Source organism: Cellulomonas sp. HZM, from assembly GCF_000708885.1.
Taxonomy (GTDB): Bacteria; Actinomycetota; Actinomycetes; order Actinomycetales; family Cellulomonadaceae; genus Cellulomonas.
Genome location: NZ_JEOE01000005.1, coordinates 1 through 57671 on the forward strand (window position 1 = coordinate 1; position 57671 = coordinate 57671).

Consider the following 57671-nt stretch of genomic DNA (forward strand, 5'->3'; position numbering starts at 1 on the left):
GGCGGGGGTCGATCTGCAGACGATGGCCTCCGGGCGGCGCCGGGACACCCCGCGAAGACGGGGAGGACGCGGCGCCGGACATGCACGCCACTGTAACGACTGCGCCCGTGCGGCCCGAACCCGCCGGGGCGCGTCCGCCTAGAATCTGCGGGTGACCGACGCCCCCACCACGCTGCTCGCGCTGCAGAAGCGCGCGCTCGGCGTGCTCGCCGGCCTCTCCTCCGACGCCGTCGAGCTCGGCGAGCTGTTCCGCGCCGCGGGCCACGAGCTCGCGCTCGTCGGCGGGCCTGTCCGTGACGCGTTCCTCGGCCGGTCGTCGGCCGACCTGGACTTCGCGACGAGCGCGACACCCGACGAGACGCAGGCGATCCTCGCGCGCTGGGGCGACGCGCACTGGGACATCGGGCGCGAGTTCGGCACGATCGGCGCGCGGCGGTTCGGGTCGCGGCGCTCGTCGGGCGAGGACGTCGTCGTCGAGGTCACCACCTACCGCACCGACGAGTACGACCCGTCGTCGCGCAAGCCCGTCGTCGCGTTCGGCGACTCGCTCGAGGGCGACCTCTCGCGCCGCGACTTCACGGTCAACTCGATGGCCGTGCGCGTGCCGGACCTGACGTTCGTCGACCCGTTCGACGGCCTCGCCGACCTCGCGCGCGGAGTGCTGCGCACGCCGGTGGACCCGCGGCAGTCGTTCGACGACGACCCGCTGCGGATGATGCGCGCGGCGCGGTTCGCCGCCCAGCTCGGCTTCACGGTCGAGGAGGGCACGCGCGCCGCGATCGTCGACATGGCGGACCGGATCACCATCGTGTCCGCCGAGCGGGTGCGCGACGAGCTGACGAAGCTGCTGCTCTCGGCGCAGCCGCGGCTCGGGCTGCAGGTGCTCGTCGAGACGGGCCTCGCGCAGCACGTCCTGCCGGAGCTGCCCGCGCTGCGGCTCGAGATCGACGAGCACCACCGGCACAAGGACGTCTACGAGCACTCGCTGACCGTGCTCGACAAGGCGATCGCCTCGGAGACCGGCCCCGACGGCCCGGTGCCCGGCCCCGACCTGGTGCTGCGGCTCGCGGCGCTGCTGCACGACATCGGCAAGCCCCGCACGCGCCGCTTCGAGCCGGGCGGCGGCGTCAGCTTCCACCACCACGAGATGGTCGGCGCCAAGCTCACCGCCAGGCGGCTCAAGGAGCTGCGCTTCGACAAGGCGACCGTGCACGACGTCTCGCGCCTCACCGAGCTGCACCTGCGCTTCCACGGGTACGGCGAGGGCGAGTGGACCGACTCCGCGGTGCGCCGCTACGTCACCGACGCCGGCCCGCTGCTGCAGCGTCTGCACCGCCTGACGCGCTCGGACTGCACGACGCGCAACCAGCGCAAGGCCGCGCGCCTGTCCGCCGCGTACGACGACCTCGAGGCCCGCATCGAGCGGCTGCAGGAGCAGGAGGAGCTGGACGCGATCCGGCCCGACCTCGACGGCACGCAGATCATGGAGATCCTGGGCATCGGGCCGTCGCGCGAGGTGGGCGCCGCGTACAAGCACCTGCTCGAGCTGCGCATGGAGCGGGGGCCGCTGGGGGCGGATGTCGCGCGCGAGGAGCTGCTCGCGTGGTGGGGTGCGCGTTCGGGCTCGTCGTCAGACGGCTGACGGCCGGGGGGCGCGTCGCGATGCCCAGCCGTACGCCGCGGCCGTCGCGACGTAGCCCGCGGTGAGCGCCGCGAACAGCCCGCGCGAGTAGCCGGTGTCCGGGAGCGTGAACGCGGCGAGGGCAGCGGCGCCGACGAACCCCGCGTTGTAGAGCACGTCGTACAGCGCGAACGCGCGCCCGCGGAACTCGTCGGCCGTGTCGCGCTGCACGATGGTGTCGACCGCGATCTTCGCGCCCTGCGCCGCCAGGCCCAGCGCAGCGGCCGCGGTGACCAGCGCCCACAGCGCGTAGGTCACGACGACGACCGCCTGGCTGACCGCCGCGATCCCCAGGCACACGACGATCCAGGCGTGCGGTCCGATGCGCGGCGTGATCGTCGGCGTGAGCACCACGGCGAGCGCGAACCCGACGACCGTCGCGCCGAGCACCGTGCCGAACGTGCGCAGCCCGGCGGCGGCGTCGTGCGGGTCGGAGAGCAGGTTGCGCGAGATCAGCAGGCTCGCGACGAACACCACCCCGTACAGGAACCGGTGCACGGTCATCACGGCGAGCGCCCGCGCCGGGGTCCCGCGCGCGACGAGGTACCGGGCCCCCTCGACGAGCCCGCGCGCGAGCGTCCCGAGCGCCGCCCGCAGCTGGGCGGCGTCGGACAGCTCGTCGGGACCGAGGCGCTCGCGGCCGAGCCTCCCTGCGAGCGCGCTCGCGGTGCCCATGAGCGCGGCGGCGACGACGAGCGACCCGACGTCGTGCGCGAGCCCCTTGCCGGTGAGGAGTCCGACGCCGATGCCGATGCCCGCGCCGACGCCTGCCGCGGCGGTGCCGAGCGTCGGGGTGACCGAGTTGGCGGTCAGCAGCAGCTCGCCGTCGACGACGCGCGGCAGCGACGCGGACAGCGCCGCGAGCAGGAACCGGTTCACGGACAGCGTGACGAGCGTGAGCACGTACACGGCGGGCCCGACGCCGCTCGTCGCGAGGACCGCCGCGACGGCCAGCGTCAGGGCGACGCGCACGAGGTTGCCGACGAGCAGCACCTGGCGGCGACGCCACCGGTCGAGCAGCACACCGGCCCACGGACCGACGATCGTGAACGGCAGCAGCAGCACAGCGAACGACGTCGCGACACCCGTCGCGGTGCTCGCGTGCTCGGGCGAGAAGAAGAACAGCGTGGCGAGGCCGGCCTGGAAGACGCCGTCGGCCGTCTGGCTGGTCAGGCGCACGGCGAGCAGCTTGCGGAAGTCCTGCAGGGGCGCGAGCTGCCGAAGGTCCGTGATCACCTGCACACGCGCCATCCTCGCACCGCACCCCCTGCCGCCACGCGACCAAGCGGTTCGTCACGTGATCGGCGCCCACCACGCGACGAAGTGCTTGCTCGGCGGGTGCGTGCTCGGCACGACGAAGGGGCCCCGGGTGCCGAAGCACCCGGAGCCCCTCCGGTGATGCTGATCAGATCAGCGGGAGATCAGCGCTCGACCTCGCCGGCGATGAACGCCTCGAGCTGGGCGCGGCCCTTGCCGTCCTCCATCTGGACCGGCGGCGACTTCATGAAGTACGTCGACGCGGACAGGATGGGGCCACCGATGCCGCGGTCCTTGGCGATCTTCGCCGCGCGCAGCGCGTCGATGATGATGCCGGCCGAGTTCGGGGAGTCCCACACCTCGAGCTTGTACTCGAGGTTCAGGGGCACCTCGCCGAACGCGCGACCCTCGAGGCGCACGTACGCCCACTTGCGGTCGTCGAGCCAGGCGACGTAGTCCGACGGGCCGATGTGGACGTTGCGGTCGTCCTTCTTGCCGGCCAGCGGGCCGTCCTCGAGGTTCGAGGTGACGGCCTGCGTCTTCGAGATCTTCTTCGACTCCAGGCGCTCGCGCTCGAGCATGTTCTTGAAGTCCATGTTGCCGCCGACGTTCAGCTGGTACGTGCGGTCCAGGATGACGCCGCGGTCCTCGAACAGGCGGGCGAGCACGCGGTGCGTGATGGTCGCGCCGACCTGCGACTTGATGTCGTCGCCGACGATCGGGACACCGGCGGCCTCGAACTTCGCGGCCCACTCCGGGTCGGACGCGATGAAGACGGGGAGCGCGTTGACGAACGCGACGTTCGCGTCGATCGCGGCCTGCGCGTAGAACTTCGCGGCGGCCTCGGACCCGACGGGCAGGTAGCAGATGAGGACGTCGACCTGGGCCTCGCGCAGCGCGGCGACGACGTCGACCGGCTCGGCGTCCGACTCCTCGATGGTCTGCGAGTAGTACTTGCCGATGCCGTCGAGCGTGTGGCCACGCTGGACGGTCACGCCGAGCGGCGGGACGTCGGTGATCTTGATCGTGTTGTTCTCGGACGCGAGGATCGCCTCCGAGAGGTCGAAGCCGACCTTCTTCGCGTCGACGTCGAACGCGGCCACGAACTCGATGTCCTTGACGTGGTAGTCGCCGAACTGGACGTGCATCAGGCCGGGGACCTTGCTGTCCGCAGCTGCGTCGGCGTAGTAGTGGACGCCCTGGACGAGCGACGCGGCGCAGTTGCCGACGCCGACGATGGCGACGCGGATGGAGGTCATCCTCGCTCCTTCTCGGTGGTTCGCGCCGGAGAGCTCGACGAGCCCGCGGCGGTGGAAGCAGCATCGGCCGGACGACCGGTGCCAGTGGGACGCACGCGGCGGCGGCCGCGCTCGTTGTCGATGAGCCCGTCGAGCCAACGCACCTCGCGCTCGACCTGTTCGAGGCCGTGGCGCTGCAGCTCGAGCGTGTACTCGTCCATGCGCTCGCGGGTGCGGGCGAAGGACTGCCGGACGGTCTCGAGTCGCTCGGTCAGGCGCGTGCGCCTGCCTTCGAGGATCCGCAGGCGGGTCTCGGCGTCGGTCTGCGCGAAGAACGCGAACCGCACGTCGAAGTTCTCGTCCTCCCAGGCCGACGGGCCCGCGGAGGAGAGCACCTGCTGGAGGTGCTCCTTGCCGTCGGCCGTCAGCTGGTACACGATCCGGGCGCGCTTGCTCACGCCGTGCCCGTCCGTGGCCGACTCCGTGCCGACGATCCAGCCACGCTCCACGAGGGACTTGAGGCAGGGGTACAGCGAGCCGTAGGACAGGGCGCGGAACGATCCGAGCACCAGGTTGAGGCGCTTGCGCAGCTCGTAGCCGTGCATGGGCGACTCGTGCAGCAGGCCGAGGATGGCCGGCTCGAGCACGTCGGAACGACCGCGCACGTGGGCACCTCCTCGGGTGAGCGCTAGAGTCTGGGACGGGCCAGACGGACGATGTATCAACTCGATACATCCGCAGAGTATGTCGATGCGATGCGTCGAAGCAAGCCGCGTGAGGCACGCCACGCTGCGCGCGCCAGGATCGCGGCCCGATCGTGGCCGGATCGCACCCGATGCGACCACGCCACGACCGCCAGGTGCCGATCGTGTGAAGGGTCCCGGCGACGGACGTCGGTCCGGCCCCGACGACAGGTCGCTCCTCCATACTGGGCAGTCGGCCGACCCCTGCCCCCGTGCGCCCCCGAGCACGCACGGCGCGGGTCGGCACCCCCGTCGTCGTCAGGAAGGCAGCACGTTGGCAGGCTCGTCGAACGGACGGTCCGCTCCCTCGCGGTCCCGTCGCAGCTCGTCGCGCGGCACCCGCGTCGCGACCCCGCCCAAGCCCACCGGCCGCAAGCGGTTCTTCGACTACCCCCGCACCGGGTACAGCGGCCTGCACCGCTGGATCCCGTCGTGGCGCGTGGTCGTCGGCACGATCCTGGGCATGGGCTTCCTGCTCGTCGGCGGCCTCGTCGGCGCGTACGCGAGCGTCAAGGTCCCCGCCAAGGGTGCCGAGGACACGCAGGCGCAGACCTCGACCGTGTACTACGCGAACAAGGCCGACGGCAGCCAGGGCGACGTCATGGGCACCTACGCTGTGCAGAAGCGCGAGATCGTCGAGTACGACACGCTGCCCGACTACGTCGGCAAGGCCGTCGTCGCGGGCGAGGACCGTTCCTTCTTCACCAGCAGCGCGGGCATCTCGCTCACCGGCATGGCGCGCGCCTTCCTGCACAACGCGACGACGAGCGACGGCACCGTCCAGGGCGGCTCGACCCTCACGCAGCAGTACGTCGAGCGGTACTACGTGGACAAGACGACGAGGGACTACGTCGGCAAGTTCCGCGAGGCGCTGCTCGCCATCAAGATCGCGCGTACCGAGTCGAAGGAGGAGATCCTCGGCCGGTACCTCAACACCATCTACTTCGGCCGCGACTCCTACGGCGTGCAGGCGGCCTCGCAGGCGTACTTCGGCATCGACGCCAAGGACATGGACGTCTCGCAGGCGGCGCTGCTCGCGGCCGTCATCCCGTCGCCCAACAACTGGGACCCCGCCGTCAACCAGGCGAAGTCCGAGGCGCGCTGGAACATCATCCTCGACGGCATGCAGCAGGAGGGCTGGGTCTCCGCGACCGAGCGCGCCAAGCTGACGTTCCCCGACACCATCGAGTACAAGCGCACCGAGCGCTACCGCGGGTCGCAGGGCTACCTGCTGCAGATGGTCGAGGACGAGCTGGCCTCGGGCCCGACGCACATCACCAAGAGCGACCTCGAGCGTGGCGGCTACAAGGTCGTCACGACGATCCAGAAGCCGGTCCAGAAGGACATGAACGCCACCGCCAGCGACTTCCTCAAGGGGAAGCTGGTGGACGACCAGAAGCCGAACAAGCGCACCAAGCTGGCGATGGCGTCGGTGGACCCGAGCTCGGGCGCCATCGTCGCGCTCTACGGCGGCCCCGACTTCATCACCGACCAGATCAACCGTGCGTCGGTGGACACCGTCCAGGCGGGGTCGACGTTCAAGCCGTTCACGCTGCTCGCGGCGCTCGAGGACGGCAAGACGCTCACCACCCGCTACGCGGGCTACTCGCCGCAGAAGCCCAAGGGCTGGGGCCAGGCCGGCGACCCGGCGGTGCAGAACTTCGGCAACGAGCAGTTCGGCTACATCGACCTGGTGACGGCCACCGCGCAGTCGGTCAACACCGTGTACGCGCAGCTGAACCTCGACATCGGCCCGGAGAAGACGGTCGCTGCAGCGGCGGCCGCGGGCATCACCACGCCGATCACCGACCAGCCGTCGAACGTGCTCGGGACGGCGGACGTGCACCCGCTCGAGATGGCGAACGCGTACGCGACGCTCGCCGCGCAGGGCGTGCGGCACCAGACGTACATCGTCCAGCAGGTCGACAACTCCGACGGGTCGGTGGCGTACGCGAACGACAAGCCCAAGAGCAAGCGCGCGTTCCCTGCCGACGTGGTCGCGGACGCGACCTACGCGATGCAGCAGGTGGTGCAGTCCGGGTCCGGCAAGAACTACGTCAAGCCGCTCGGCCGTCCGATCGCGGGCAAGACCGGCACGTCGCAGGACAACCGGTCCGCGTGGTTCGTGGGCTTCACGCCGCAGATCTCGACCGCGGTCGCGCTCAGCCAGGTGGGTGAGGACGGCAAGTCGCGGGACACCATCACGCCGATCGGCTACAAGTTCGGCAGCCACATCGCGCTCGACGCCGTGACCGGCGGCTCGATCCCCGCGCGCATCTGGGCGAGCTACATGGGCGGCGTGTTCGAGCAGCCGCAGTACGAGGACGTCGTCGACTTCCCGCCGCGCGCGAACGTCGGCCCGACCGCGACCTCGCGCCCGACGCAGTCCGCGACGCCGTCGTCGACCCCGACGCCGACCGAGACCGAGACGGCGCCGACCGTCGACCGCGTCCCGACCGGCCTCGTCGGCAAGCTGCAGGCGGACGCCACCTCGGTGCTCTACCAGGCGGGCCTCTCGGCGACGATCACCTCGGAGTACTCGGACGACGTCATCGTCGGCCGCGTCATCCGCGTGGATCCGGGCGAGGGCAAGAAGATCGAACCGGGTGGCTCGGTCACGCTCGTCATCTCGCTGGGCCCCAAGCCCGGGCCGACGAGCAAGCCGACGCAGATCCCGACGATCGCGCCGACCAACGAGCCGACGACGAAGCCGACCAAGGATCCGGACCCGAACCCGACGCAGACGGGCGGCTCCGGTGACGGCCAGGGCGAGGACGGCTGACCTGTGGATTTCTGGCTCGCCGGGACCGCCCGGTAGGCTAGAACACTGCTGTGCCCGCGTCCCCCGCCGCCATCGGCGAGGGAGCGGGAGCACGACGAGGACTCCTCGCCGCACAGCGACGCACGAGAACCCTCCTGTCACGGAACGACCGTGACCGCGAAGACCAGAGGAGGTGGGTATGAGCCTGCGTCAGTACGAGATCATGATCATCCTCGACCCCGAGATCGAGGAGCGCACCGTCGCCCCGTCGCTCGACAAGTACCTGTCCGTCGTGAAGAACGACGGCGGTTCGGTCGACAAGGTGGACATCTGGGGCCGCCGTCGTCTCGCCTACGACATCAAGAAGAAGTCCGAGGGCATCTACGCCGTCGTGGACTTCCAGGCGACGCCGGCGACCGCCAAGGAGCTCGACCGCCAGCTCGGCCTCAACGAGGTCGTCCTGCGGACCAAGGTGCTCCGCGCCGACGCCTGAGCGCATGTCGGTGGCCGCCGCTAGCGTCCACCCGACGAACACACGACTGATTCGAACGAGCGAGGAGATGGCATGGCCGGCGAGACCGTCATCACGGTGATCGGGAACCTCACGGGGGACCCGGAGCTGCGCTTCACCCCGTCGGGTGCAGCGGTGGCCAACTTCACCGTGGCTTCCACCCCCCGCACGTTCGACCGCCAGAGCAACGAGTGGAAGGACGGCGACACGCTGTTCATGCGCTGCTCGATCTGGCGGGAGGCGGCCGAGTCGGTCGCCGAGTCGCTCACGAAGGGCACCCGCGTCATCGTGACCGGCCGCCTCGTCCAGCGCAGCTACGAGACCCGTGAGGGCGAGAAGCGCACGGTGGTCGAGCTGCAGGTCGACGAGGTCGGCCCGTCGCTGCGCTACGCCACGGCCAAGGTCACCCGGACCCAGCGTTCGGGTGGCGGCGGCTTCGGTGGTGGCGGCGGTGGCGGGAGCTACGGCGGTGGCCAGGGCGGCGGCAGCTTCGGCGGCGGTGGCCAGCAGCAGGAGGACCCGTGGGCGACGCCCGCAGGTGGCTCCGGCGGCGGCTACTCCGACGAGCCCCCGTTCTGACAGGCCCTTCACCCCAGACAACATCCCATCCCCGGGCACGGCAACGCCCGGGGCTCCATCCGAGGAGGAGCACCACGATGGCCAAGGCCGTGGTCCGCAAGCCCAAGAAGAAGCAGAACCCGCTCAAGGCGGCGAAGATCGACGTCGTCGACTACAAGGACACCGCGCTGCTGCGCAAGTTCATCTCCGACCGCGGGAAGATCCGCGCGCGTCGGGTGACCGGTGTGTCCGTCCAGGAGCAGCGCGCGATCGCGCGTGCCGTCAAGAACGCCCGCGAGATGGCCCTGCTGCCGTACTCGTCGTCGGCTCGCTGAGAAGGAGGCCGAACATGGCGAAGATCATCCTGACCCACGAGGTCACCGGTCTCGGTGCCCCGGGTGACGTCGTCGAGGTGAAGGACGGGTACGCCCGCAACTACCTCATCCCGCGCAGCCTGGCCACGCCGTGGACCAAGGGTGCCGAGAAGGACATCACCGCGATCCGCAAGGCCCGCAAGGCCCGCGAGATCGCCACGCTGGACGACGCGAAGGCCGTCCGTGACTCGCTGCAGTCGAAGCCGGTCGTCGTGACCGCGAAGGCCGGCGAGTCGGGCCGTCTGTTCGGTGCCGTCACGACCGCCGAGATCGCTGACGCGGTCAAGGCGTCGGGCGCCCCGTCGATCGACAAGCGCAAGGTCGAGATCGGCCAGCCGATCAAGGCCCTCGGCGAGTACAAGGTGTCCGTCCGCCTGCACGCGGACGTCGCCGCCACGGTGACCGTCAAGGTCGTCGCCGGCTGACGCCAGCCTGACACGCACGAAGCCCCGCCCCCGGTCGCCCGGGTGGCGGGGCTTCGTGCGTGCGGCGTCAGCGGTCGAGGACCACCTTGCGCGTCTCGTCGCTCGCGTGGTCGAGGGTGAACGAGGTGCTGCGGTAGAAGCCGTACGGGTCGTACATCCCGATCTCGTCACCGACGCCGACGTGGCAGGTGAAGTCCCCGTCGGCATCCGTCTCCGTCTCGCCGCTGAGGCACCCGACGACGATCCCCACGACAGGCGACCCGTCCTGCGACACCACGTGCCCGCGCACCGCGTACGCCTTGTCGAGCGACAGCCGCACGATGGTGCGCGACGTGCCGGTGGGCACGTGCACGTCGGTGCTGCCGCCCGCGCACCCCGCGGGCGCCTCGACGCTCGCGACCGTGTAGTCGCCGGCGGCGACCCCGCTCACGCTCCAGGTTCCGTCCTTGTGCACCACCGCGTCGCCGGAGGGCTGGTCGTACCGGTCGGTCACGTAGACGGCGCTCTCCAGGCTGCCCGACGCGCAGGCGGCCGAGATCCTCCCGTGCAGCGTCGTGTGGCCGGCGACGGCCTTCGTCGTACCGAGCGAGGCGGTGCCGCCAGCGGCGAGGTGAACCCACGCGGACGCGACGCCGTTGCCGAGCACCACGCGGTACGACCCCTGCGCCGCGTCGAGCGAGAAGCGCCCGTGGCCGTCTAGCTCGGCGCGCACGCCCGGGCCGCCCTTCTGCTCGATGCGCACGCCGGTGCCGTCCTCGTCGTCGTAGCCGACGACCGTGCCCGTGAGGTGGCCGGCCGGACCGAGCTCGAGACGCGTGACCTCCGCGACGGCGCCGTGCACGACCTCGACCGAGGCCGCCGCCGTGACGACCCCGTCCTTCGCCGTCGCGGTCACGGTGACACGGCCGGTCGGCAGCGTTCCGATCGTGTAGCGCCCGTCCTCGTCGGTGCGGTCGTGCGCGCCGAGCTGCGAGTGCTCCGCGTCGGCGTGCACGTCGACGCCGGCGAGCGGCTTGCCGTCGGTGCCGACGACGACGCCGGTCACCCGCTCAGCGGGCGCCACTTCGATGTCGGCGGTCGAGACCTCGCCCGCCGCTGGGTGCAGGACATCCGACTCGGGCAGCCGCACGGTGCTCCCGGCCCAGGTGTCGAACCAGGTGCCCTTCGCATCCTGCTTCACGACGAGGACGTAGTCCTTCGGGCGCACGAGGTCGAGCTCGTACCGCCCGTCGGCGTCGGTCGTCGCGGTCTTCACGGCGTCCCACGGGTGCGGGGAGACGTACATCTCGACCTTCGCGCCGCGCAGCGGCTTGCCGTCGCGGGTCACGATCCCCGTGACGGTCCCGCGCGAGCCGCTCGACCGCTTCGGTGTGAACGTCGGTGTGAACGTCGGCGTGGTCGTCGGCACGGCGCCGGCGGGAGCGGCGGTCACGGTTGCGGCACTCGTCGGGGACCCCGTCCCCGCGCTCGCTCCCGGCGCGACTCCCGAGCAGCCCGCGACGAGCGCCGCCGCGGCGAATCCCGTCGACGCCGCCGCGACAGTCGCCCTTCCCACCCTGGTCCTCATGTCGATCCCCTCGTCGAGCGTGGCGCCCCCTGCGGGCACGCGCTGACGTAGGGACGAACGAGGCCCCCGTTTCGTTGGGGTCAGGCGACGCCCAGGTACGCCTGCTTCACCGCGGGGTCGGCGAGGAGCTCCTTGCCGTTGCCGGACTTGATGACCTCGCCGGTCTCGAGGATGTAGGCGCGGTGCGAGCGGGACAGCGCCTGCTGCGCGTTCTGCTCGACGAGCAGCACCGTGGTTCCCGACTCGTTGATCTCGGACACGATCCGGAAGATCTGCTGGATCACGAGCGGCGCGAGGCCCATCGACGGCTCGTCGAGCAGGAGCAGTCGGGGCCGGGCCATGAGCGCGCGTCCGATCGCGACCATCTGCTGCTCGCCGCCGGACAGGGTCCCGCCCACCTGCGTGCGGCGCTCCTTGAGGCGGGGGAACAGCTCGTAGACGCGGTCCACCGTCTCGTCGTGCTCCGCCTTCGACGCGAACTTGCGCGCGTAGGCGCCCATCTCGAGGTTCTCGACGACGGTCATGCCCGGGAACACGCCGCGGCCCTCGGGGGCCTGGACGATGCCGGCGAGCACACGCTCGTGGGCCTTCATCCGCGTGATGTCCTTGCCGTCGAACCACACCGACCCGCGCGAGACGGGGCGGATGCCGGAGATGGCGCGCATCGTCGTCGTCTTGCCGGCGCCGTTCGCGCCGATGAGCGTGACGAGCTCGCCCTCCTCGACGGTGAGCGACACGCCCCGGACGGCCTCGATGCGGCCGTAGGCGAGCGTGAGGTCCTTGAGCTCAAGCAGAGGCATCGTCGGGAACCCCCAGGTAGGCGGCGACAACGGCCGGGTCGGACGAGACGTCGGCCGGGAGGCCGTCGGCGATCTTGCGGCCGAACTCGAGCACCACCACACGGTCGGTGACGCCCATGACCAGGCGCATGTCGTGCTCGATGAGCAGCACGGTGTAGCCGTCGTCGCGGATCTTGCGGATGAGGTCCATGAGCTGCTGCTTCTCGGCCGGGTTGAAGCCCGCGGCGGGCTCGTCGAGGCACAGGAGCTTGGGCTCGGTGGCGAGCGCACGCGCGATCTCGAGGCGCCGCTGGTCGCCGTACGGGAGGTTGCGTGCCTGCTGCGTGGCGCGGTGCCCGATGCCGACGAACTCCAGCAGGGCCATCGCACGGTCGAGCGCGTCGCGCTCCTCGCGGCGGTGGCGCGGGCTGCGGAAGAGCGCGCCGGGGACCGACGTGCGGTGGCGGGCGTCCGTGCCGACGACGACGTTCTCGAGCGCCGTCATGTCGTTGAACAACCGGATGTTCTGGAACGTGCGCGCGATGCCGAGGCGGGTGATCGCGTTGCGCTTGATCGCACCGATCGGCTTGCCGTCGAACCGCACCTGCCCCGACGTGGGCCGGTAGACGCCCGACATCGTGTTGAAGCACGTGGTCTTGCCGGCGCCGTTCGGGCCGATGAGGCCGAGGATCTCGCCGCGACGGATGTCGAACGTCACGCCGTCGAGCGCGGTGAGGCCACCGAACCGGACGGTCACGTCCTGCATCTGCAGCAGCGGCTCGCCCACAGCGGTGCGGATCTCCCGCTCGGGAGCGACCATCTCCGCGACGATCGTCTCGTCGGCGAGGTCGGGGTTGACCGCGGCGACGTCGACCGGGACCGCGGTGGTGCCGCCGTCCGGCAGGTACTCCTCGGGGAGGTCCTCGGACGTCTCGATCGCGTCGTCGGGTGCGCGGTACTGCTCGTCGTGCTCGGACCCGGCGCCCATGCCTCCGGACTCGCTCATCGGGCACCCCCCTTCGCGTCGTCGGCGGAGACCTCGGTGCGGGCGGTGAGCGCGCGGTACGCGTCGCGCGCCGCCACGTACACCTGGCGTCCGTACGCCAGGAGCTTCTGGCGTGCCGGGATCAGGCCTTGTGGCCGGAAGATCATGAGGACGACGAGCGCGAGCCCGAAGAACAGGTACTTGTAGTTCGCGATGTCGTTGCCGTTGATCTGGAAGCCCAGCAGCGAGGTGCGGCCGAGGAAGAAGTTCGGCAGGTACACGATGATGAACGCCCCGAGGATCACGCCGAGCTTGTTGCCCTGGCCGCCGAGGACGACGGCGCACAGGAACAGCATCGAGTTGATGACGTTGAACGTCGTCGGCACGACGAACTGCACCTGGCCCGCGTACAGCGCACCGGACAGGCCGCCGATGGAGGCGCCGATGACGAACGCCCACAGCTTGAACTTGAACGTCGGCACGCCCATGATCTCGGCCGCGTCCTCGTCCTCGCGGATCGCGACCCAGGCGCGCCCGACGCGCGAGCGCTCGAGGTTCCCGACGAGCACGAGCGTGATGATGATCAGCACGATGCTCAGCCAGAACCACCAGGTCCCGGAGTTGAGCGGGCTGTGGGTGTTGCCGGCCGAGAAGACGCCGTTGGGGTTCTTGGCGCTCTCCCCGACGACGGGGTAGGCGATCTGCGACAGGCCGCGCCCGCCGCCCGTGAGGGTCGTGAGGTTGTCGGCCAGCAGGCGGACGATCTCACCGAAGCCGAGCGTCACGATCGCGAGGTAGTCACCGCGCAGCCGCAGCGTGGGCGACCCGAGGATCAGGCCGGACACGGCGGTGATGCCGATCGCGATCGGTACGGCGAACAGCCACGCCCAGTCACGCGAGAGCCAGTCGTCCGTGAGGTTCCACGGGCTGTCGGGACTGGTGATGAGGCCGACTGTGTAGGCGCCGATCGCGTAGAAGCCGACGTACCCGAGGTCGAGCAGGCCGGTCTGGCCGACGACGACGTTGAGGCCGATCGCGAGCAGCGCGTACATGCCGAACTGCGCGAGCACGCTGCCGAAGTCGGTGCCGACGGTCGTCAGCACCGGCGGACGGATGACCGGCAGGAGCGCGATCAGGACGATGAACGGCACGCCGATGCCCCACTGCGCGGGCCGCGCGAGCGCGTCCCACCACAGGCGGAACCGGTCGCCGATGCCGATGTTCGGGGTCTCGACGGTGTCGAGAGAGGCCGAGCCGGAGGTCGAGGTGGTCATGCGCGTGCCCTCCCGAGGGACTCACCCAGGATGCCGGTGGGTCGGAACATCAGCACGAGGATCAGGAGCACGAACGCGACGACGTCACGCCACTCCGTGCCGAACAGGGCCTGCCCGTACAGCTCCATGACGCCGAGCAGCAGACCACCGAGCAGGGCGCCGCGCAGGTTGCCGATGCCGCCGAGGACCGCGGCGCTGAACGCCTTGATGCCGAGGATGAAGCCGCCCGAGTAGATGATCCCGGTGGGGACCCGGAGCGTGTAGAGCAGGGCGGCGGCGCCGGCGAGGACACCGCCGATGAGGAACGTCAGCATGATGACGCGCTCGCGCGAGACGCCCATGAGGGTCGCGGTGACGGGGTCCTGCGCGACGGCGCGGATGCCGCGACCGAACTTCGTCAGCGACACGAACCGCTCGGTGGCGACGGCCAGGAGGATCGCGGCGACGAAGATGATGATCTCGACGTTCGTCACGTCGGCGCCCAGGAACGTGAACTGCACGCTCGGCTCGACGAGCCGAATGGGCTGCTGCGCGTTGACGCCGCCGAGCTTCTGGTTCGTGAGCTTCGGGAGCACGAAGTGCACGAACTCCTGCAGGATGAACGACGCGCCGATCGCGGTGATGAGGAAGACGAGCGACGGGGCCCCGCGTTTGCGCAGCGGTCGGTACGCGACGCGTTCGAGCCCGACGGCCGCGCCGCCCGAGACGGCCATGCCGCCGAGCATCGCGATGCCGAGGTACAGGATCGTCAGCAGCGTGCCCTCGCTGTAGGCGTTGCCGTTGGGTGTGAACCCGAGCGCCATGAGGACCGCGTACTGCCCGAACATGCCGAGCATGAAGATCTCGGAGTGGGCGAAGTTGATGAGCCGCAGCACGCCGTACACGAGCGTGTAGCCGACGGCGACGAGGGCGTAGATCGATCCGTACGTGAGGCCGTCGACCGTCAGCGCCCAGAAGTTGTGGGTGAGCGCGTGGACGTTGAAGTCGATGACGTCGTTCGTGAGGACCTGGGTGACGAGCTGACCGCTCATGGTGCTCCTTGTGGCCTGACCGGCGGGACATGCACGACGGCCGGGCCCCCGAGAGGACCCGGCCGTCGTACCGGGGTCACTTGACCTGGTAGATCCAGATCAGCGCCGACGCGAGCTCGCCGTCCGCGTCCCACTTGTAGTGGCGGGCGAGGCCGTCACCGTCGTAGCTCTTGACGTAGTCGACGAGGCCGGCGCGGTCCTTCACGCCGGAGTCGATGCCCTTGAGCATGATCGTCGCGAGGTCGTACGCCTCGACGGAGTAGACGCCGGAGTCGATGTTGAACATCGCCTTGTAGTCCTTGGCGAACTGCTCCGGGGCCGGGCCGCACGGGCAGGACAGGTAGGCGTCCTTCGACGCGTTGCCGGCCTGCTTGACGAACTGCGGGTCGTTGGTGCCGTCGGCCGAGACGAAGGCCGCCGTCATGCCACCCTGGCGCAGCTGCGAGACGAACGGGGCCGCCTCCGCGTAGTAGCCCGCGTAGAACACGGCGTCGGGCGACTCGCCCTTGACGATCTGCACCGTCGCGGAGAAGTCCTTGTCACCCTGCTTGACCTTCGCGGCGCACGCGGAGTCCGCGGCGCTGCCGAGGCCGGCCGTGATCTGCTCGGCCAGGCCGACGCCGTAGTCGGAGTCGTCCTGCACGACGCAGACCTTCTTGAAGCCGGCGGTGCCGACCAGGTACTTCGCGACCGACGGGCCCTGGACCGCGTCGTTGGCGAGACCGCGGTAGAAGTTGGTCCAGCCGTTCTTGGTCAGGTCGGGGTTGGTGGCCGACGCCGTGAGCGAGAGCAGGTTGGCCTGGTGGAACACCGTGCCGACCGCCTTGGTCTCGCCCGAGAACGCGGGGCCGAGCAGGCCGATGACGCTGGCGTCGCCGACGATCGTCGGCGCGACCTGGGTGGCCTTCTGCGGGTCACCCTCGGTGTCGAAGTCCTTCACGGTGACCTGGCAGTCGGGGTTGGCCTTGTTGTGCTGGTCCACCGCGAGCTTGGCGCCGTTGAGGATGTTGATGCCGAGCGCGGCGTTGGGGCCCGTGAGCGCACCGGCCATGCCGATGGAGACCGGGTCGCACTTGGCCTTGCCGTCACCGGCGGGGTTGGCGGCGTTCGACGAGTCCGCCGCCGGCACCTCCTTGCCCTCGGAGTCGATCTGGACCACGGGCTGGATCGACAGGTCACCGGAGGCCGCAGCCGAGTCGGTACCGGACGGGCTGTTCGAGTCGCCGGCGTCCTTGGACGAGCAGCCGGCGAGGACGAGGCCGGCCACGAGGACCAGCGCCGTGCCCGCGAGGCGGGGGGTCGAGCTTCGCATGTACTTCCTCCGAGATGAGTCGGGGACCGCTTCCAACTGGGCTTCGCCCTTCGGACCTGTGCGTCCGGATGGCGTTCGGGTACGGCGGCGGTGCCGGAGAACGCAACCTAGAACGGCGGAGTTACCGTCGCGTTACCGCACCACTCGGGCATGTGACGAATCAACTCCCTGCAGGTCACGAAACGATCAAGGCTGGCGGTGCGCCTCTTTTGTACCGCCGTCCAGACCGTCGCGCACCTGCGGGGTGCCGCACCGTCGCGACCCGCAGAAGCTACTCGTCCGTATCGTTGGGCGGACGATACCGTCTCGCGGCTCTGATGCGCGCCATGCACTAGGTTGTCTCGCGTCGCGCCCGATATGCCCCTTCTGGAAGTGGCGGGTAGCGGCGGGTTGCCATCCGGACATGCGCGCAGGGGGACCACTATGCAGATCTTCAACTCATCGTCGCGCCGTCGCGCGGCGCTCAGTATCGGAACCACACTGGCGCTCGTGGCGTCGAGCTTCGGATGGGCCGGGGCGGCGCACGCCGACCCGGTGCGTACGTGCTCCTCGTCGCAGACGGGTTGGTGGTGGGAGACCTTCTCCACCAACAAGTCGAGGACACCGGTGCTGACGCACAACACGGGTCTGCATCTGGCGCCGGCCACGACCTACTCGAAGACGTTGTCCCTCGAGCACACCACGACGGTCAAGGCGTCCGTGTCGACGTCCGTGTCGGTGAGCGAGGATCTGGGCAACGCCGTCCTCGGCAAGGTCGAGAGCAAGTACAGCCTGACCCTTGCCGCAGACAAGGCGACGACCAAGAAGTCGGCCGAGTCCGTGAAGGTGTCGATCGCGAAGCGCCCCAAGGACGCGTACTACGCCGCCTACGACGGCGTCGTCCTGTACAAGGGAACGTGGGGCATGGACCGCTGCTCCGGAGGCGTGGTTCGCCACTTCTCCGGCAAGTGGCAGAGCTTCGTCAACGTCACCGCGAGCAACGCCGAGTGCAAGTACGACAAGAAGACGCGGAAGTCGGCGTACTCCAAGGGCTCGCTCGCGTACCTCGCGTGCGACGCGATCGGATGGGGGAACGACATCTGACTGGTCGCCGCCGACCTGTGCTACTGGGTCGGCGGCGTCAGAGCCCGAGGCGGATCCAGTCGTCGCCTCGGGCGCGCCACCCGGTCGTCGTCGCCCGCGCGGCCATGAACACGCCCGCGAACGCGACCCACAGCCACGCGAGCCCCGCAGCGCCGCTCGGTGCCCAGCCGTGCACGGCCAGCGCGGCGGGCACGAACGCGACGAAGGTCCCCACGCCGGCCCACGCGAGGAAGCGCCCGTCCCCGGCGCCGATCAGCACGCCGTCGAGCACGAACACCCAGCCGGCCATCGGCATCGTCACGGCGGCGACGACGAGCGCCGCGACAGCGGCCCGCCGCACGTCGTCGTCGGACGAGAACGCCCGCACGTACCACCACGACGCGCCGCCGACGACGAGCCCCAGCACCGCACCCGCGCCGACGCCCCACTGCAGCGTGCGCCTCAGCACCGCCCGGACCCGGGCCACGTCACCCGCGCCGAGGGCGTGCCCGACGAGCGCCTGCGCCGCGATCGCGAGCGCGTCGAGCGCGAACGCCGCAAGCCCCCACACGGCGCTGACCACCTGGTGCCCGGCGAGGCTCACCGCTCCGAGGCCGGTCGCGACCCACGCCGCCAGCAGGATCGCGGCGCGCAGGCTGAGCGTACGGACCAGCAGCGGCGTGCCCGCGCGCGCGTTCGACCAGATGCCGGCGGTCGCGGGCCGCAGGCTCACGCCGCGCTCGCGGGCTCCGCGCGCGACGACGGTCGCGAGGACGGCGCCCATCGCGAGCTGCGTCGCGGCCGTGCCGGCGCCCGAGCCGCCGATGCCGCGGTGCAGACCGAGCACGAGGGCGACGTTGAGCACCGCGTTGACCACGGCGCCGCTCGCGGCGACGCCCAGCGGCGTGCGCGTGTCCTGCAGGCCGCGCAGCGCTCCGGTCGCTGCGAGGACGACGAGCATGCCGGGCAGCCCGGGTGCGGACCAGTGCAGGTACGTGACCGCCTCGTCGGCCACCGCGCCGCGCGCGCCGAGCGCCTCGACGAGCGGCCGAGCGCCGGCCCAGGTCGCGGCGGCGAGGGCGAGGCCCAGACCGACCGCGAGCCACAGGCCGTCGACACCCATCTGCATCGCCCCGCGCTGGTCGCCCGCGCCGAGTCGTCGGGAGACCGCCGCCGTGGTGGCGTAGGCGAGGAACACGCACAGGCCGACGACCGTCACGAGCAGGGTCGACGCGAGCCCGAGCCCCGCGAGCGGGTCGGTCCCCAGGTGGCCGACGACGGCGGAGTCGACGAGCACGAAAAGCGGCTCGGCGACGAGCGCGCCGAGCGCCGGGACGGCGAGCGCGAGGATCTGCCGGTCGACGCTCACTCTCCCGTGGTCGTCCGGGTGTCCAACAGGTGAAATGGCGGTGATCTCTCAGGGGATCCACACCCGGTGCACGGTGAACGTGCGGGTGAGAGCGGTGCCGGACGGCTGGTTCACCCACAGTATCCACATCGCTGTCCACGACCTGTGGATCAAATCGGACACCGTCCACACTCCGCCCACACTTCTCTGGGGGCCCGTCCCCAGGCTCGGGCGGGCTGTCCCCAGGTTGTCCACAGACCGCGTCGGCGCTCGTCCGGGCGGCTTGTGAGGGGGCCGACGACGCGCCTACGGTCGCGTGCGCGGGGCTCGTCGTGTCAGACCCTGGTGCGAACATGCGTTCGCAGATCGTTCCTTCAGGGGGTGGCAGTGAGCATCGAGGAGATGTACGAGGCGCCGGTGGAGGCGTCGCGCGGCATGGACCGCACGCCGCCGCAGGACCTCGACGCAGAGCGGTCCGTGCTCGGCGGCATGATGATCTCGAAGGACGCCATCGCGGACGTCATCGAGCAGCTGCGCGGTACGGACTTCTACCGCCCGGCGCACGAGCTCATCTACGACTCGATCCTCGACCTGTACGGCCGCGGCGAGCCCGCGGACGCGATCACGGTGGCCGACGAGCTCACCAAGCGCGGCGAGATGGGCCGCATCGGCGGCGCCCCCTACCTGCACACGCTCATCGCGTCCGTGCCCACCGCGGCGAACGCGGGCTACTACGCGCGGATCGTGCGGGAGCGCTCGATCCTGCGGAAGCTGGTCGAGGCCGGCACGCGCATCGTGCAGCTCGGGTACGGGACCGACGGCGGCGACGTCGACGAGATCGTCAACAACGCGCAGGCCGAGGTCTACGCGGTCACCGAGCGGCGCGCGGCGGAGGACTACCTGCCGCTGTCGGAGATCATCGGCGGCACGGTCGACGAGATCGAGGCGGCCGGCCACCGCGGCGAGGGGATGATCGGGGTGCCGACCGGGTTCTCGGACCTGGACCGCCTGACCAACGGGCTGCACCCGGGGCAGATGATCGTGGTGGCGGCGCGGCCGGCCATCGGGAAGGCGCTCGCGCTCGACACCCCGCTGCCGACCCCGACGGGGTGGACGACGATGGGCGAGGTCGCCGTCGGCGACTGGCTCATCGCGGCCGACGGCACGCCCACGCGCGTCGTCGCGGCGACCGGGGAGATGACCGGACGGCCCTGCTACCGGGTCACGTTCGACGACGGGACGACGATCGTCGCCGACGCGCAGCACGAGTGGGAGACCCGCACTCGCGCGGACCGGCGCCGACCGCACGGGAGCACCCCGGGGATCTGGACCACCGAGGAGATCCACGCGACCGTCCGCTGTGCGACCGCCGACGCACGCGCGAACCACTCGGTCGAGACGGCACGGCCGCTCGACCTCCCGACCGCCGACCTCCTGGTCGACCCGTACGCCCTGGGCGTGTGGCTGGGCGACGGGCACTCCGCGTCGGCCCGCTTCACGAGCGCGGACCCGGAGATCGCGATGCGCATCGAGGGCCGGGGCATCGACGTCACCATGCGCGACGTCTTCCAGGGCGCAGCTCGGCTCTACACCATGACCTTGCCGGTCGAACCCATCGCGGCGCGTAGCTGCGAGGTGTGCGGGTCGACGTTCATCCCGGCGCGTTCCCAGGTGCGAACGTGTGGGCAGTCGTGCGGGGGACGCGTCGTCTCCGCTCCTGTGGCTGTTCCGACCTGCCCGGACTGCGGGGTCGAGACGTCGGGCTTGAGGCGCTGCCAGTCGTGTCACGACCGGTACGGCACGATCCAGGGCCGACTGCGGACGTTGGGCGTCCTCGAGGACAAGCACATCCCGGTGCAGTACCTGCGTGCGAGCGAGGCTCAGCGGCGCGACCTCCTCGCCGGGCTGCTCGACACGGACGGCACCGTGAACCCGACGGGCAGCGTGCAGATCTCGCTGACGTCCAAGCGGCTCGCGCAGGACGTGCGCGAGCTCGTCCACTCGCTCGGGTACCGGTCCGGGTGGTCGACGAAGTCGGTGGCCGGTCGTAGCGAGGCGTCGTCGACCGCGTTCACGCTGACGTTCACGACGGACGACGAGGTGTTCGCGCTCGAGCGCAAGAAGCTCGTGCACAAGGACCGACGCCGCCCCTCGACCCGCAGGCTGCGCGAGCGCTACATCGTCGCCGTCGAGCCGATCGAGTCGGTGCCCGTGCGATGCGTGCAGATCGACCACGACTCGCACCTGTACCTCGCGAGCCGGGCGATGGTGCCGACGCACAACTCGACGCTGGGCATCGACATCGTGCGGTCGGCCTCCATCAAGCACAACATGGCGTCCGTCGTCTTCTCTCTCGAGATGAGCCGCAACGAGATCACCATGCGTCTGCTCTCCGCCGAGGCGCGTGTGCACCTGCAGAAGATGCGCACCGGCCAGATGGGCGAGGACGACTGGGCGAAGGTCGCCTCCACGATGGGCAAGATCTCCGAGGCGCCGCTGTTCATCGACGACTCGCCGAACATGTCGCTGATGGAGATCCGCGCGAAGTGCCGTCGGCTCAAGCAACGCCACGACCTCAAGCTCGTGATCATCGACTACCTGCAGCTCATGTCGTCGGGTAAGCGCGTCGAGTCACGTCAGCAGGAGGTCTCCGAGTTCTCGCGAGCGCTCAAGCTGCTGGCGAAGGAGCTCGAGGTCCCGGTCATCGCGATCTCGCAGCTGAACCGTGGCCCGGAGCAGCGCACGGACAAGAAGCCGCAGATGAGCGACCTTCGCGAATCGGGGTGCCTGACCGAGGACACGCGGATCCTGCGTGCGGACACCGGCGCGGAGACGACGCTCGGCGAGCTGTACGCGCTGGGTGCGAAGGACGTACCGGTGTGGGCGCTCGACGAGCGGCTGCAGTACGTCCGCCGGCACCTCTCGCACGTGTTCCCGACCGGGACGCGACCCACGTACCGGCTGCGGCTGGCCTCCGGCAAGGAGGTCGTCGCGACGGCGAACCACCCGTTCCTGACGTACGAGGGATGGACCCCGCTGGGCGAGCTCGAGGTCGGTTCGAGGCTCGGCGTGCCCCGCCACGTCCCCGGTCCGGAGCGGCGGGTGGCGTGGGACGACCGGAAGGTCGTGATGCTCGCGAACCTCCTGGGCGACGGGTCCTCGGCGCAGATCGGGAAGGGCAAGCCGAAGCCGGTCGCGGAATGGCTCGACGACTTCGGGCTGTTCGGCGCACGCGGCGACGAGCGGTTTCTGCCGACGGCGGTATTCCACCTCCCGAAGGAACAGATCGCGCTGTTCGTCCATCACCTGTGGTCGACCAACGCATCGGTCACCGTCGAGCCGTCGGGCCGAGGGGGTCGGATTCGCTACACGTCGAGATCCCGCGCGTTGCTCGACGGACTGTCCCGCCTGCTGCTCCGCTTCGGCATCTCGACGGTCGTGCGCAGGTCGCACGAGGCCGCTGGCCACGACGGATGGATGCTCGACATCGACGGTGTCGACGACCAGCGACGCTTCCTTCAGGAGATCGGCGTCGCGGGCGCGACGGCGTCGCGCTTGCTGGAGATCGTGCGCGCCGCCAGCAGCAGCACCGCGTCGAACGCCGTGTCGCGCCCGGTGTGGGGCGAGGTCCGCGACGTGCTCGTCGGAGCCGGCGCAGCGTCCCAGCCGATCCCCGCCGGTGTGGTGCCGCAGGAGAACCCGAATGCACCGTCGCGGCAGCGTCTGGGTCGTATCGCCGAGGTCCTGGACAGCGAAGACCTCGAGATCATGGCGGTCAACGACCTGCTGTGGGACGAGGTCGTGGCGATCGAGCCCATGGGCGAGAGACCCGTCTACGACGCGACCGTCCTCGGCACCCACAACTTCATCGCCAACGGCATCGCGGTCCACAACAGCATCGAGCAGGACGCGGACATGGTGATCCTGCTGCACCGCGAGGACGCCTACGAGAAGGAGTCGCCGCGCGCCGGCGAGGCGGACCTGATCGTCGCCAAGCACCGTAACGGGCCTACGGACACGATCACGGTCGCCTTCCAGGGGCACTACTCGCGGTTCGTCGACATGCAGGCGTGACGGTTCTGCCGACATGTCGATGGACCACACCGATGCCGTGTTCTTCGAGGACGAGGCCGCGTTCGAGGCCTGGCTCGTCGATAACGCGGCGACCGCCGGGCACGTCTGGATCCGGATGGCCAAGAAGGGCACCGGCGTCGCGTCGATCAACTGGACGGGGGCCGTCGACGTCGCCCTCTGCTTCGGCTGGATCGACGGCATCTCGCGGCGCCTCGACGACGAGTGGTACGTGCAACGCTTCACCCCGCGGCGCCCGAGGAGCCTCTGGTCGAAGATCAACCGCGACCGCATCGAGCGACTCACCGCCGACGGCCGGATGCGCCCGCCCGGCCTGGCCGAGGTGGAGCGGGCGAAGACGGACGGCCGCTGGGACGCCGCGTACGACGGTCCAGCCAGCGCGACCGTGCCGGACGACCTCGCCGCCGCGCTGGCCGCACGCGGCCTCACCGAGGTCTTCGCCGCACTCGACGGCCGCAACCGCTTCGCATTCATCACGCGCGTCCAGACCGCGGTGCGTCCGGAGACCCGCGCGCGGCGGATCGAGCGGCTCACCGCCGGACTGGCCGAGGGCACGACCCCGTACCCGGTGACGACGAAGCGATCCGGTGTGTAGCCGCACGGCGCTCAGAGACGCGAGAGCCCGTGTCGCACCCTGACGGCTCGGTCGACGGCTAACCTCGCCGCTACGGTCACCGGTAGAGAGGGTCAGGCGTGGGCTGGCTGCGACGCAAGGGCAGGGCCGACGACGCCCCCGCCGCCTGGGCTGACGCCGTGCGGGAGGTGGCGCCAGCCTTCGGCGCCGCAGGCTGGGTCGACTGGGTGCTGACGGGTCAGGGTTCGCCCCCGCCGCAGGTCTCGACCCGGCTCTTCGGTCGCCGTGAGGTGGGGCGGCCGACGGCCCTGCGCACCCTCTACGCAGGGATCGGTGAGGTCGACGTCGACGTCGCGCGCCGCTGGGCGCGGGTGCTCGACGCGACCCGCCCGCCGTACGGCATCCTCGGCGAGCTCGACGGGCGCCGGTGGCACGAGGAGATGCTGGTGCACGCGGCCGAGGCGACCGTGCGGCCCGCGCCGCTGCCGATCACGTTCGACGACCTGCTCAGGATCGGGGCTGACGACGGGGTCAGCCCGGGCGACCTCGTCGGTTCCGTGCTCACGCTGCAGCCGTGGGCGCGACACATCGACCCGCTGCGCCGCGAGCTGGACCGCCTGCCGGGACTCGCAGAAGCCTTCGTCGAGGCGCGGGCCGAGGTCTCCGCGGCGATCGAGTCGGGGCGGCCCGAGAGCCGGGCGCTGGCGCTCACGCTCGCAGCGACCGTGCTCGACGACGGGCAGCTGGCCACGTTCGCAGACGAGATCGCGATCGCGGCGGTGGCCCGCAGCAGCCAGGTCAGTGCTGCCGCGGCCCCGCTGGTCGAACGGCTCGGGCGTGAGATCGTCGGACCGCTGCGCCGCGCCGCCGTCGAGCGCGCTCCCGCCGAGCGGTCGCGGGCGCTGACCCTCCTCCTGGACAGACCCGACGAGCGCGAGTGGGCGCTGGCTACGGCCGCCGACGACCGGTCCGCCTCCGTGCGCGCCGTGGGGGCGCAGGCCGCGATCTCGACGATCGCGCCGCCGGTGACCCTCGAGATCCCCGACAGCGTGCCCGTCGTGTGGGGGATGTCGGAGCGCGATGCGAGGGCCGTCGCCCAGACGGTCGTCGATCGCTTGACGCAGCGGATCGATGCGCACAACGCCGCCGCGCGGGCAAGGGAGGGGCGGCAAAGTTCGCACGGCTCCTCGACCCGCCCCTCGGTGCCGCCGGGTGCCGTCGGAGAGCTGACCAGGGCACTCACCTCGTCGGAACCGCCGCAGGTACGGCCGGAGCAGGCGTGGGTCGACCCCTACGAGGTCTCGAGCATCCTCGAGGAGCTCGCAGACGCGAACCGGATCGACGCACCCGCGGCGGTGGCCGTGCTCGCGGACCTAGGGATGCTCAGCCGACAGTCGGTCTACGCACTGGATCCCCTCCTGGAGGTCGCGGAGCGGCTGCACCAGGTCACGGCGGGCCCCGATCTGCGGACCGTGCAGGCCCTGCTCGACGGCATCGGGTTCGACGGGCGTTCGCTCGTGTGGTCGATGTACGCGCGCGCGTACGGACGGTCGCTGGGTCGCGCGTGGCGCGACGACGACGTGTGGCCCTTCGTCGCCACGCACCTCGACTGGCTGTTCGAGCAGCAGGCGAAGCAGGACAGCTGGGACTTCGACAAGCTCGCGCTCTACGAGGCGGTGGCGACGCTCCCGGTGCGACCGGACCGCTTGCGTGACCTGCTGTTCGCGGCGGCGCTCGGAGGCCGAAAGCTCGAGCGCGGCCGCGCCCAGGCGGTGCTTGCCGACGATCCTGAACGGTCGGCGCGCGCTGCGTCGGCGCTGCTCGACGGCAAGGCGGAGGTCCGCCTGGTCGCCGCCCAGTGGCTCGCGGTGATCGCCGACCCGCAGGCGCTTGCGGCGCTGCGCACGGCCTGGGCGAAGGAACGCCAGGACGTGGTGCGCGGGGCGTTGCTGGACGCACTCGTCGCGCTCGGCGAGCCGCCGGAGAGCTACCTCGACCCGGCGACCACCGAGGCACGAGCCCAGGCGTTCGTCGCGAAGGGCCTTCCTGCCGCGTTGGCGTGGTTCGACTGGGACACGCTGCCCGAGGTGAGGTGGGAGGCGTCAGGCGAGCAGGTCCCGCTCACCGTTCTCCAGTGGGTGTGCGGTACCGCGGTCAAGACGCGTTCTCCAGAACCGGACGCGATGCTCCGGCACCACGCAGCGCTGTTCGAGCGGGAAGGGCGTCGGCGACTGGCCGTGCACATCCTTGCGGCGTGGCTCGCCGAGGACGTGCGCCCGATCCCGGCCGACGAGGCCTACCGGCAGGCGTCGGACGCCGCGCGCGGCTCGTACGGCTGGTACACGCGCTCGCCCGAGAGCGCGTACTTCGGCATGACGGTCGAGCAGGTCGCCGAGGCGATCCTCCCGGCCTACCTTCGTCAGCCGGCGGGATCGGCGATCGCCAGCAAGGGCCTGCTCGCGGTCGTCGCCGCGTGCGGTGACCGCGACGTGGTCGCGCCTGCGGAGCGGTACCTCAAGGAGTGGTACGGGCAGCGGGCTGCCCAGGGCAAGGCCCTGCTCGGGATGCTCTCGTGGGTCGAGCACCCGGCTGCGACCCAGCTGGTCCTCGCTGTGGCGACCCGGTTCCGAACCAAGAGCTTCCAGGACGAGGCGCTGCGGCTGGCACAGGCGCTCGCCGACCGGCGCGGATGGACCATCGACGAGCTCGCCGACAGGACCATCCCGACCGCGGGGTTCGACGAGCTGGGCGCTATCGAGCTCTCCTACGGACCGCGGTCGTTCAGTGCCCGACTGATGCCCGACCTCTCCGTCCAGCTGCGCGACCCGGAGCAAGAGGTGATCAAGGCGCTCCCCGCGCCGCGTCAGTCGGACGACGCCGAGCAGGCGGCAGCGGCCAAGAAGCTGCTGGCGTCGGCTCGTCGTGACGTGAGGTCCATCGCGAACCTGCAGCAGCAGAGGCTGTACGAGGCCATGTGCACGGAACGATCGTGGTCCGTCGACGACTGGCAGACGTACCTGCTGGAGCACCCCGTGGTGGGGCCCTCGGTGCGGCGGCTCGTCTGGGTGTCCGGACCTGAGGGTGAGGAGGGCGGCGACGTGCGCGTCGTCTTCCGCCCCCTCGACGACGGCAGCCTGACGGATGTCGACGACGAGCCGGTCGAGCTGGACCAGGCGCACCGCGTCCGGCTCGGTCACGGCAGCCTGCTCGGGCCCGAGCTGGGCCGGCGCTGGGTCGAGCACCTCGCCGACTACGAGGTCGCGCCGTTGTTCCAGCAGCTCGGCCGCGACGTCCACCTCCTCGACGAGAAGGCGCGCACCCGCAGCGAGCTCACGGACTTCCGGGGTCACGTGCTCGAGGCCTTCGCGCTGCGCAACCGGGCCACGCGACTCGGGTGGACGCGCGGTGCGCCGGAGGACGGTGGTTGGTTCTGGACGTACGACAAGCGGTTCCCGACGCTCGGCCTGGTCGCCCGCATCCGGTTCACGGGCAACTCGCTGCCCGAGGAGAACCGGCTCGTCGCGCTCGAGACGCTGTCGTTCGTGCGACGCTCACCTGAGGGCGAGGCGGCGCTGACGCTCGCCGACGTGCCCGCCGTCCTGCTCTCCGAGACGTGGCACGACGTGCGGACGATCGCCGCGGAAGGCGCAGGATTCGATCCGGACTGGGAGGAGCGGACGAGACCGTGATGAGCCAGTGACGACGACAGCCGGGCACGAGGTCCTGCGCGAGCCCGCCGAGATCGCGTTCGCGGACGAGCTCGCCGCGCTCGCGAAGGGCTACCCCGGGGAGCGGCCCGTCGGGTGGCGGCTGACCCCGCGCGCCGTGCGTGCCTTCGTCGTCGGCGACGAGCGTCTCGGCGTACGCCGCAAGTTCTACGGCGACGACGCCCTCGTTGACCGCTGCGTCGTGACGCTCATGAGCAACCGCGGGCTCCTCCTCGTCGGTGAGCCCGGCACCGCCAAGTCGATGCTCTCGGAGCTGCTGGCGGCCGCGGTGTCGGGTGACTCGACGTGCACGGTCCAGGGCAGCTCCGGCACGACCCAGGACCAGATCACGTACTCGTGGAACTACGCGCTGCTGCTGGCCGAGGGCCCCACCCCGAAGGCGCTCGTCCGAGGTCCGCTCCATCGCGCGCTCGGTCATGGAGCCGTGTGCAGGTTCGAGGAGATCACGCGGGTCCAGCCGGAGATCCAGGACGTCCTGATCGGCGTGATGTCGGACAAGGTGCTGCACGTGCCGGAGCTGGACGGGCCGGATGCCATCGTGTTCGCCGGACGAGGCTTCAACGTCCTCGCGACCGCGAACCTCCGAGACCGCGGCGTGCACGAGATGTCGAGCGCCCTCAAGCGACGGTTCAACTACGAGACGGTGCGCCCGATCCGCGACCGCGCGCTGGAGAGCCGCCTCGTCGTCGAGCAGACCTCCGACCTGCTCGCCCGCGCAGAGGTGCGCACGCGGCTCGCGCCGGACGTGGTCGACCTGCTCGTCACCGCGTTCCACGACCTGCGCGACGGCATGACGGCGGACGGCGTCGTGGTCGAGCGGCCGACAGCCGTGATGAGCTCGGCGGAGGCGGTCGCCGTGGGTTACGCGGCCGCGCTCGACGCGCACTACTTCGGGAACGGCACGGCCGGCGGGCAGCACATCGCCCGGCAGCTCATCGGGACGGTCCTCAAGGACAACCCCGAGGACGGGGCCAAGCTGCGGCACTACTTCGACGTGGTCGTGCGGCCGCGGGCCAAGCGTGACGCGCGATGGAAGGCCGTGCTCGAGACAAGAGCCGAGCTCGACCGTTGAGCTCGGCGGCCCTGCCCACGGGCGCCCGGGTGCGCGTGGTCGCGGCGCGACTGCTGACCGACGAGCTCGTCGTGATACCCGTCCGCCACCACAGCCCCGCGTGCGCGGCCGCCGTGCAGACCGCGATCCGGGAGGTCCGACCGTCTCGCGTGCTCGTCGAGGGCCCGCGCAGCTTCGACGCGTTCATCGACCTGCTGTGCCATCCCGAGGCCGAGCTGCCGCTCGCGGTCTACGCGTGGGCGCGGCCAGCCGGCAGACCGTCCGCCGGCGCGGAGCGCCATGGGGGGTACTACCCCTTCTGCGACTACTCGCCGGAGCTGGTCGCGATCCGCGAGGCCCGGGCCGAGGGGATCCCGGTGGCGTTCTGCGACCTGGAGGTGGCCGAGCAGGCGGCTGTCGCGACGAGCAGCGTGCTGCCGGGCGACGGCTCGCTCCTCGTGGAGGACGAGTACGCGCACAGCCGGGCGCTCGCGGCGCTGGCCGCGCGGCTCGGATGCCGTGACCACGAAGACCTGTGGGAGCTGCTGTTCGAGGCGCCTGCCGCCGACCTCGAGGAGCACGTCGCACGGGTGGTCGCGTACTGCCTGCTGGCGCGCGACGACCTGTCGGACGCCGATCTGGCCGCGGACGGTACGCAGCAGCGCGAGGCCGAGATGGCGTGGCACGTCCGTGCCGCGCTCGATCAGCGCCGATCGGGTGACGGTCCGGTGCTCGTCGTCCTCGGCGGCCTGCACGCGGTGGTCCTGCCCGACCTGGTCGACGATCCGCCGTCGCGCCCGCAGCCGGCGGTCGGCCCGACGGAACAGGGTGCCGCCCTCGTCCGGTACGCGTTCGAGCAGCTCGACCGGCTCAACGGTTACGCGAGCGGGATGACGTCGCCAGGCTGGCACCAACGCATCTGGGACGAGCGTCGGGCCGGGGCCGCGCCGGACGTCGCCCGCGGGCGCGCCACGCTGACGACGCTGCTCGATCTCGCCGACGTGCTGCGAGCCGGCCGGGGCACGCCGGTGTCGACCCCGACGCTCGCCGCGGCGCAGCGTCACACGCTCCTGCTCGCGGAGCTGCGGCAGCGGCCAGGCCCGCTCCGGTCCGACGTGCTCGACGCCGTGACCAGCTGCTTCGTCCAGGGCGACGTCGACACCGAAGGTCGGGCCGTGCTGGGCGCGGCGGCGGAGGTCCTCACGGGTCGCCGCATCGGCCGCGTCCCGCCGGGCGCCGGGACGCCGCCCCTCGTCCGCGACGCACTCGACCGGCTGCGCGAGCACCGCCTCGACACGGACGGTGTCGAGGCTCGGACCACCGCCCTCGACCTGTACCGCAACCCCGCCCACCGCCGCACGAGCCGGGTGCTGCACGGGCTCCGGCTGCTGGGCGTGCCGTTCGCGACGCACGTCGCCGGGCCCGACTTCGTCCGTGGGCGGGGCCTCGCGCGGTTGCAGGAGAAGTGGTCGTTGCTCTGGACGCCGGCGACCGAAGGGCGGCTCGTCGAGGTCTCGCTGCTCGGCTCCACGTTGCCCGAGGCGGTCAGGGCGCGGTTCGACGAGCTGCTCGCGGCCTCGACCGCGGACGGGCGGGTGCCCGAGAGCACGCAGGCAGCATCGTTGCTGGCGCAGGCCGCCGTCGTCGGCCTGCACGAGCAGGTCGGGGGCGTCCGGCAGCTCGTTGCGACGGCGCTGGGGGCTGAACCGTCGTTCGTGCGCGTGGTCGAGGCCGTGGGCACGCTGGCGCTGCTCGCCGAAGGCCGGGAGCCGCTCGAGCTGAGCGGGCCCGACGACCTGGGTGAGCTGATCGCTGCGGGCTACGCGCGGGCGCTCCACCTGGCGCGGCAGTTGCGGGGCGACGAGGAGCCGCCCGACCTCGTCGCGACCGCCCTGGCGCGGCTGCGTGAGCTGCTCGCCTCGTCGTCGGGATCCGGCCTGGACGGCGAGCTGTACTGGGCGACCGTCGACGAGCTGCGCCGGGAGCATGGGCGCGCGATCGTCAGGGGGGCGGCTGTGGGACTCGCCTCGGCCGCCGAACGACGCGACGCGGACGGCGTCGCGCGCGACGTCGCGGGGCACCTGTCCGGGTCGCTCCCCGTGCCCGAGGCGGTGGGGTTCGTCCGAGGGCTGCTCGGCACCGCGCGGGAGACGGCCTGGCACTCCACCGCGCTCGTCGAGGCGCTCGACGCGCGGCTCGCGGCCTGGGACGAGGCGACCTTCCTGGCCGCGCTCCCCGAGCTGCGGCTCGCGTTCGCCGCGCTCACGCCACGGGAGACGGATCGGGTCGCGGCCAACGTGGCGGCGGCGACCGGGGCGCCGGCGCCGGCCGTCGTCGTTCGACATGACGTGGACGCCGAGACGTTGCAGGCTCGCGCCGAGCTCTCGGTGGCGATCGCCGCCGCGCTGGGACGGGACGGCCTGGGTGGCTGGGTGCGCGAGGTGTCGTCGTGACGACGACCGACCGCTGGCGACTCGTGCTGGGCCGCTACGCGAGCGACCGGCTGCCGCCGCCGGGCGACGGTGCCGGGCTGCGCCGCGAGAGCGCGCTCGAGTACATGTACGGCCGCGAGTACCAGGGTCGGGACGGACGCGAGGACGACGACTCGCCACCCGCCGGGTCGCTGGCGGGGTCCGCGCCGTCCGTCGTCGACTGGCTGGGCGAGGTCCGGGAGCTGTTCCCGCGCGATGCGGTCGAGACCATCGAGCGGCACGCCCTCGACCGGTACGGGCTGACCGAGCTGGTCTCGGACCCGGACGTGCTCGCCCGCGTCGAGCCGAGCCAGGAGCTGCTCGCGACGCTCCTGTCGCTCAAGGGGCACCTCGACGAACGGGTGATCGGCGAGGTGCGTCGCATCGTGCGTGTCGTCGTGGACGAGCTGCGCGAACGGCTCGAGACCGAGGTCAGCCAGGCGCTCTCGGGTCGGCTCAGCCAGCACAGGCACGCGCCTGTCCCGTCGGCCGGAAGCTTCGATCCCCGGGCGACCGTCCGGGCCAATCTCCGGCACTGGGACGCCTCCACGGGGCGCCTCGTCGTCGAGCGGCCGCTGTTCCTCGAGCGCAACGTGCGGCGCGTGCCGTGGGAGGTGGTCCTGCTCGTCGACCAGAGCGGGTCGATGGTGAGCTCGGTGATCCACAGCGCCGTGATGGCAGGGATCCTGTCGGGGCTGCCGTCCTACCGGTTGCGTCTCGCGGTGTTCGACACGTCCGTCGTCGACCTCACGGACGTGGCGGGCGACCCGGTCGAGCTGCTCATGTCGGTACAGCTGGGCGGCGGGACGGACATCGCGCAGGCGGTCACGTACGCCGGCTCGATCGTCGAGAACCCGAGCCGCGCGGTGGTGGTCCTCGTCTCGGATCTCTGCGAGGGCGGCCCTCCGTCCGCGCTCGTCGCCGCGGTGCGTCGGCTCGTCGAGGCGCAGGTGACGACGATCGGGCTGGCGTCGCTGGACGGCTCCGCCCATCCCTTCTACGACCGCCGGATGGCCGAGCGCCTGGTCGACGTGGGGATGCCGGTCGCCGCGCTCACACCGGGCCGCCTCGCGGCCTGGCTCGCCGAGGTGACCGCTCGATGAGCAGGCCCGGCGTGACGGATGCCGAGCGGGAGCTGGCGACCGTGCTCTCGCGCTACGACGATGCGGCGTGGGAGTCACTGGCGAACCGTGGCCTGCTCCGTCGGGCGCGCAAGGACCTCGAGTCGGTGCGGCCGCACCTGCTCCCGGGGCGCGACGGCGAGGTCCAGGTCGAGGTCGGCGACGCCGTCGTCCGGTTCGTCGGGCCCGGTCCCGCGTCGGCCGTGTGCTCCTGCCCGAGCCCCACGGTGTGCCGGCACGTCGTCGCCGCCGGCCTCTGGTTCGCCGGTCGGCCGGACGAGGCAGCAGCGACCGGGGTCGACGAGCCCGCCGACCTGCACGACGAGCTCATGGCTCTCGATGCGGCCGCTCTGATCGCGCATGCCGGCATCTCCGGGTACCGGTGGGCGCACCACGCTCTCGACGACGCCGATGTACCGCCCGACGTCTCGCGAGGCGTCTACCTCGCCGTCCGGTTCGGCATGCCGGCGGTCGAGGTCCGGTACCTCGGAGGCGGCCTGCCCGGTCTGCTGGTCGACGCGCCGGTCCGTGACATCGAGCGCTACCGCGTGGCCGCGGTGCTGGCGTGGCAGCGGGCGCACGGTCGCGTGCTCCCGCCTCCGCCGGGACCCGTGCGGGCGCCGAACGAGGCGGAGCAGTCGATGACGGCCTCCCGCGGACGGCTTCGTGGCACGGTGATCGAGCTGCTGCAGGACCTCGTCGAGATCGGCGTCTCGCACCCGTCGCCGGCGCTCCAGGACAGGCTCGTCACGGCGGCGGTCTGGGCGCAGGGCGTCGAGTACCACCGTCTCGCGAGAGGGCTGCGCCGTCTCGCCGACGAGGTCGACCTGCTCGTCGTCCGCTCGTCGGCGGCCGACGACCTGCGGCTGCTCGACGAGCTGGCGCAGGTGCACGCGCTCGCCACGGCACTCGACGTCGCGGCCCGCGCCGGGACTGCACCACCGGCTCTGGTCGGCCGAGCGCGAGCGGACTTCGACGACGTCCGCAGGCTCGAGCTCGTCGGCCTCGGCTGTCTCCCGTGGCGCAGCGGCAGCGGCTACCACGGCCTCACGTGCGTCTTCTGGAGCCCGACGGCCGGCCGGATGCTCACGTGGACAGACGCCCGACCCTCAGACGTGGCCGGGTTCGACCCGCTCGCTCGCCCGTCACAGCCGGGGCCGTGGCCCGGTGTGGTCTCGCCCGCGCACACGGTCGGCACGCACCTGCTGCTCACGGGAGCGAGGGTGAGCGCCGGCGGACGCATCTCCGGTTCGGGCGTCACGTCAGCCCTCGTCGACGTGATGACGGCCGACGACATGATCGGTGTCGTCCCCGTGGTCGATCGCTGGTCGGACCTCGCTCCGAGCCGCCCCGCCGGGCTCCTCGACCCGGCCGAGGGATCGTCCGCGTGGACCGTGCTCCGCCCGACGACCGTGTCGCGTCCGGTGTGGGACGCGAGCTCCCAGCTGCTCCGGTGGGAGCTGGTCGACGCCGTGGGCGACCGCGTGCTCGTCCAGCTGCCGTGGTCGCGAGCGAACGCCACGGCGATCGGGCGGCTGGAGTCGCTCGGAGAGCTCCCGTCGGGGACATGCGTCGTGGCCCGCGTGCGCCGGGCGCACGGGGAGGTCGTCGCCGAGCCGTTGAGCCTCGTCCGCCTCGGAGACGACGGTCCTGGCCCGATCGACGCCCTGCACCTCGGGAGCGCAGGAGCCTCGACGCTCGTCGGTGCGATGCTCGCCGCTGCGGTCCCCGACCGCCTCGACGACCCGGACGCGGCGTCTGCGGTGCCGGCAGCGGTCGGAGCGCTGCGGACGCTGGTCGAGCGCCTTGCGCAGCGCGGCACCGCGGGCGCCGACGCGCGAACGCTCCGGACGCGTGTGGCCGACGCTCACACCGCGTTGCGTGACGTCGGCTTCACGCTCTTCGTCGCGCCGGATCCGAGCACGCCGCCGGCCGACCAGCTGCTGCGCTCTCTCTACCTCGTGCAGCAGGTCGAGCGGGCGCTGCGATGAGCACCGCTTCCGGCGGGCGAGACCGTAGCCGACGTCGTGCGAGACTTCTCGCGCGAGAGGACGCGCGCAGTTTCCGTGCCGCGGGCAGCCGCTGCAACGGCGGCGGACGCGATGCACGGGCCGGGCTGACCCCATCCCGTCAACGGTCGACGACGACGACGAAGGAGACGACGATGACCGACCTCACCGAGGCCGTACGGACCCAGCTCGAGGCGGCCCGTGCGTCGGCGCACGGGCGCGACGCGCAGCTCGTCGCGCACGACGGCGTGCTCCGGCAGACGGTCCTCGCACTGACCGCGGGGTCGGAGCTGGGCGAGCACAACTCCCCGCACGCCGCGAGCCTGCAGGTGCTCACGGGACGCGTGCGGGTGACGGGGCTCGACGAGTCCGAGGTCGCCGCGGGCCACCTCGTCGTGCTCACGCACGAGCGGCACGCGGTGCTCGCGCTCGAGGACTCGGTGTTCCTGCTGACGACCGTCACGAGCTTGGACGCGGACCAGCGCACGGACGGCTGACCCGGACGGCGCCACAGGTGGCCGTCGCGAACCGGTTGCTGCCACCCTGGGGCTCGTGACCGAGCTCCTCGTCGTCGCCGTGGGCGCGCTCGTCGTGATCGCGTCCGCGACGCTCGCAGCGCCGCGGCTCGGCGTCGCCGCGCCCCTCGTCCTCGTCGCCGTCGGCCTCGCCGCGAGCTTCGTGCCCGCGCTCGGCTCGGTCGACATCGAGCCCGAGTGGATCCTCGAGGGTGTGCTGCCGCCGCTGCTGTACTCGTCGGCCGTGTCCATGCCGACGATGAACTTCCGCCGCGAGTTCGGCGCGATCTCCGGGCTGTCCGTCCTCCTGGTGATCGCGAGCGCGCTCCTTCTCGGCCTGTTCTTCTCCGCCGTGATCCCCGGGCTCGGCTTCGCGTGGGGCGTCGCGCTGGGCGCGATCGTGAGCCCGACGGACGCGGTCGCGACGTCGATCATCAAGGAGATGCCTGTCTCGAAACGGGTCGTCGCGATGCTCGACGGCGAGAGCCTGCTCAACGACCCGACGGCGCTCGTGCTGCTGCGCACGGCGATCGCCGCCACCGCGGTCTCGTTCGCGTTCTGGCACGCCGTGGGCACGTTCGTCTACTCGGTCGTCGTCGCGGTCGTCATCGGGTGGGTCGTCGGGCGGCTGAACCTGGTGGTGCGCAGGCAGATGAAGGACCCGACGGTCAACACCGTCATCTCGTTCACCGTGCCCTTCGTGGCTGCCGTCCCGGCTGAGCTGCTGCACGCGTCGGGGCTGGTCGCGGCGGTCATCGCCGGCATCGTCACCGGGATCCGCGGGCCCCGGATGCTCTCGCCGCAGCATCGCCTCTCGGACTCGCAGAACTGGCGCACGGTCGAGCTGGTCCTCGAGGGCGCGGTCTTCCTCACGATGGGCCTGCAGCTCACGACGATCGTCAGCAACGTGCAGGAGGACCACGCCGGTGTCGGGCCCGCGGTGCTCGTCGCCGTCGGGGCGCTCGTCCTCACCGTCCTCGTGCGGGCCGCGTACATCGCTCCGCTGCTCGGCGTGCTGCACGCTCGCTCACGCCAGTTCGAGGGGATGCAGGGCCGGCTCGCGGACCTGCAGGAGAAGATGACGTCCCCCGAGGGGAAGCAGGAGGCGTTCGAGGAGCTGAACGCCCGCGGACGGCGCAAGGTGTCCGAGCGCCAGCTGGACCGCTTCGCGGTGCGGGTGACCCGGGGGCTCGCGGACATCGAGTACTTCCGTCACGAGCCTCTCGGGTGGCGTGAGGGAGCGATCGTCGTGTGGGCCGGCATGCGCGGTGCGGTCACGGTCGCGGCGGCCCAGACGCTGCCCGAGAACACCCCGCAGCGGTCGGTGCTCGTGCTCGTCGCGTTCGCCGTCGCGACGCTGTCGCTCCTGGTCCAGGGCGGCACGATCGGCACGGTCGTTCGCCGGCTGTCGCCGCCGGTCGACGACGAGGCCGTCGCCGAGCAGAACCGGGCCGAGCAGACGCGCATCTTCGAGCTCATGCGGACCGCGTCGGCGTCCGTGCCCGAGCCGCCCGGTGCGGAGGGGGACCCCACGCCCGAGGGGTTCGCCGTCGCGCGCCGGTACCGGCTCGACACGCTGCGGGCCCAGCGTGCCGCGCTCCTCGACGCGCGTGACGACGGCACGTTCGACGCGGACGTCCTCGAGGACGCGCTCGCGAACCTCGACGCCTCCGAGATCGCGATCGAGCTGCGGGGCAAGATGACGGCGTGAGCGCGCAGGACGTCACGCGCGGCCGGCACCGCGCGCTCGTCGGCGCAGCCACGACCTGCGCCCGCACGCCACGACCCACACCGCCGCACCCGCGACGAGCCCCCAGAACGCCGAGCCGATCGACCACGCGGACACGCCCGAGACGGTCACGGCGAGCGTCACTGCGGCGGCCTCGTGGACCCTCGGGTCGCCGCTGCCGAAGGCGTCGCGCAGCGATCCGACGAGCGAGGCGAGCAGCGCGGTCCCGGCGAGCGCGCCGACGAGTGCGGCCGGCACCGCCTGGAACAGCGCGACCACGCTGTGCGCGACTCCCGCGAACAGCAGGTAGAACGCGCCGCACGCGATGCCGGCGACGTAACGTCGGCGCGGGTCCGGGTGCGACTCGCGGCCGGTGCAGATCGCCGCCGTGATCGCCGCGAGGTTGATGCCGTGCCCGCCGAAGGGTGCCGTGGCGAGCCAGGTCGCGGACGTCCAGCCGACCAGGGCGCGGTCGTCGGGCTCGTAGCCGTCGTTGCGCAGCACGGTCAGCCCCGGGGCGTTCTGCGAGGCCATCGTCACGACGAGCAGCGGGAGGCCGATGCCGACGACCGCGGGGAGCGAGAGCGTCGGCGTGGTCCACCGCGGCCCGGCGAGCTCGATGCCGACGGACACCGGCCCGAGCGCACCGGTGACCACCGCGAGCACCGCGCCGACCACGAGGCCGCACAGCACCGCGTACCGGGGCACGAGGCGACGCGCCAGCACGAACGCGACGACGACGCCCCCGGCGACCACCGGCGACGCGCCGACCGCCACTGCTCCGGCCACGACGAACGGCAGCAGGACCCCCGCGAGCAGCGCCGACGTCAGCTGCCGGGGCAGCAGCGCGAGGAGCCGCCCGAACCAGCCCGAGAAGCCGAGGACCACCGCGACGAGCGCGGCCACGACGTAGGCGCCGACCGCGTCGGAGAACCGGTACGACCCGAGCGACGCGACGAGCAGCGCCGCACCCGGAGTCGACCAGGCCGTGATCACGGGCTGGCGGGTGGCCCAGGACAGGACCAGGCACGTCAGGCCGCTGCCGACCGAGATCGCCCAGACCCACGACGTCGTCTGCTCGGTGCTCAGCCCGGCCGTGCGCGCCGCCTGCAGCACGACGAGGAACGGACCGGTGTACGAGACGAGGACCGCGACGAAGCCCGCGACGACGGCCGACAGCGACACGTCCGCGCGCAGGCTGCGGCGCTCGGTGACCGGGGGCGCGACCTCGCGCTCGTCAACGGACACGAGCGCCCTCGATCGCCTGCTCGAGGTCCGCGACGAGGTCGGCCGGGTCCTCGAGGCCGATCGACAGCCGCAGCATGTTGCGCGGCGACCTGCTCCGCGGGCCCTCGAACGTGAACCGGTGCTCGACGAGGCTCGCCGTGCCGCCCAGCGACGTCGCGCGCAGGAACAGGCGCGTGCCACGGGCGACGCCGAGGGACGGCTCGACGTCCCCGCGCACGAACAGCGACAGCATCCCGCTGAACCCGCCGCGCATCTGGCGCGCGGCGACGGCGTGCCCCGGGTCGGTGGCGAGCCCGGGGTAGGCGACGCGCTCGATCGCGGGGTGGTCGGCGAAGTGCTCGGCGATGGTCAGCGCCGACGCCGACGCCCACCGCATCCGCGCGACGAGCGTTCGCAGGCCCCTGACCAGCAGGTACGTGCTCCACGCATCCGGCACCGCGCCGCCGAGCTGGCGCTGCAGCCGGATCCGCTGCCACAGCGGAGCGTCGCTGTCGGCCGTCACGAGCGCCCCGGCGACGACGTCGTCGTGGCCGTTGAGGTACTTGGTGCACGAGTGCATCACGAGGTCCGCGCCGAGCTCGAGCGGCTGCGTGTGCACGGGCGTCGCGACGGTGTTGTCGACGGCGACGACCGCTCCGGCGTCGTGCGCGATCTCCGCGCTCGCGGCGACGTCCGCGACGAGCCACGTCGGGTTGGCCGGCGTCTCGAGCCACACCAGCGCGGTCGGCGCGGCGTTCACCGCGTCGCGCAGCGCGTCGAGGTCGCCGTTCGGCACCTCGACGACGTCGAGCCCCTGCACCCCGCCGAACTCCCGCAGCCAGCGGGTCAGGCCGAAGTACATGATCTCCGGGACGACGACGCGCGAGCCCGCGGGCAGAGCCTGGAAGACCGCGACGCTCGCCGCCATGCCGGACGACAGGAGCAGCGCGTCCTGACCGTGCTCGAGGTCGCGCAGGATCGACTCGGCGTCCCGCAGCGACGCGCTGCCCTGGTCGCGCAGGTACGTCATCTGCGCGAGCGTCGCGTAGGCGTCGTCGCGCGCGTAGGTCACCCCGAGCGAGAGGTCCGCCGGGTACGCGCCGGTCTCGCCGCTGGTTCGACCGCCGCTGCGCGCGACGAGGGTGGACTGCTGCGTGGACGTGCTCACTCGGGACGCTCCGATGCGACGGCTGCCGGCACGGCCGGCAGGTGGGTGGCCAGGACACGGTCGATGTCGAGCAGGGCGCGCGACGACGACCCGGGGGACGGGACGTAGTGGTTGTAGTAGCTCACGCCTTCGCACGGCGGGCCCAGCACCACGACGGCCGTGGCGCGCCCGTCGGGCCCGACGACCGCGCCGTCGCGCGAGACCCAGCGGCCCGGCTCGAGCCCGGTGCCGGTGCGCAGGCGCGCGACGACCGGATCGCGCTCGGGGTCGTCCGACGGCCACGACGACGTGCACCGCAGCACGACGTCCACCTCGACCCGCTCGGGCAGCTCGAGCCGGCGCGACTCGAGCGCCCAGCGGTCGCCCGATCGCACGACGGCCGGGTCGGGACCCGGAGCCATCGTCGCGACACCGGCGTCGAACAGCGCGAGCAGCTCCTCGATCCGCTCCTTCTGCGGGCCGATCACGCACCGGTTCACGGTCGCCGCGAAGCGGCCGAAGAAGTCGGTGCGCGACGCGCCGGACAGGCCCGCGTCGACCGCCGAGCGCAGGAAGTCGCGCTGGTCGCGCAGCACCTCGAGCGCGCGCTTGTAGGAGCTGGACCCCAGCCCTCGTCGCGCCTCGCGCAGGTCGTGCACCGCGCGCCGCCGCACGGCCGCGCGGTACGACGACGCGTCCGGCCAGCTCGTCGGCGGGTGCAGCACGCGCAGCACGTCGGGCGCGCTCTCGCCCGCGACGTGCACCATCTCCGCCTCGACGAGCGGCTCGACGTCGCGCCGCAGGTCGAGCCCGGACGAGCCGTGCGCCACGCGGCGCAGCTGGTCCTCGCGCATGAACCGGGGCTCGTCCGGTCGTCGGCCCTCCTGCGGCACGGGTCGCGCGCACGGCAGCCAGCCGGTGCGGTTCACGAGCACGAGGTGCGGCTCGGCACCCGACGCGACGTACGCGGTGGTGCCGTCGGCAGCGCGCACGTGCCGCCCGCCGCGGCCCACGGTGAGGGCGGCGATCGCGTCCATCGCGGTCAGCCCGGTGCCGACGACGGCGACCCGCGCGCCCGGCGCGATCTCCTCGAGCGCGTCCGGCAGCGGGTACGGGTGCTCGGGCCCGGCCAGGCCGTGGCCGGTGGTCACCACGACGAGGTCCGCGTCACGCACCTCGTCGTCGAGCACCACCCGGCCGCCGTGCAGCGCCGGCCGCACCTCGCGGACCGCGCGCCGGACGTGCCGCACCTCGACCCCCGCGGGCAGGTCCTCGAGCAGCGTGCCCGCCGCCCAGCGCAGGTACTCGCCGAGGGTCGCGCGCGGCAGGTGGTCGTCCCAGCGCACGGCACGCGGGCCGTCGGGGCCGTCGACCCGCACGCCGTGCGCACGGGCCCACTCGAACAGGTTCGGCCCGGTCGTCGTGGGCGCGTCCCCGACCATCTCGGCGTCGGAGAACGCCGTGAGCTGCGCGCACACGGTGTTGAGCAGCAGGTACTCGGGCTGGTCGGTGCCGTGGATGCCGACGCCCAGGTGCTCGGCGGGCTCGTAGAGGTCGACCGTGACGGCGAACCGCCCGGTGCGGGCCCAGGCCAGCACGCGCTCGAGCACCGCGAGCCCCCGCGGTCCCACGCCGACCACCGCGATGCGCGTCATGCCCACCGCCGGGTCTCGCCGAAGAAGTCGGGCACGGGCACGACCCGTCCGGCCGCGCGCGCGGCGGTGTGGACGTGCAGCCCGACGGCGAGGTCGAGGACCCCGAGCCCGAACGGGGACACCAGCACGCCGCGCGCAGGGTCGAGCTCGAGGTCGCCCTCGAGGAGCTGAGGCACGGTCCCCGTCACGAAGTCGCGCGACCCCGTGAGCTGCTCGACGAGGTGCGGCGTCGTGTCGGCCTTGAGGCAGTGGTCGACGTCGTCGACGACGTGCTGCACGTCCAGCACCGCGCGCGGGTCGAAGTCGCGCAGCGAGATGTTGAGGTACACCTGGCCGACGCCGGGTGGGCGCGTGACGTACGGCGTCAGTGCGGTGGTCGCCGTCACGACGCGCGCGCAGTCGAGCGCCGCGTCGAGCGGGACAGTGGCCGCGTCGACCCCGAGCCCCCGAGCGTGGTCGACGAGACGCTGCGCGGACTCCTGCGCGGTGTCGTGCACGAGCACGGTGTCGATGTCCGAACCGGCCGAGACCAGGTGCTCGAGCGTGGTCCGTGCGATCACGCCGCCGCCGACGACGCCGAGCGTGCCGTCGCCCGGGTGGGTCCGGTCGAGAGCGCGCGCGACGAGCGCCGCGGACGCGGCCGTGCGCGCCGCGCTGATCCCCGCGGCCTCGAGCAGCGCGTACGGCCGGCCGTTCTCGAGCGAGTTGAGCACGAGCACGGCCGACGCGCGTGGTTCGCCGAGCGCGACGTTGGCCGGGAAGCTGCTGATCCACTTGATCCCGGCGACGTCCTGCCCGTCCGGCATCTCGACCCGCGCGGGCAGCGCGATGATGCGCGAGGACGGCAGGTCCTCGAACCGCAGGAAGTAGCTGTCCGGGTTCGTCGTGCGCCCCCGACCGTGCTGCAGGTAGGCGTCGAGCACCGCGGTGCGCACGGCGTCGTGGTCGCGCAGCAGGTCACGGACGACGGAGCCGGGGACGACATCAAACGAGGACATCGACGACGTCCTCCTTCCTGAACGAGACGTGCGTCCCGGTGGTCCCGGGACGGTCGAGACCTGCGCGGGCGACCCACGCGTCGTCGTACACCGACGCGAGGTAGCGGTCGCCGAGGTCGGGCGAGAGCGCGACGACCGTGCCGTCGCGCGGCAGCTCGTCGGCCAGGTGCCGCAGCGCGGCCAGGACGGTGCCCGTGGACGCGCCCGCGAGCAGTCCCGCGTGCGTCGCGAGCCATCGGCACTCGCGCACGGCGTCGTGCTCGGCGACGTGTACGACGACGTCGGGGTCCAGCCCGTCGACGACCGGCGACGGGCGGCTCGCGCCGAGCCCGGGCAGGTGCCGGCGGCCGGCGGGAGTCCGGAACGTGACCGAGCCGATCGCGTCGACCGCGACGATCCGCGTCGACGGCGAGAACCGGCGCACCGCGGCGAGGCAGCCCGCGAGCGTCCCGCCCGTGCCCACCCCGACCACGAGCGTGTCGACGCGGTCGAACGCCTGCAGCAGCGCGAGCGCGGTCGAGCTCTCGTGCGCGAGCGCGTTCGCCGGGTTCTCGTACTGGTTGAGCCAGACGGCGGACCCGTCGGTGCGCAGCAGCTCCTGGATCCACGCGATGCGCGACCCCAGGAAGCCGCCGTTCGCGTCACGCTCGTCGACCACCACGACGTGCGCGCCGAGCGCACGCATCGTCGCGACGGTGGACGCGTTGGCGTTCGGGTCGGTCACGCACGTCAGGGAGTAGCCGCGCGCCGCGCAGATCGACGCGAGCGCGACACCGAGGTTGCCCGACGTCGACTCGACGATCCGGCGGCCGCGCAGGTCCCCGTACGTGCGCTCGGCGGCCCGGACCAGCCCGCGCGCGGTCTTGAGCTTGATCGAGCCCGCCGGGTTGAGCCCCTCGACCTTCAGGTAGCACGACGCGAGGTCGCCGATCCCGGTGATCCGCAGGAACGCGTCGTCGGTGACGAGCTCGTCGACATAGGTCGCCAGCACAGTGCCCCCCGGTCTGTGATGTGGTCGAGCCGCCACCGTAGGGTCCGACTTGTCCGGGTCGTGCCCGCGTCTCGCGCGGCGTTGGACACGCGTCAGGGACCCTGGCGCGGCATCACCCGTGGTCCGCGGTCCACGACGGGGCGAGGTCGGCGGCGAGCGTGGTGCCCTGGCGGAAACCGGCGCGCGCGGCGGCGGGGCGGGCGCTCAGGTCCATCATGTTGTCCCCGAACGCGGCCAGCGACGCCTCGTCGGGCAGCACCGCCTGGACGACGCTCCCCGCGGCCCGCAGCTCGTCGACCTGCACCGCGAGCTGGTTCCCCCATGCGAGCGGCGTCCGGGTGCGCCCGCCGAGCGGCGAGAGCACGAGCACCCGGTCGCAGCCGGTCGCAAGGTCGGCGTTCTCGTTGCGGCGGTAGCCGCCGTCGATGTACCGACCGTCGCCGATGCGGTACGCGGCGCCGCTCGACGTGCTCGCGGCGACGGCGTCGACCAGGTCGATCCCGGTGCTGCCGTCGAAGACTGCCGGGTCACCCGTGCGTGCGTCGACCGCGGTGATCAGCACGCGCCTGACCGAAGGGTCCGGCCAGGCCGCGCCGGGCAGGCGCCCGGCGACGACCGTGCGCCACCGCTCGGAGGCGTCCTCGAGCTCGAGAGCCGCGGCACCCAGCCGACGACGCAGGTCGGCGGGGTCGCTCGCGGCGGCGATGATGCGGCTCGTCCGGTCCATGTGCTCGGACACGGCGCTCGCGGACATGCCGCCGCGCGCGCCGGGACGCGCCGGCGGTGCGACGGCCGCGAGGGCCGCCGCGTAGAGCGACGTGGGCGACGCGACGGTGAGCTGCGCCGCGGTCGTCGCGCCGGCGGAGGTGCCGACCGTGAGGCCGGGCGTGCTCAGGTCCAGCCCGGCGTCGGACAGCCCGGCGAGCACGCCGATCAGCCATGCGTTGCCGGCGGAGCCGCCGCCGCCGAGGACCAGGGCGGTGGTGGGGAGGGTGTGGTTCATGGGAGCAGCCTCGCATCCGCCGGAGATGTCCGTTCGGCACCGTGTTGCGCGGATCTGCCCGTCGCCGAGGCGCAGAGCGTCGCGACGAGCTGACCGCGTGCCGCGGCGAGCGCGGGCGACCTACGCGCTGCGCAGGATCGATGCCATCTTCTTGCCGCGCGCGACCTCGTCGACCAGCTTGTCCATGTAGCGGATGCGCTGCATGAGCGGGTCCTCGATCTCCTCGACGCGCACGCCGCAGACCACGCCGGTGATCAGAGCCGCATCGGGGTTCATCCCCGGCGCCCGGGCGAAGAACGTCTCGAGGTCGACCCCCTCGTCGATCACGCCGTGCAGCCCCGCCGCGTCGTAGCCCGTGAGCCACGTGATGACCTGGTCGACCTCGGCAGCGGTGCGGCCCTTGCGCTCGACCTTCTGCACGTACAGCGGGTAGATGCTCGCGAAGCTGGTCGCGAAGACGCGGTGCCCTGCCATGGTCGACCTCCCTGTGCGGCCGTCCGGCCCGCCGACCATCATGTCAGCGGGCCGGACGCTCCTACAGCCGGCGCTCGCGGCGGTACAGCGACCGCGCCCAGACGTACCCTGCGACGCCGATGACGACGCACCACGCCACGGCCTGGACGACGGTCGCGCCGTCTAGCCCGGCACCGCCCGCGAGCAGGCCGCGCGCGGTGTCGATGACCGGCGTGAACGGCTGGTGCTCGGCGAACCAGCGGACCGGCCCGGGCATGGTGTCGACCGGCACGAACCCGCTCCCGAGGAACGGCAGGAGCAGCAGCACCATGGGCAGGTTGCTCGCCGACTCGACGCTGCGGGCGTGCAGCCCCATCGCGACGCACAGCCAGTTGAGCGCGAGCCCGAGCAGCACGAGCAGGCCCACGAGAGCGAGCCAGTCCGACGGTCCCGCGTCGGGCCGGTAGCCCATCGCGAACGCCGCGCCGAGAACGAGCACGACCGCGACGAGCGCCTGCACGAGGAAGCCCAGCACCATGCCCGACAGCACGGACCCGGACGAGATCGCCATGGTCCGGAAGCGGGCCATGATGCCGCCGGCGGCGTCCATCGCGGCGCTCGTCGCGACCGACGTGGCGCCCCCGACGACCGTGATCACGAGCAGCGTCGGAGCGATGAACGCGAGGTACGCGGCGCGGCCGTCGGCCCCGGGGGTCACACCCGGCGCGACGCCGGCACCGAACGCACCGCCGAACACGTACACGAGAAGCACCAGCATCACCAGCGGTCCGACGACGAGGAACACCGTCAGCGCCGGGTAGCGCACCGCGCGCAGCAGGCTGCGGCCGAGCATCGTCAGGACGTCGGACACCGGGCGGGGGCGCAGGGTCGGGTGCGTCGGGGGGATGGCGACGGCGGTCATCGGACGGCCTCCTGGTCTGTGGTGGTGGTCTCGGCGGGGGTCGCGGCTGCGGGCTCGGTGAGCGCGAGGAACACGTCGTCGAGCGTCCCTGCGTCGTGCACCCGCTTGAGCTCGTCGGGCGTGCCCTGCGCGACGACCCGGCCCCCGTGCAGCACCGCGACCTGGTCGGCGAGCTGGTCGGCCTCCTCCAGGTACTGCGTGGTGAGCAGGATCGTGGTGCCGGCCGCGACGAGCGCGCGGACCTCGTCCCACAGCGTGCGGCGGCTGCGCGGGTCGAGGCCGGTGGTCGGCTCGTCGAGGAACACCACCGCGGGTGCGCTGACGAGCGTCATCGCGAGGTCGAGCTTGCGCCTCATGCCGCCCGAGTAGGTCGAGACGGGCTTGTCCGCGGCATCGGTCAGCGCGAACCGCTCGAGCAGCTCCGCGACGCGCTCGCGGCCCTCGGCACGGCCCAGGTGCGCGAGCCGCACCATGAGCCGCAGGTTCTCGGCTCCCGTGAGCAGCTCGTCGACCGCCGTGACCTGGCCGGTCACGCCGATGGACGCACGCACGGCATCGGCCTCGCGCACCACGTCGTGCCCGGCGACGCGGACGGTCCCGGCGTCGGGGGCGAGCAGCGTGGACAGCACGCCGACGGTCGTCGTCTTCCCGGCGCCGTTCGCCCCGAGCAGCGCGGTGACGGTGCCGGCGGGCACGACGAGGTCGACGTCGTCGAGGACCAGCTGGTCGCCCGACCTCGAGCGGTAGGACTTGCGCAGGCCCGCGACCTGGATCGCGGGCTCGGTGGGGATGGTGGGCATCGGGGCGCTCCCGGCTCGTCGTGCATCGGACTTTCCGACGGACAAAACGCTACGTTGCGTTCACATGCAGGGCAACAACGATCACGCACCGAGGGGACAAATAACCAGGTCAGCGCGGAGAAATTGTTGCAGCGAACGTGAACGCAACGCAATGTGCGCGTTGCAACCGGCTGCTCCGAACGCTACGGTGGAGCCGTCCGACGACGACCAGGAGGCCGCGTTGCCCGGAGGCAGGCTCACCCAGCACGACCGCAGGCAGATCGCCCAGGGGCTGGCCGCCGACCTCCCGTACGCCGAGATCGCGCGCCGGCTCGACCGCCCGACGTCCACCGTCACGCGCGAGGTGAACCGCAACGGCGGTGCGTCGGCCTACCGCGCGGAGCAGGCCCATCGCGCCACCGAGCGCCGGTCGCACCGCAGACGCGAGCCCTCGCGCACCGCCACCCGGGCCACGACGCGGTCCGACGGACGCGACGCCGCCGCCGTGCGCGAGTACGAGGCCGTCTTCACCGCGATCATGGTGCGCCAGGGTGTGCCGACGATGATGGCCCGCGTGCTGACCTGCTTGTACACGACCGACGCGGGCAGTCTCACGGCGGCCGAGCTCGTCGAGCGTCTCGGAGTGAGCGCCGGCTCGATCTCGAAGGCCGTGGCGGGCCTCGAGGAGCTCGGCCTCGTGAGCCGCGAGCGCGGCGAGGGGCGCCGCGAGCGGTACGTCGCCGACGGGGACGTCTGGTACCAGTCGATCGTCGCCGCGGCCCGCACCAACGCGGACCTCGCGAGCACGGCGCGCGAGGGCGTCGCGGTTCTCGGCGCGGGGACGCCGGCCGGCATCCGGCTGCAGAGCATGGCGCAGTTCCTGGACTTCGTCGGCGACAGTCTGACGCAGGCGGCGCACCGCGCCAGGGAGCTGTTCCCGCAGACGAGCGACTGACCCCCGGAAGTCTCCTTCCGTATTCAACGTATAACCCACGGGGGGTCTTGCGGCAAGGCCCCCCTGCAGGCGGATCATCTCCGCTCGTGACATCGACGAGCTCCCCCTTCGCCCTGCCCGCAACCCGGTCCGCCAAGGCCGACCCGGCACTGATCGCCGGCGACGAGCGGCACCTCGCGGCGATCGAGGCCGCGCTCGCGGCGCAGGTCGCGACGCTCGAACGCAGGCTCGACGAGGCTCGTCGGCAGACGTACCGCGCGGGCACCGAGGCGCTCGAGCGCGACCAGGAGGTGCAGCGGACCAGCGCGCGGCTGCGCACGCTGCGCCGCTACGGCATCGACCTGTGCCTCGGTCGCATGGTCCCGGCGGACGGGTCGGCCCCCGTGTACGTCGGTCGCCTCGGTCTGACCGGCGCGGACGACGAGCGCCTGCTGGTGGACTGGCGCTCACCCGCTGCGGAGCCCTTCTTCGCCGCGACGCACGCCGACCCGCACTGCCTGACCAGCCGGCGCCGCTACCGGTGGACCGGGCGGCGTGTGACGGACTACTGGGACGAGGTCTTCGACCCCGACGGCGCGGAGAGCACCGTCGCGCTCGACGACCAGTCGGCATTCGTCGCGAGCCTGGGCGCGAGCAGGTCGACGCGCATGCGGGACGTGCTCGGCACGATCGCCGCGGACCAGGACGCGATCATCCGCGCGGGGTCGGCGGGCGCGCTCGTCGTCGACGGCGGACCCGGGACGGGCAAGACCGTGGTGGCGCTGCACCGCACCGCGTACCTGCTGTACTCCGACCCGCGGCTGGGGCACCACCGCGGCGGCGTGCTGCTCGTGGGCCCGAGCCGGCCGTACCTGGACTACGTCGAGGACGTGCTGCCGAGCCTCGGCGAGGAGGGCGTGCGCACGTGCACCCTGCGCGACCTCGTGACCGAGGGCGGCGGGGCGGGCCTCGAGGTCGGTGCGACGGCGGCGCGGCTCAAGTCGTCGGGCGCGATGGTCGACGCGATCGAACCCGCGGTGCGGTTCTACGAGAACCTGCCGACGCAGGCGATGACGGTCGAGACGCCGTGGGCGGACGTGCGCGTCGAGCCCGCGGACTGGCGCGAGGCGTTCGGGGCGCCGGACCCCGACCTGCCGCACAACGAGGCGCGCGACGAGATCCGCGACGCGCTGCTCGACGTCCTCGTCGACAAGCTTGGGGACACGCTCGGGGACACGCTCGGCGACGACGAGGTGCCGGCCGACCAGCTGCGCCGAGCACTGCTGCGGGACCGCGGGCTCACGCGGGCGCTCGACCGCGCGTGGCCGACGATCGACGCCGCGGACCTCGTCGGCGACCTGTGGACCGTGCCCGCCTACCTGCACCTGTGCGCGCCGTGGCTGTCCGCCGACGAACGCGCCGCGCTGCGCCGCGACGACGCACAGGCCTGGACCGAGCACGACCTGCCGCTGCTCGATGCGGCGCGCCGCCGGCTCGGCGATCCCGAGGCCTCCGGCCGTCGAGCGCGTCGCGACGCCGTGGTCGCCGCGGAGCGGGAGTACATGACGCAGGTCGTGGACCACCTGATCGAGACCGACCAGAGCGACCTGCAGATCATGAAGATGCTCCGCGGCGAGGACCTGCGCGCGGCTCTCGTCGACGACGCCGCGCTGCCGGATGCCGAGCCGGACACGCTCGCGGGGCCGTTCGCGCACGTCGTGGTCGACGAGGCGCAGGAGCTCACCGACGCCCAGTGGCGCATGCTGCTCGCACGCTGCCCGTCCGGGAGCCTCACCGTCGTGGGTGACCGGGCGCAGGCGCGGCACGGGTTCGCCGAGCCGTGGGCGGAACGGCTGCGGCGCGTCGGTGCGCGCGACGTGCGGGTCGCCACGCTCGGCATCAACTACCGCACGCCGCAGGAGGTCATGGCCGAGGCCGAGCCGGCGATCCGCGCCGCGATCCCCGACGCCAACGTCCCGGTGTCGGTGCGCAGCTCGGGGATCCCCGTGGTGCACGGGCCGACGAGTGCGCGCGACGAGATCCTCGACGCGTGGCTCGCTGCGCACGACGAGGGGGTCGCGTGCGTCGTCGGGGACGCCTCGTTCGCTGCGCGGGACCGCGTGCGCTCGCTCACGCCCGAGCTCGCCAAGGGGCTCGAGTTCGACCTCGTCGTGGTCGTCGAGCCGGACGCGTTCGGCGACGGGATCGAGGGCGCGGTGGACCGCTACGTCGCGATGACGCGCGCGACGAGCGAGCTGGTGGTGCTCACCGGGTCATGAACCCGGTCACGACCGGGTGGCCGCAGCATCCCGTCAGTCGCGCCGCCGCCGACGCGTCGCCAGCGCGAGGAGCGCGCCGCCGCCGAGCAGGAACGTCAGCACCGCGAGCGCGGGCGTGCGGGCGTCCGACCCCGTGGTCGCGAGCGGCGGGGTGCTCGGGGTGGGGCTCGGCGACGGGCTGGGAGCCGGCGTGCTGGGGCTCGGTGTCGGCGTCGGGCTCGGCGGCACGTCCGGGGTGAACGTGTTGGTCACGTCCGCGACCGGGACCGGGTCGGCGCCGGCCTCCCCGAGGGTCACGGTGATCGGGTCGGGCGTCGGGCCCCACTCGCCGCCGTCGACCGGGTCGGGCGCGTCCTCGGTCACGACGCACTCGGACCCGATCCACAGGTCGTCGCTCGTGATCGTCGTCGTCTCGCCCGCGTGCACCGACCACGTGCCCGAGCCGTCGGTCTCACCGTCGAACGTGCAGGTCCAGGTGCCCGTGTAGACCACGTCGTCGGGCACCGAGCCGTCGGGCGCGTCGAGGGTCTTGGTGATCGAGAACCCGGTCGACGCGAGCCGGGTGTTGGTCACGGTGACCGTCGTCGTGGGCGACGTCGAGCCGACGAGGAAGTACCCGGCGGGGCTCACGGTCACGTCGTAGTTCGGGTCGTCCGCCTCGGTGGCGCGCACCTGGGTCCCGACGGGGATGCCGGTGATCGTCTGCGAGTCGCCGGGGGCGAGCGTGACCGACGACGGCGTGAGCGTCTCGGTGTCGCCGCGGAAGTCGCGGGCGTCGAGGTCGATCGTGAACGTCGTGCCGTCCGGGATCGGCAGCGAGTCGTCGCCCACCTGCTTGGTGACGACGAGACTCGCGTCGGCGACGAAACCCGCGTCGAGGTCCGGGTCGTTCTGCCCGGGCGCGCCGGCCGTGTAGGCCACGTCGCCCTGCGTGCCGGCGCCGTTCGGCACCGCGTCGGAGTCGACCGCGCGGTCGTTGCCCGCGGCGGTCGTCGTGAAGCGCACGTCGGACCACGCGACCGTGCCGAACGTGGGGTCGCCGCTGAACAGGTCGCCCGTCGTCGGCTTCACGAACCGGACGGTGTAGTCGCCTCCGCGCGGGAGGAAGCCGGGGGTCCCGCCGGGCGTGCCCGCCGAGCTGAAGTAGTACTGCCCGTTCGCGTCGGTGGTGGTCGTCCCGATGATCGTGCCGTCGTCGTCGAGGAGCTGCACCGTGAGGCCGGGGATCGGCGGCTCGTCGGGGTCCTGGACGCCGTCCTGGTCGGCGTCGAACCACGCGACGTTGCCGATCTGGATGGGCGCCTCGACGAGCATCGCGGCCACGTCGCCGAGCCCGCCGGCCTTCGACAGCGCGCCCTCGATCGGCATCATCACCATGCGTCCGCGCTGCGCGGTGCCGGCCACGCCCGCGTCGCCGGTGGTGTTGTACCAGGCGAAGCCGTTGGTGCGGAACTCGCTGATGGTGTCGAAGCCCGTCGACGCGATCTGGTTCGCGCCAGGCAACGTCGCGAGACCACCCGTGGTGATCTCCTGGTGCTCGTTGCCGCGGGTTCCCGCGAAGACGTTGCTGTCGTAGAAGAACTCGCGGCCGCCCGGACCCTGGTCAGGCTGAGTGCTGGCGGACGACTTCGAGCCCACGACGCCGTCGTTCTCGATCGCGTAGGTCCCCGACGCGGTGGGTGCCGCGATGAGCGTGTCACCGCTCGAGAACGCCTCGTAGGTCGGGGTCGACGTCCCGGCCGGGGCGTCCGGCGCGATGTTCTGGTAGCCCATCTGGAACCCGAACCGGTCCGCGAAGCCGAGCACCAGGTCGCCGTCGGAGGAGAACGCGAGGTCGGTCAGCATCGGCTGCGGCCAGGCGAGCTGCCCGGGGTTGTTGTTGGTCATCATCGCGGCCGGGTCGAACGTGTTCGTCCACGGGTGCCACAGGCACGACTGCTCGAACCCCGCCTGGCTGCACGTCGCGCTGCCGGGGCTGAACGCCGGGCCCTTCTGGTAGTCGAGCGGGACGCGCAGCACCTGGGACGACGACGACGCGAGGTCGGTGGCGTCCGCCTCCGGCACGGCGCGCACCACGGCGTGCATCCCGGCGGTGCTGCTCGCGGTCGCGCCCTCGATGTACCCGACGAGGATCTGCCCGTGCTGCACGGCCAGCGCCCAGGGCCGGTCGTCGGAGGCCAGCCCCAGCGGGATCGTCGTGCGCAGCGTCTTCGACGCGATGTCGACGACCTCGATCTCCCGCAGGTGCAGGTTCATGACGTACAGCGCGGTGTTGTCGCCGCTGATCGCGATGCCGCCGATGCCGACGGTGCCGATGTCCTCGAAGGCCTGGGCGTCCGCAGCCGGGTCCTGCGGCCGGATGAACCCGCCGCGACCGGAGTACGTCGCGTCGAACGTGCCGAAGTCGATGCCGAGGCCGGGGACGTCGTTCGGGACGCCGTTGGCCGGGTCCGCGGCGAGGTCGGGGCCGAGGTTGAGCCAGTCCTGCAGCGCACCGGGCGTCGAGCTGATCGTGCCGCTCGCGGGGTCGTAGGCGCCGGGCACGCGGTACACGCCCGCGAGCCCGAGCGGTCCGAGGTCCACCTGCCGCTTGAGCACGGCGGCCGTGAACAGGTCACCCGTGCTCGGCTCCGCCGCGGTGCCCCACAGGCCACCGGTCTCGTCGAAGTGAGCCAGGATCGTGCGGCCACGCGGCAAGCCGAAGAACGGCGACGGCTGCGTGCCGTCGTTGACGAAGTTGAAGTCCGGCGCGGCACCCGCGGTGGTCCACTGGTCCTGCCAGGGGTACGCGGCCAGCGAGACGCCCGTCTGGGGCTGGCTCGGGTTCACCTGGTACTGGCGCTGGCCCGCGTAGTGCAGCGGGATCGCGAGCGGGGTGTCCTCGTCGGCCTTGTTGTAGTCGCCGAGCGCGCTGACGCCGAAGTCGACGCCCGTGTCCCCCAGCGTCGCGACGTGCACGTTCGAGCCCGACTGTCCCGCGGCGGCGCCGAGCACCGAGAACGACGGGTACATGCCGGTCGGCAGGCCCGTGAACTGCACGCGGACCTGGTCGGTGAACGCGCCGGTCACCGGCAGCGTGTAGGTGCCGTCCACGCCGGACGTCGTCGTCCCGACGACCGCACCGTGCGCGTCACGGGCCGTCACCGTCACGCCCGCCATGCCCCGGTCGTGCATCGTCGCCGGGTCGTTCGAGCCCACGTCGAGCACGCCGTCGGCGTCGAAGTCGCGGAAGACCGTGCCCGAGACCGTGCCGTCGGCCGCCGACGCGGGAGCCGCCAGGCCGAGGGTCACGCCGACCGCGACGGCTGCGGCGGTGAGCATCGCGCCCCCGGCGACGAGGGCCGCGGAACGCGTGCGCCTGTCGCGATCGCGCAGCGGTGCGCGTCGGCTGCGTCGGTGCGCGAGCGTCACGAGATCTCCCCGTCCTGGTGGCCGCCTGGCTGGTTCGACGCGGGCGCGGGCGCTCGCGTCGAAGCGGTCACTCTGGCACATGTTGCCCGGGCAATCGGCCTCAGTCCACCACCGCGGCGCCGACGACCGTGCTCGCCGTAGGGTTTCGCCCATGTCCCGCCAGCGCCCGCGTGCCCGACGAACGCTGCGGTCGGCCGCCGTCGCCCAGGCGCTGCTGCTGGGCCTCGTGCTCGCGGGCTGCTCGGGCACGCCGGATCCTCGGCCCGTGACGGGCGAGGAGGCGCAGCGGCTCGCGGTCGCGCGGCTGTCGGTGTACGAGGCGCACCTCGTCGACCTCGACCTGCAGGTGCCCGTGCAGGGCCAGACGCTGCACATGAGCGGCCGGGCGGACATGCGCACGCACGCCGCGTCGGTGGTGGTGACGACGCAGGACCGGCCGCCGCGGTACGCGCTGCTGCAGTGGGACCTCGACCGCTCGGCGCTGCTCGAGCTGCCCTCGGCGACCGCTCCCGCCACGCTGCCGACCACGGGGTGGCAGGTCGCGGCGATCGACCCGACCGATGCGCTCGGCAGCGCGCTGCGGATCACGCTCAACCTCGCGTCGGACCGCCCCGAGAACCCGGTGCTGCTGCAGCAGAACGGCGCGCAGCTCGTCGGGACGGACACTGTCGACGGCACGAAGGTCGACGTGTTCACGGCTCCGGGCGCCGACGGCAGGACCGACGAGCGGTTGCACTACCTGGTCGACGCGAAGGGCACGCTGCACCGCGTGGACGCGGACACGGGGGCCGACGACCATCTCGTCATCACGCTGCGCCCCTCGTCGTCGACCGCTCCCGTGACGCTCACGCCATCCCTGGGCTGAGCGACTCGAGCGACTCGCGCGCCCACCGTGCCTGCGCCCGGGCGGTCGCCTCGCCTGCGGCGATCGTGACGAGGAACCACCGCTTGTCCGGGTGGTCCGGCTCCGCCTCGACCTCGGTGCGGATGCTCGCGAGGGTCGCCAGCGTCGCCTGGGCCTCGTCGGCGGCGTCGCGCAGCAGGTCCAGGCAGGCCTCCTCGCCGAGCGTGCTGCCGAAGAACAGCCGCAGCAGGAGCCCGTTGCGCGGGGGCGTGCGCTCGACGGGCGTGCGCAGCAGGTCGCGCAGGCGCGTGCGGCCGGCAGCGGTGATCGTGAAGCGGCCGTCGTCCTTGGCGACCAGCCCGTCGGCCTCGAGCCGCGCGAGCGCGGGGTAGATCTGGCCGAAGCTCTCGCTCCAGAAGTGGCCGAGCGTCGAGACGATCGCGGCGCGCAGGGCGTAGCCCGTCATGGGCTCGACGCTCAGGGCGCCGAGCACGGCGAGATCGGTCTGGGGACGGCGGCTCATGGGAGTGACTATATCTGGCAGATATGGTCTGATGTGCGCATGGCACACGACGAGAAGCGGTCGGGGCGCGTCGCCGCCGGCCTGATGCTGACGATGGCAGGGTTCCAGGCGGCGCTCGCGGCCGGGGCGCCGTGGGGTGCGGCCGCGTACGGGGGTGCGACGAGCGGCACGCTCGACCCCGGGCAGCGCGTCGCGAGCGCGGTCGCGGTCCCCGTGTACCTCGCCCTCGCGACGGTCGCAGCGGGGCGGATCGGGTCGACGACCGCCCGGCGGCGCGTGCTGCGGGTCCTGTCCCTGGCGATGGCTGCGGGTGCCGTCCTGAACGTCGCGTCGCCCTCGCTCGTCGAGCGGGTGTGCTGGGTGCCGTTCTGCGTGGTGGCAGCGGTGGCGAGCTGGCGCGCCGCGCCGCGTCCGACGTCCACCGGGGCCGGTCTCGACGTCGCGGCGGCGGCCACGGGGCGGCTGCCGTGACGCCGGTCGCGTGACGTCGGAATTCGGGTGACGGCGCACGGCGCCGGTGGGACGATCCACGCATCCGCTCGTGCGGTCCGTCATGCCGAGGGGGCATGCCATGCCGAGGAAACCCGCGTCGTTGGTGCTGGTGACCGCGCTCTGCGTGGCGGTGGTGACGGGGTGCGACGCGTCGCCACCGGACCCGGGGCCCGACGGGACGATGACGTCCACCCCGAGCTCCGCGCGGATCGCGTTGCAGCTCGGCCACGTCGACGGCTCGGCCGACTTCGACCCCCCGGTCGCCTGGTTCGCCGAGGCGGTCGAGCGCGAGAGCGCGGGCTCGGTGACCGTCGAGACGCGGTTCTCGTGCTGCGGCGACGGTCCCGACGCGGAGCGCACGCTCGTCGGTGACGTCGCGTCCGGCGACCTCGGCCTGGGCTGGACGGGCGTGCGCGTGTTCACGCAGCCCGGGCTCCGCGTCGAGGGTGCGGCCGCGCTCGTCGGGCCCATGGTCGTCACGGGGTACGGGCAGGAGGAGGCGGTGCTGCGTGACGACGCGGTCGGGGAGGTCCTGGACGGCATCGACGGCACCGGCGTCGTGGGGGTGGGGCTCGTGCCCGGCGGCCTGCGCTACGTGCTCGGCGCGGACGCAGTCCTCGCAGGCCCCGACGACTACGTCGGGCGGACCGTGCACGTGCTCGACTCGACGGTCGGGTCGAGCACGATGGTCGCGCTGGGGGCGACACCGAGCGAGGTGGGGTTCGAGGAGCGCGACTCCGGCCTCGAGGACGGCTCGATCCAGGGTGTCGAGAACACCCTGACGTTCTACCGCGACCACACCGACCTCGCGCCCTTCGTGAGCCTCGAGCCGCTCTGGCCGCGCCTGAGCGTCGTCGTGGCGTCGCCGAGCACGTGGTCCCGGCTGACGGACGTCCAGCGGCGTGCCATACGTCGCGCGGTGGCGGACGTCGTGCAGCGCACCGCCGAGCTGCGCGACGTCGACCAGCTCGCGCTGACCACCGCGTGCCTCGGTCGTGGCCACGTGCGACGAGCCACGGACCAGCAGGTCGCGGCGATGCGGGCGGCCGTCGCACCGGTCCTCGACGACCTGAGGTCGGACGCGGGTGCTGCGCGGGTGCTGGCCGCCGCGGAGCGCGCGTCCGCGTCGGCCGGGCCGGACGAACCCCTGGCGCTCCCGGTCGGCGGGTGCTCGTAGACGCCCGCCGCGCGGTTGACATTCAAGGAAACACTTGAATGAATGGAGCCATGAGCCCCTCGGCCGTGCAGACGTTCGCCGCTCTCGGCGACCCCGTCCGCAGCACGATCGTCGATCGGCTCGCCGCGTCGGACGCCACCGTCGGCGAGCTCGCCTCGCTGTTCGACATCTCCTTCCAGGCCGTCTCGCAGCACCTCGACGTGCTCGAGCGTGCGGGTCTCGTCGTGCGACGCCGCGAAGGGCGCACGAGACCCGCACGGCTCGACCCGCGGGCGCTCGAGGAGGCGCGGGACTGGATGGAGGAGCGCCGGCTCCGGCTCGAGGCGCGCTACCGCCGCCTCGACGACCTGCTCGCACGTGAGCAGGCGACGACCACGACCGACGAGGAGCAGCCATGAGCCAGCACGACATCCGACGTCCCGGCGCCACGACCCATACCCGCACCGGCGAGCAGAGCATCGTGCACCGCCGCGAGTTCGAGGCCCCCGCGGCGCTCGTGCAGCGCGCGCACACCGAGGTGGACCTGTTCACGCAGTGGATGGGCCCGCGCGGCACGACGGTCGAGGTGGACCGGTTCGAGCCGGTGACCGGCGGCGCGTTCCGCTACTCCGTGGTGTCGCCCGACGGCGGCGCGTGGACGTTCCGGGGCACGTACCACGACGTCGTCCCCGGGCGGATCCGGCACACCTGGCAGTACGAGGCCGAGGAGCAGGTCACGCTCGAGACGCTCGAGTTCGTCGACCTGCCGGACGGTCGCAGCGCGCTCGAGGTGACCTCCACCTACACGTCCGCGCAGGCGTGCGAGGACATGCTCGCGAGCGGCATGGACGCCGGGATGGACGAGGACTTCGAGCGGATCGACGCGCTGCTCGCGGCCCTGCGCTGAGCGGCCCGGCGGCCGTCAGACGTCGGCCCCGGCCGGCGCGTGGTGGTGCCGCTCGAGGTTGGCGCCCTCCACGTCGACGTCCGGCAGGAGCCGGTCGAGCCAGCGCGGCAGCCACCACGCGCCGTCGCCCGCGAGGTGCAGGACGGCCGGGATGATGAGCATGCGCATGAGGAACGCGTCGACGAGCACGCCGAACGCGAGCCCGAAGCCGAGGGGCCGGATCGTCGCGACGTCGGAGAACATGAAGCCGCCGAACACGGAGATCATGATGATCGCCGCCGCGGTGACGACCGTCCGGCCCGCGTGCACGCCCTCGACCACGGCCCGCCGCGCGGGTGACCCGTGCGCGTACGCCTCGCGCATGCCGGACGTGAGGAACAGCTGGTAGTCCATCGCGAGGCCGAACAGGATGCCGACCAGCAGCGTCGGCAGGAAGCTCAGCACCGGCCCGGGGTTGTGCACCCCGAAGACGCTCGGCAGCCAGCCCCACTGGTACACCGCGGTGACGCCGCCGAGCGCGGCGAACAGCGACAGGACGAACCCGCCGGTCGCGACGAGCGGGACGAGCAGCGACCGGAACACCAGCACGAGGATGCAGAACGACAGGCCGATGACGACCGCGAGGTAGACCGGCAGCGCGTCGGACAGCTTCTCCGAGATGTCGATGGCGGCACTCGCGCTGCCTGCGACGGCGAGCGGCACGGTCTCGCCGCCCACCTCGACGGTGGTGTCGCGCAGCGCGTGCACGAGCTCCTCGGTGGACTCCGAGCTCGGGCCCTCGGCGGGGACCACCTGAAAGACGAGCACCGAGCCGGCCTTGTTGGCGCCCACGGGGGCGACCGCCGCGACGTCGTCGGCCGCCGTGATCGCGGAGCCGATGGTCGCCTGGGCTGCCGTGAGGTCGTCGCCGGTCGCGCCGCCGGGCAGGTCGGCGACGACGACGAGCGGGCCGTTGGCGCCTGGGCCGAAGTCGCGCGCGATCGTCGTGTACGCGCGGTACTGCGTCGAGTCCGCGGGCTCCGAGTCGCCCGTCGGCAGGCCGAGCCGCATCGAGAACGACGGGATCGCCACGGCCGCGAGCACGCCCACGCCGACGACGATGCGCAGGACCGCGCTCCCCGTGCGCATGGGGGTCGCGGGCGTCGTCGTCGCCGGGGTCGCGTGCGTGACGCGCTGGCGGCGCGGCAGCACCCGCTGGCCCAGCAGGCCGAGCAGCGCGGGCGTCATGGTGACGGCGACGAGCACCGCGACGGCGATCGCACCGGCGGCGACGGTGCCCATGAGGCCGAGGAACGGGATGCCCGTGACGTTGAGCGCGAGCAGGGCGATGAGCACGGTGCTGCCGGCGAACACCACGGCGTTGCCGCTCGTGCCGTTGGCGAGGCCGATCGACTCGTGCACCGGCATGCCCGCGCGCAGCTGGCGGCGGTGGCGGTTGAGGATGAACAGCGAGTAGTCGATGCCGACCGCGAGCCCGAGCATCGCGCCGAGGATCGGCGTCACCGACGTCATCTCGACCGTGCCCGACAGCGCCATCGCGCCGGCCACCGCGACGCCGACGCCGAGGATCGCGTTGAGCAGCGGGAGGCCCGCCGCGACCAGCGTGCCGAGCATGACGACGAGGACGATGGCCGCGACGGCCAGGCCGATCGCCTCGCTCACGCCGCCGAGCTGCGGGGTGCCCTGCGTGAGGTCGGTGGAGTACTCGGCGGCGACGCCGTCGGGCAGCCCGGCGTCGATCGCGTCGGTCACGG

The 57671-nt window shown here is 72.5% G+C and carries 46 protein-coding genes (1 of these 46 running past the window's edge); 24 read left to right on the top strand and 22 right to left on the bottom strand.

What is annotated here, in order from left to right; all coding sequences use genetic code 11:
• Positions 1-151: 151 nt before the first annotated feature.
• Positions 152-1642 carry a CCA tRNA nucleotidyltransferase gene (locus AW16_RS0104590; RefSeq protein WP_034648122.1) on the top strand — a complete coding sequence of 497 codons (1491 nt, stop codon included), beginning with the start codon at positions 152-154 and terminating at the stop codon, positions 1640-1642.
• Here the strand turns inward: AW16_RS0104590 and AW16_RS0104595 are convergent.
• The 3 genes from AW16_RS0104595 to AW16_RS0104605 all read right to left on the bottom strand — a co-directional run bounded on the left by AW16_RS0104595 (position 1631) and on the right by AW16_RS0104605 (position 4841).
• Positions 1631-2932: an MFS transporter gene (locus AW16_RS0104595; protein WP_029288483.1), complete on the bottom strand. Its 1302-nt coding sequence runs from the start codon at positions 2930-2932 to the stop codon at positions 1631-1633. The two genes, AW16_RS0104590 and AW16_RS0104595, sit on opposite strands and share 12 nt — an antisense overlap.
• 170 nt (positions 2933-3102) lie before the next feature.
• Positions 3103-4197, bottom strand: a complete 1095-nt coding sequence (locus AW16_RS0104600; RefSeq protein ID WP_029288484.1) for an inositol-3-phosphate synthase — start codon at positions 4195-4197, stop codon at positions 3103-3105.
• Positions 4194-4841, bottom strand: a complete 648-nt coding sequence (locus AW16_RS0104605; protein WP_029288486.1) for a PadR family transcriptional regulator — start codon at positions 4839-4841, stop codon at positions 4194-4196. Before AW16_RS0104605 ends, AW16_RS0104600 begins: the two co-directional genes overlap by 4 nt.
• A gap of 352 nt (positions 4842-5193) precedes the next feature.
• Between AW16_RS0104605 and AW16_RS0104610 the strand changes: the two genes are divergently transcribed.
• The 5 genes from AW16_RS0104610 to rplI all read left to right on the top strand — a co-directional run bounded on the left by AW16_RS0104610 (position 5194) and on the right by rplI (position 9548).
• On the top strand, positions 5194-7701 hold the full coding sequence (locus tag AW16_RS0104610; RefSeq protein ID WP_034648123.1) for a transglycosylase domain-containing protein: 2508 nt from the start codon (positions 5194-5196) through the stop codon (positions 7699-7701).
• 178 nt (positions 7702-7879) lie between these two features.
• On the top strand, positions 7880-8173 hold the full coding sequence (rpsF, locus tag AW16_RS0104615) for a 30S ribosomal protein S6 (RefSeq protein ID WP_029288490.1): 294 nt from the start codon (positions 7880-7882) through the stop codon (positions 8171-8173).
• 72 nt (positions 8174-8245) lie between these two features.
• Positions 8246-8770 (top strand): single-stranded DNA-binding protein, encoded by a 525-nt coding sequence (locus tag AW16_RS0104620; RefSeq protein ID WP_029288492.1) that lies wholly within the window; start codon positions 8246-8248, stop codon positions 8768-8770.
• A 77-nt stretch (positions 8771-8847) separates the two neighbouring features.
• Positions 8848-9084, top strand: coding sequence for a 30S ribosomal protein S18 (gene rpsR / locus AW16_RS0104625; protein WP_028051084.1), 237 nt, complete (start codon positions 8848-8850; stop codon positions 9082-9084).
• 14 nt (positions 9085-9098) lie between these two features.
• Positions 9099-9548 (top strand): 50S ribosomal protein L9, encoded by a 450-nt coding sequence (gene rplI, locus AW16_RS0104630; protein WP_029288496.1) that lies wholly within the window; start codon positions 9099-9101, stop codon positions 9546-9548.
• Between the two features lie 67 nt (positions 9549-9615).
• Here rplI and AW16_RS0104635 read toward each other — a convergent pair whose 3' ends face one another.
• A complete protein-coding gene (locus tag AW16_RS0104635; protein ID WP_034648124.1) occupies positions 9616-10875 on the bottom strand; it encodes a carboxypeptidase-like regulatory domain-containing protein in 1260 nt (419 codons plus the stop codon).
• A gap of 7 nt (positions 10876-10882) precedes the next feature.
• On the opposite strand from AW16_RS0104635, the gene AW16_RS18565 reads away from it, so the two are divergent.
• Entirely contained in the window at positions 10883-11161 is a 279-nt protein-coding gene (locus AW16_RS18565; protein WP_029288500.1) for a hypothetical protein, read from the top strand.
• Between the two features lie 34 nt (positions 11162-11195).
• On the opposite strand, the gene AW16_RS0104645 is transcribed toward AW16_RS18565, so the two are convergent.
• From AW16_RS0104645 to AW16_RS0104665, 5 genes are all read right to left on the bottom strand, one after another.
• Complete coding sequence (locus AW16_RS0104645) at positions 11196-11915, bottom strand: ABC transporter ATP-binding protein (protein WP_029288502.1); 720 nt, start codon at positions 11913-11915, stop codon at positions 11196-11198.
• Entirely contained in the window at positions 11902-12714 is an 813-nt protein-coding gene (locus AW16_RS0104650; protein ID WP_231495953.1) for an ABC transporter ATP-binding protein, read from the bottom strand. Before AW16_RS0104650 ends, AW16_RS0104645 begins: the two co-directional genes overlap by 14 nt.
• Positions 12715-12896: 182 nt before the next feature.
• Positions 12897-14153, bottom strand: a complete 1257-nt coding sequence (locus tag AW16_RS0104655) for a branched-chain amino acid ABC transporter permease (RefSeq protein WP_051681660.1) — start codon at positions 14151-14153, stop codon at positions 12897-12899.
• Complete coding sequence (locus AW16_RS0104660; protein ID WP_029288507.1) at positions 14150-15184, bottom strand: branched-chain amino acid ABC transporter permease; 1035 nt, start codon at positions 15182-15184, stop codon at positions 14150-14152. The genes AW16_RS0104655 and AW16_RS0104660 overlap by 4 nt, the downstream gene beginning before the upstream one ends.
• Before the next feature lie 76 nt (positions 15185-15260).
• On the bottom strand, positions 15261-16496 hold the full coding sequence (locus AW16_RS0104665; protein ID WP_029288509.1) for a branched-chain amino acid ABC transporter substrate-binding protein: 1236 nt from the start codon (positions 16494-16496) through the stop codon (positions 15261-15263).
• 489 nt (positions 16497-16985) lie between these two features.
• On the opposite strand from AW16_RS0104665, the gene AW16_RS0104670 reads away from it, so the two are divergent.
• The gene (locus AW16_RS0104670) at positions 16986-17579 is read left to right on the top strand and encodes a hypothetical protein (protein ID WP_034648126.1); all 594 of its coding nucleotides are present in this window, start codon (positions 16986-16988) and stop codon (positions 17577-17579) included.
• A 37-nt stretch (positions 17580-17616) separates the two neighbouring features.
• Here AW16_RS0104670 and AW16_RS0104675 read toward each other — a convergent pair whose 3' ends face one another.
• The gene (locus tag AW16_RS0104675) at positions 17617-18927 is read right to left on the bottom strand and encodes an MATE family efflux transporter (protein WP_029288513.1); all 1311 of its coding nucleotides are present in this window, start codon (positions 18925-18927) and stop codon (positions 17617-17619) included.
• A gap of 381 nt (positions 18928-19308) precedes the next feature.
• Here AW16_RS0104675 and dnaB point away from each other — a divergent pair, with 381 nt between their 5' ends.
• The 9 genes from dnaB (at position 19309) to AW16_RS0104725 (ending at position 36178) form a co-directional block, all read left to right on the top strand.
• Positions 19309-22980 carry a replicative DNA helicase gene (gene dnaB, locus AW16_RS0104685; protein WP_081861462.1) on the top strand — a complete coding sequence of 1224 codons (3672 nt, stop codon included), beginning with the start codon at positions 19309-19311 and terminating at the stop codon, positions 22978-22980.
• 13 nt (positions 22981-22993) lie between these two features.
• Positions 22994-23593, top strand: a complete 600-nt coding sequence (locus tag AW16_RS0104690) for a YdeI family protein (RefSeq protein ID WP_029288517.1) — start codon at positions 22994-22996, stop codon at positions 23591-23593.
• Between the two features lie 98 nt (positions 23594-23691).
• On the top strand, positions 23692-27261 hold the full coding sequence (locus tag AW16_RS17530) for a DUF4132 domain-containing protein (protein ID WP_156044048.1): 3570 nt from the start codon (positions 23692-23694) through the stop codon (positions 27259-27261).
• Between the two features lie 7 nt (positions 27262-27268).
• Positions 27269-28372 (top strand): AAA family ATPase, encoded by a 1104-nt coding sequence (locus AW16_RS0104700; RefSeq protein ID WP_029288521.1) that lies wholly within the window; start codon positions 27269-27271, stop codon positions 28370-28372.
• The gene (locus AW16_RS0104705; protein ID WP_156044049.1) at positions 28369-30804 is read left to right on the top strand and encodes a DUF5682 family protein; all 2436 of its coding nucleotides are present in this window, start codon (positions 28369-28371) and stop codon (positions 30802-30804) included. Before AW16_RS0104700 ends, AW16_RS0104705 begins: the two co-directional genes overlap by 4 nt.
• Positions 30801-31925 carry a VWA domain-containing protein gene (locus AW16_RS0104710; protein ID WP_029288524.1) on the top strand — a complete coding sequence of 375 codons (1125 nt, stop codon included), beginning with the start codon at positions 30801-30803 and terminating at the stop codon, positions 31923-31925. Before AW16_RS0104705 ends, AW16_RS0104710 begins: the two co-directional genes overlap by 4 nt.
• Positions 31922-33934 carry a hypothetical protein gene (locus AW16_RS16850; protein WP_156044050.1) on the top strand — a complete coding sequence of 671 codons (2013 nt, stop codon included), beginning with the start codon at positions 31922-31924 and terminating at the stop codon, positions 33932-33934. The genes AW16_RS0104710 and AW16_RS16850 overlap by 4 nt, the downstream gene beginning before the upstream one ends.
• 173 nt (positions 33935-34107) lie before the next feature.
• Positions 34108-34449 (top strand): cupin, encoded by a 342-nt coding sequence (locus AW16_RS0104720; protein ID WP_029288526.1) that lies wholly within the window; start codon positions 34108-34110, stop codon positions 34447-34449.
• Between the two features lie 55 nt (positions 34450-34504).
• Entirely contained in the window at positions 34505-36178 is a 1674-nt protein-coding gene (locus AW16_RS0104725) for a sodium:proton antiporter (RefSeq protein WP_029288528.1), read from the top strand.
• A 12-nt stretch (positions 36179-36190) separates the two neighbouring features.
• Here AW16_RS0104725 and AW16_RS0104730 read toward each other — a convergent pair whose 3' ends face one another.
• The 9 genes from AW16_RS0104730 to AW16_RS0104770 form a co-directional block, all read right to left on the bottom strand.
• On the bottom strand, positions 36191-37444 hold the full coding sequence (locus tag AW16_RS0104730) for a benzoate/H(+) symporter BenE family transporter (protein ID WP_029288530.1): 1254 nt from the start codon (positions 37442-37444) through the stop codon (positions 36191-36193).
• Entirely contained in the window at positions 37434-38591 is a 1158-nt protein-coding gene (locus AW16_RS0104735) for a PLP-dependent aspartate aminotransferase family protein (RefSeq protein WP_029288532.1), read from the bottom strand. The genes AW16_RS0104730 and AW16_RS0104735 overlap by 11 nt, the downstream gene beginning before the upstream one ends.
• Positions 38588-40225 (bottom strand): FAD/NAD(P)-binding protein, encoded by a 1638-nt coding sequence (locus AW16_RS0104740; RefSeq protein ID WP_029288534.1) that lies wholly within the window; start codon positions 40223-40225, stop codon positions 38588-38590. Before AW16_RS0104740 ends, AW16_RS0104735 begins: the two co-directional genes overlap by 4 nt.
• Positions 40222-41223 (bottom strand): ornithine cyclodeaminase, encoded by a 1002-nt coding sequence (locus tag AW16_RS0104745; RefSeq protein ID WP_029288536.1) that lies wholly within the window; start codon positions 41221-41223, stop codon positions 40222-40224. Before AW16_RS0104745 ends, AW16_RS0104740 begins: the two co-directional genes overlap by 4 nt.
• Positions 41210-42214, bottom strand: a complete 1005-nt coding sequence (sbnA, locus tag AW16_RS0104750; RefSeq protein ID WP_051681664.1) for a 2,3-diaminopropionate biosynthesis protein SbnA — start codon at positions 42212-42214, stop codon at positions 41210-41212. The genes AW16_RS0104745 and sbnA overlap by 14 nt, the downstream gene beginning before the upstream one ends.
• Before the next feature lie 112 nt (positions 42215-42326).
• Complete coding sequence (locus AW16_RS0104755) at positions 42327-43217, bottom strand: patatin-like phospholipase family protein (protein WP_051681665.1); 891 nt, start codon at positions 43215-43217, stop codon at positions 42327-42329.
• 120 nt (positions 43218-43337) lie between these two features.
• Positions 43338-43691, bottom strand: a complete 354-nt coding sequence (locus AW16_RS0104760; RefSeq protein ID WP_029288542.1) for a DUF2200 domain-containing protein — start codon at positions 43689-43691, stop codon at positions 43338-43340.
• 61 nt (positions 43692-43752) lie between these two features.
• Complete coding sequence (locus AW16_RS0104765; RefSeq protein ID WP_029288543.1) at positions 43753-44592, bottom strand: ABC transporter permease; 840 nt, start codon at positions 44590-44592, stop codon at positions 43753-43755.
• Positions 44589-45392, bottom strand: coding sequence for an ABC transporter ATP-binding protein (locus tag AW16_RS0104770; protein ID WP_051681666.1), 804 nt, complete (start codon positions 45390-45392; stop codon positions 44589-44591). The genes AW16_RS0104765 and AW16_RS0104770 overlap by 4 nt, the downstream gene beginning before the upstream one ends.
• A 187-nt stretch (positions 45393-45579) precedes the next feature.
• Here AW16_RS0104770 and AW16_RS0104775 point away from each other — a divergent pair, with 187 nt between their 5' ends.
• On the top strand, positions 45580-46326 hold the full coding sequence (locus tag AW16_RS0104775; RefSeq protein WP_231495946.1) for a helix-turn-helix domain-containing protein: 747 nt from the start codon (positions 45580-45582) through the stop codon (positions 46324-46326).
• Positions 46327-46412: 86 nt separating this feature from the next.
• Positions 46413-48584, top strand: a complete 2172-nt coding sequence (gene helR / locus AW16_RS0104780) for an RNA polymerase recycling motor ATPase HelR (RefSeq protein WP_029288550.1) — start codon at positions 46413-46415, stop codon at positions 48582-48584.
• Positions 48585-48617: 33 nt separating this feature from the next.
• On the opposite strand, the gene AW16_RS0104785 is transcribed toward helR, so the two are convergent.
• Positions 48618-51995 (bottom strand): SdrD B-like domain-containing protein, encoded by a 3378-nt coding sequence (locus AW16_RS0104785; protein WP_029288552.1) that lies wholly within the window; start codon positions 51993-51995, stop codon positions 48618-48620.
• 151 nt (positions 51996-52146) lie between these two features.
• Here AW16_RS0104785 and AW16_RS0104790 point away from each other — a divergent pair, with 151 nt between their 5' ends.
• On the top strand, positions 52147-52860 hold the full coding sequence (locus AW16_RS0104790; protein ID WP_051681667.1) for a hypothetical protein: 714 nt from the start codon (positions 52147-52149) through the stop codon (positions 52858-52860).
• Here AW16_RS0104790 and AW16_RS0104795 read toward each other — a convergent pair.
• Entirely contained in the window at positions 52841-53362 is a 522-nt protein-coding gene (locus AW16_RS0104795; RefSeq protein ID WP_029288556.1) for a PadR family transcriptional regulator, read from the bottom strand. The genes AW16_RS0104790 and AW16_RS0104795 overlap by 20 nt on opposite strands.
• Before the next feature lie 39 nt (positions 53363-53401).
• Between AW16_RS0104795 and AW16_RS0104800 the strand changes: the two genes are divergently transcribed.
• From AW16_RS0104800 to AW16_RS0104815, 4 genes are all read left to right on the top strand, one after another.
• Positions 53402-53833, top strand: a complete 432-nt coding sequence (locus tag AW16_RS0104800; RefSeq protein WP_029288558.1) for a hypothetical protein — start codon at positions 53402-53404, stop codon at positions 53831-53833.
• A gap of 100 nt (positions 53834-53933) precedes the next feature.
• Positions 53934-55031, top strand: coding sequence for a TRAP transporter substrate-binding protein DctP (gene dctP / locus AW16_RS16855; RefSeq protein ID WP_034648129.1), 1098 nt, complete (start codon positions 53934-53936; stop codon positions 55029-55031).
• Positions 55032-55081: 50 nt separating this feature from the next.
• Positions 55082-55429: a helix-turn-helix transcriptional regulator gene (locus tag AW16_RS0104810; protein ID WP_029288560.1), complete on the top strand. Its 348-nt coding sequence runs from the start codon at positions 55082-55084 to the stop codon at positions 55427-55429.
• On the top strand, positions 55426-55917 hold the full coding sequence (locus tag AW16_RS0104815) for an SRPBCC domain-containing protein (protein WP_051681669.1): 492 nt from the start codon (positions 55426-55428) through the stop codon (positions 55915-55917). Before AW16_RS0104810 ends, AW16_RS0104815 begins: the two co-directional genes overlap by 4 nt.
• Before the next feature lie 15 nt (positions 55918-55932).
• Here AW16_RS0104815 and AW16_RS0104820 read toward each other — a convergent pair whose 3' ends face one another.
• A protein-coding gene (locus AW16_RS0104820; protein WP_029288564.1) for an MMPL family transporter crosses the window boundary here: on the bottom strand, positions 55933-57671 show its 3' portion. It continues 706 nt past the right edge of the window; 1739 of the gene's 2445 nt are visible here — the last part of the coding sequence; its start codon lies beyond the right edge, outside the window — the gene reads right to left on this strand; its stop codon occupies positions 55933-55935.

Excerpts from the sequence above, each read along its gene's own strand:
- AW16_RS0104690 (WP_029288517.1), top strand. The coding sequence starts at position 22,994 with ATGTCGATGGACCACACCGATGCCGTGTTCTTCGAGGACGAGGCCGCG.
- AW16_RS0104770 (WP_051681666.1), bottom strand. The coding sequence starts at position 45,392 with ATGCCCACCATCCCCACCGAGCCCGCGATCCAGGTCGCGGGCCTGCGC.
- AW16_RS0104660 (WP_029288507.1), bottom strand. The coding sequence starts at position 15,184 with ATGAGCGGTCAGCTCGTCACCCAGGTCCTCACGAACGACGTCATCGAC.
- rpsR (WP_028051084.1), top strand. The coding sequence starts at position 8,848 with ATGGCCAAGGCCGTGGTCCGCAAGCCCAAGAAGAAGCAGAACCCGCTC.
- AW16_RS0104600 (WP_029288484.1), bottom strand. The coding sequence starts at position 4,197 with ATGACCTCCATCCGCGTCGCCATCGTCGGCGTCGGCAACTGCGCCGCG.
- AW16_RS0104760 (WP_029288542.1), bottom strand. The coding sequence starts at position 43,691 with ATGGCAGGGCACCGCGTCTTCGCGACCAGCTTCGCGAGCATCTACCCG.
- AW16_RS0104810 (WP_029288560.1), top strand. The coding sequence starts at position 55,082 with ATGAGCCCCTCGGCCGTGCAGACGTTCGCCGCTCTCGGCGACCCCGTC.
- AW16_RS0104745 (WP_029288536.1), bottom strand. The coding sequence starts at position 41,223 with ATGTCCTCGTTTGATGTCGTCCCCGGCTCCGTCGTCCGTGACCTGCTG.
- AW16_RS0104650 (WP_231495953.1), bottom strand. The coding sequence starts at position 12,714 with ATGGTCGCTCCCGAGCGGGAGATCCGCACCGCTGTGGGCGAGCCGCTG.
- AW16_RS0104740 (WP_029288534.1), bottom strand. The coding sequence starts at position 40,225 with ATGACGCGCATCGCGGTGGTCGGCGTGGGACCGCGGGGGCTCGCGGTG.
- AW16_RS0104800 (WP_029288558.1), top strand. The coding sequence starts at position 53,402 with ATGGCACACGACGAGAAGCGGTCGGGGCGCGTCGCCGCCGGCCTGATG.
- AW16_RS0104815 (WP_051681669.1), top strand. The coding sequence starts at position 55,426 with ATGAGCCAGCACGACATCCGACGTCCCGGCGCCACGACCCATACCCGC.
- AW16_RS0104595 (WP_029288483.1), bottom strand. The coding sequence starts at position 2,932 with ATGGCGCGTGTGCAGGTGATCACGGACCTTCGGCAGCTCGCGCCCCTG.
- AW16_RS0104765 (WP_029288543.1), bottom strand. The coding sequence starts at position 44,592 with ATGACCGCCGTCGCCATCCCCCCGACGCACCCGACCCTGCGCCCCCGC.
- dctP (WP_034648129.1), top strand. The coding sequence starts at position 53,934 with ATGCCGAGGAAACCCGCGTCGTTGGTGCTGGTGACCGCGCTCTGCGTG.
- dnaB (WP_081861462.1), top strand. The coding sequence starts at position 19,309 with ATGTACGAGGCGCCGGTGGAGGCGTCGCGCGGCATGGACCGCACGCCG.
- AW16_RS0104795 (WP_029288556.1), bottom strand. The coding sequence starts at position 53,362 with ATGAGCCGCCGTCCCCAGACCGATCTCGCCGTGCTCGGCGCCCTGAGC.
- AW16_RS0104645 (WP_029288502.1), bottom strand. The coding sequence starts at position 11,915 with ATGCCTCTGCTTGAGCTCAAGGACCTCACGCTCGCCTACGGCCGCATC.
- AW16_RS0104620 (WP_029288492.1), top strand. The coding sequence starts at position 8,246 with ATGGCCGGCGAGACCGTCATCACGGTGATCGGGAACCTCACGGGGGAC.
- AW16_RS0104720 (WP_029288526.1), top strand. The coding sequence starts at position 34,108 with ATGACCGACCTCACCGAGGCCGTACGGACCCAGCTCGAGGCGGCCCGT.
- rplI (WP_029288496.1), top strand. The coding sequence starts at position 9,099 with ATGGCGAAGATCATCCTGACCCACGAGGTCACCGGTCTCGGTGCCCCG.
- AW16_RS0104665 (WP_029288509.1), bottom strand. The coding sequence starts at position 16,496 with ATGCGAAGCTCGACCCCCCGCCTCGCGGGCACGGCGCTGGTCCTCGTG.
- AW16_RS0104755 (WP_051681665.1), bottom strand. The coding sequence starts at position 43,217 with ATGAACCACACCCTCCCCACCACCGCCCTGGTCCTCGGCGGCGGCGGC.
- AW16_RS0104790 (WP_051681667.1), top strand. The coding sequence starts at position 52,147 with ATGTCCCGCCAGCGCCCGCGTGCCCGACGAACGCTGCGGTCGGCCGCC.
- AW16_RS16850 (WP_156044050.1), top strand. The coding sequence starts at position 31,922 with ATGAGCAGGCCCGGCGTGACGGATGCCGAGCGGGAGCTGGCGACCGTG.
- AW16_RS0104655 (WP_051681660.1), bottom strand. The coding sequence starts at position 14,153 with ATGACCACCTCGACCTCCGGCTCGGCCTCTCTCGACACCGTCGAGACC.
- rpsF (WP_029288490.1), top strand. The coding sequence starts at position 7,880 with ATGAGCCTGCGTCAGTACGAGATCATGATCATCCTCGACCCCGAGATC.